Here is a 55,991-nt window from a genome sequence, read left to right as displayed (position 1 = left end):
TGTGGTGTATTTTGCTGCTGGCCGCAGGAGTACGCTTTTACGGTTTCACCGCCTCGGCGATCTGGTGCGACGAAGGCTCCAGCCTGATGCTGAGCGACTACCCGCTGTCGGGGATCTGGTTTCATGCTGCGCACGATGTTCACCCTCCGTTGTATTTCATGCTGTTGCACGGCTGGATAGCGCTGTTTGGTGACAGCCTGGTCTCGATTCGTTCCCTGAGTGTCCTGCCCGGCATTGCCACGGTATTTTTCGGTATCTGGCTGGTACGGCTGGTGGCCACCCCGCGGGCTGCATTGCTGGCGGGCCTGCTGCTGGCGTTATTGCCTACCGCCGTGCGCTACAGCCAGGAAGTGAGGATGTATTCACTGATGGGGTTGTGGCTGATAGCTGCCACAATCGCGCTGGTGTACTGGGTCAAGGCCCCGCATAAGTATCGCTACCCGGTGCTCTACACCGTGCTGATGGCGGCTGCTTTTTACACCCATTACTTCACTGCGTTTTGTGTAATGGCCCATTGGCTGTACCTGTTGCTAAGTGGCCGCAGCAGCGGCTGGCTGATCAGGCGCCCGGCCTGGTGGCTGGTTAACGTTGCCATTGTGCTGTTGTTCCTGCCCTGGCTGCCGGGGTTGGTGGATTTGCTGCAACATATGGATGAACTCAAGAGTGGCGGTGATGTGGGGTGGGAGCCTGCAGTCGATGCCCGCTCCTTGCCCGCCATGACGTGGCAGCTGTTGATACAGGATGAAGGCGACTACCTGCCCTGGCCGTTGTTCTGGCTGGCACCGCAGGCACTGCTTGGCGGCGTCGCAGGAATGGCTGTACGCGATTCAAGCCCGCATAAATTCATCACGTTGATCGTGATCTACACCCTGCTGCCGATCCTGGCCATTTACGGCGTATCCTTTATCTCGCCTCTGTTTATCGAACGCTATGTGATGTTTGCAGCGTTGGGTTTGCCGCTGCTTGTGGCGATTGCAGTCGATCAACTGTTCAAGCGCAAGCGGGCGCTGGCCATAGCGCTGCTGACACTGTTCATTGGCGCCGAAGTGACGGGCTTGCGCAGCAACTTCAGCAGCGATGCCGATCATTTTGATCGTCTGGTGGAGCACGTTAACCAGCAGTTCAAGCCCGGTGACCGGATCGTCGTCAGTGACCTGTTCTGGTACTTCAGCTTTGTCTATTACAACAAGACCGGATTTCAACCGATGCTCTATACGCCGCCCCTGGAAGATGGCACTTCAGGGCGCCCGAATGACTATGGCTTTGGCACGCTGGTAAATGGCCACGGCACAAGTATCTATGTCGATCGCCTGAGCGATATGCCCCCAGGCCCGGGTCGTATCTGGCTGATCAGCAGCAAACTGCAGCCCGACGACTTCAGTGCAATTCCCATGGATTGGCGCAAAGCACAGGACCTGGCCGTCGATGACACTCAGGCTCGTCTATATTTGACCTGCGTTGCCGCCAAATGCGGCTCTGAACCTGAATGGAGTCAACTCGATGCAAAAGCCAACCCATAGCCTGCCATCCTTGTTCAAGCAGCTGGGCCTGCCGTCCAGCCCGGAAGATATCGAAAAGTTTGTCACCACCCACTCGCCACTCAAGCCTGACCTCAAGCTTGAAGATGCTTTTTTCTGGACGCCCGCCCAAGCGGCTTTTTTGCGTGAGGAGCATCTTGAAGACGCTGACTGGGCTGAAGTTGTCGACCAATTGAATCTGATGCTGCGGCAAAAACCAGTCACGGGCCCTAAGAAATAAATAGCAACACTTGACTGTGCTCATCTGGCCGCGCAATATTAATAGTTAGCAAACTAACATTATGTGACGCCTCTTGCCTGACACTCTCGATCCACTGCAAATGAGCATCAGCACCGGCATGGTGGTTGCGACTCGCCATTGGCGTCGCGTCTGCCAGGCCACGCTGGTCAACTATGGTATTTCCGAAGCCTGCGCCATGCCGCTGCTGATCATCGGCCGCCTGGGTGAGGGTGTGCGGCAAGTCACCGTGGCCCACGCTGCCGGGATGGAAAGCCCGTCGCTGGTGCGCTTGCTCGATCAACTGTGCAAGGCTGGCTATGTGCGCCGCTGTGAAGATGCCAGCGACCGCCGCGCCAAAACCCTGAGCCTGACCGACACCGGGCGTGCTCTGGTGCAATCGATTGAAGCTCAGCTTGTACAACTGAGAAGGGCCGCTCTGGCCGATATTCCAGTGGCTGACCAGGAAGCTGCGTTGCGTGTGATCAAAGCCTTCGAAGCTGCCGGACAACTGCCTGACGGGGCTGCCTCTTGAACGGTTTTTTCAGCAGCATGCCGCCTGCCCGCGACTGGTTCTACGGGGTACGTACCTTCGCCGCGTCGATGATCGCGCTGTATATCGCCTTGCTGATGGAAATGCCTCGCCCTTACTGGGCCATGGCTACGGTCTATATCGTCTCCAGCCCCTTTGTCGGGCCCACCAGCTCCAAGGCCGTGTACCGAGCCCTGGGCACGCTGATAGGCGCTGCTGCAGCGGTATTTTTTGTGCCGCTGTTTGTCCAGACACCGTTCTTGCTGGTGCTGGTGATTGCCCTCTGGACGGGCATTTTGTTGTTCCTGTCGCTGCACCTGCGCACCGCCAACAGCTACGTGTTCATGCTCGCCGGCTACACCATGCCCATGATCGCCCTGCCGATTGTGGATAACCCGCTGAATGTGTTCGACATCGCCGTTTCGCGTACTGAAGAAATCATGCTCGGTATCGTCTGCGCGGCGGTCGTAGGCAGCATGTTCTGGCCTCGGCGCCTGACGCCGGTATTTATCGACGCGGCGGCCAAGTGGTTTGCCGATGCGAGCAATTACAGCAAGCACTTTCTGGCCCGCGATGTCGAACCCAGCAAAGCCAGTGGCCTGCGTTCATCAATGGTGGCGACGTTCAACAGCCTTGAAATGATGATTGGCCAGTTGCCCCATGAGGGCGCGCACCCGCAGACCGTGCGCAACACCAAAGAGCTGCGTGGACGCATGATCCACCTGCTGCCGGTGGTCGATGCCCTGGACGATGCACTCTATGCGCTGGAGCGTCGCGCTCCGGAGCTGCTCGACAAGGTCACGCCATTGCTCGACCACGCCCAGGCATGGCTTGAGCGCACCCGTGAGGGCGCCTCGATCCAGCAGTGGCAAGCATTGCGCCATGAACTTGAAGCGTTGCAGCCCAGCGCCGCCGCCCTGGATGATCGGCGCCAACTGGTGCTCTCCAACGTGCTGTACCGGCTGGGTGAGTGGATCGACCTGTGGCAAGACTGCCGCAGCCTGCAAGAGGCCATCTCGACCGGTAACCAGGATGTCTGGCGTGCGGTCTATCGGCATTGGCGCCTGGGTCGCCTGACGCCATTTCTGGATCGCGGGCTGATGCTTTATTCAGCGTTCTCTACCGTCACCGCGATTGTCGTCGCCTCGGTGTTGTGGATTCTGCTCGGCTGGACTGACGGCGCCAGTGCGGTGATTCTGGCCGCCGTGGCCTGCAGCTTTTTTGCCGCGATGGACGATCCGGCGCCACAGATCTACCGGTTCTTTTTCTGGACCTCGCTGTCGGTGCTGTTTGCCAGCCTCTACCTGTTTGTGATCCTGCCCAACCTGCATGACTTCCCGATGCTGGTGCTGGCGTTTGCCGTGCCGTTTATCTGCGTCGGCACCCTGACCGTGCAACCGCGCTTTTACCTGGGCACCTTGCTGACTATCGTCAACACCGCCTCGTTTATCAGTATCCAGGGCGCCTACGACGCGGACTTCATGGTGTTTATGAACGCCAACCTGGCCGGCCCCGTCGGCCTGCTGTTTGCCTTCGTCTGGACCCTGATCGCGCGCCCGTTCGGTGCCGAACTGGCGGCCAAACGCCTGACCCGCTTCAGCTGGCGTGACATTGTCAGCCTGACCCAGCCCGCCACCCTGGCCGAACACCGGCAAATGGGCGCGCAAATGCTCGACCGCCTGATGCAGCACTTGCCACGTCTGGCCCTGACCGGGCAGGACACCGGCAGCGCCTTGCGTGACCTGCGGGTGGCCCTCAACCTGCTCGATCTGCTGGCCTACGCACCCAGGGTTACGGGCGGGCCGCAACTGTTGCTGCGCCAGGTGGTCAGTGATGTGGGTGACTACTTTTGTGCCTGCCTCAAGGCGGGTGAGCGCCTGCCAATGCCAATGGGCCTGCAAATGACCATGGACCGCACGCGTCGCGCCCTCAACGCCAATGACCTGCAAGCCGAAGGCGAGGCACGAGTGCATCTGTTGCACGCCCTCAGCGGCCTGCGTCTGGCGCTGCTGCCCGGTGTCGAATTTATTGTCGACAACGACGACCGGCCACATCCCCAGGCCCACATTGAGGGAGCGCCGCTATGATCGGTGACGTAGATATCAGCGGGGTTTTCCTGCCCACGCTCCTGGTACTGATGGGCATCACCTACTTGTTGTTTCTGGTGGTTCACGGGTTACTCACCCGTGTGCACTTTTACCGCCTGGTCTGGCACCGGGCTTTGTTCAACGTCGGTCTCTACGCTCTGTTACTCGGCGTTGTGGATTCGTTCAGTCGATATCTGATGACATGAAAAAACCTTTACTGACCCTGGGCCGTGTCGTTCTCACCTTATTGGTGGTGACGTTTGCCTGCGTCGTGGTCTGGCGCATGACCATGTACTACATGTTTGCTCCCTGGACCCGTGACGCCCACATTCGCGCCGACATCGTGCAAATCGCCCCCGACGTGTCGGGCCTGATCAAGCAGGTGGATGTGCGTGACAACCAGCCCGTCAGCCGTGATCAGGTGTTGTTTGTCATCGACCAGGAGCGCTTCAAGCTGGCGCTGCGTCAGGCCGAAGCCACCGTGGCCGATCGCAAGGAGACCCTGGCCCAGGCCCAACGTGAGAGCCGCCGTAACAAAGGCCTGGGCAACCTGGTCGCCCGCGAACAGCTTGAAGAAAGCCAGTCCCGTGAAATGCGCGCCCAGGCCGCACTGATTGAGGCCCAAGTGGCCGTGGACAGCGCCCAGCTCAATCTGGATCGTACGGTGGTGCGCAGCCCCGTCGATGGTTACGTCAACGACCGGGCTCCACGGGTCAATGAGTTCGTCACGGCCGGTCGGGCAGTATTGTCGATCGTCGACAGCAGCTCGTTCCATATCGACGGCTATTTTGAAGAAACCAAACTCGATGGCATCCATGTCGGCCAAAGCGTCGATATCCGTGTCATTGGTGACAACGCACGTTTGCGCGGGCATGTTGAAAGCATTGTGGCGGGCATCGAAGACCGTGACCGCACCAGTGGCCAGAACCTGCTGCCCAACGTCAACCCTGCGTTCAGCTGGGTGCGATTGGCGCAACGGATTCCGGTGCGCATCGTGTTCGACGACGTGCCTGAAGACTTTCGCATGATCGCCGGCCGCACCGCGACCGTGTCCATCATCGAAGATTCGGCCAAAGCCCAGCCTGCCCCGGAGCGCGCGCAATGAAAGCCGTTCGCCTGGCAGCCGTAGGACTGGGGCTGCTGCTGTCCGGTTGCCAACTGCTTGGCCCTGATTACCAATTGCCCAAAGACGCGGCCATGCAGCGCCCGGACTTGCAGGGCCAACTGGCTGGCGAGGGCGCCAACGTGGTGTCCGCCCCGGTTCCAGTTGACTGGTGGAAGCTCTATGAGGACCCAAAGCTCAATGAACTGGTGCGCCAGGCGCTGGCCTCCAACACCGATCTGCGGGTCGCTGCGGCGAACCTGTCGCGGGCGCGGGCCCAGGTTGAGCAGGCACAGTCGGCCGGTGGCTGGAGTGGTTCTGTGAAAGCGGGCGCCCAGCGCCTGCAGGAGTCCGGTGAAGCGTTCCTGCTGGCGGACAAGGTGCCGGTAGCCAATGTCGGTGATCTGGGTATCAGCACTTCATACCAGTTCGACTTGTGGGGCACTTTGCAGCGCGGGATCGAAGCGGCACAGGCCAACGCCGACGCGACTCAGGCTGCCGCCGACACCGCGCGCATCACTCTGGTGGCGGATGTGGTGCGGGCGTACACCCAAGTGTGCGCAGCCAATGAGGAACACCACATCGCAGAAGAGTCCCTCAAGCTGCAAGCGCAAAGTACCAGCCTGACCCAGCGCCTGCGTGATGCGGGTCGCGGTGATGAAACCCAGGTCACCCGTTCTGAAACCCAGTTCAAATCGTTGCGCGCAGAATTGCCCCGTTACGAAGCATTGCGCCAGTCCGGCCTGTTCCGTTTGTCGATGTTGCTGGCCAGGCCGCTGGATCAACTGCCCGCCGGTGTGGCTACCTGCGCCGAGCTGCCGCATATCGCGCAATTGCTGCCCGTGGGGGACGGTGCAGCACTGCTTAAACGCCGCCCGGACGTGCGTCAGGCCGAACGCCATCTGGCCGCCGCCACCGCCGAAATCGGTGTGGCCACAGGTTCGCTGTACCCGGACATCAGCATCGGTGCCAGCATTGGCACAGTGGGGATTATCGACAACCTGGGCACGGCCCCTACTAACCGCTGGGGCTTCGGCCCGATGCTGAGCTGGACGATTCCGACCAATGGCTCGCGAGCCCGAATTCGTGAGGCCGAGGCGGTGACTCAAGGCGCTTTGGCCAAGTTTGACGGTGTGGTGCTCAATGCCATCCGTGAAACCCAGACCAGCCTGGTGCAATACACGGCGTTGCTGCAGCGCCGTGATGCCCTGGCAGAGGCCGAGTTGTCGGCCAAAACGGCGGCCGACCAGACCCATCAGTTCTTCCAGGCGGGGCGCGAGTCATTCCTGGCCGATCTGCAGGCAACCCGCACCTACACTGACATGCGCGCGCAATTGTCGGCGGCCAACACCCAGGTTGCCATGAGTCAGATCGATCTGTTCCTGGCCTTGGGTGGGGGCTGGGAAAGTGGACGAACGCAAGCGGCGACAAACGCCAAACCCTGACAGCGTTGCTATGCTCTGAATTATCGGTATCAGAACGATGGTTCAGGGCGTTTGCGGTCTGTAGCCCTCCTCATCGTGCAGACCATGCCTGATGGGGATACTAATAATGAAAAACCCTTATGCTCCCGGCTTCTGGTGTGCAGTGGCAGCCGTGGTGCTGCTTTCGGCGACCTACTTCTACGGCATCATGCTGGCGCACCAGATCGACAAGGCAATGATCTTTCTCGATAGCGCGAGTGCGTTGATTGCCGTTCTGGCCATAGTGGTGGTGGCCTGCGCCTCGGTGCAAACCCGGCAGATCAAAAAACGCCAGATCAACCAGGGCCAGACCCGCGTCCTGATCTGGGACACCAAGGTTGCCCTGCGGCGGGTAGAGACGGTATTTGACCGCTATTTCTGGGGCAGTTACTGGCAACCGGGCCGGACCTTCCAGGAGTTTATGGGCGAACTTACCGGCACCCCGCTGGAAAAAAGCCTCGAAGCCCTCAAGACCCAATGCCTGAAACTCGACAAGGCCCTGCCATCCGAAGAGCGCCAATGGCTCGACACTGCGCGTGAGCTCTCGAATGTCGCGGCAGCGATGGCGCGTGAGCGTTATCAGCTGGATTACTCGGACGTTTCTTTTAATTCTGTAGGAGAAACATGCATCGACCATGATCTGGAAGTGCTGGTGTACACCTGGAGTGCCAGTCTCAAGAGTTTCGACCACCAGCTCGACGAAATTGACCAGCGTTACGCCCAACCTGCATAAAGCCAGGTATCACGTTGGAGGAGCGTCTGCTCTGCTGCCAGTGTTAATCTGCTAGCACTTTTCGGCCCATGAAGGGCTTGGCAAAGACCGCTTTACTTTCAACATAACGGACATTGAACGGGTCAATTGATGAATAAACCATTAGGTGTGCTGGTAGGGATCGTTGTTGTCGCCGGGGCGCTGAATACCGCTGGCGCGTGGTATACCGGCAGCAAAATCGAGGGTGTGTTGCAGACCTCGATCGAGCAGACCAACCAGGAGCTGGCCAAGCAACTGCAAGGCACCACCACTCACGGCACTATTGAGCTGGTTTCCATTGAGCGCAACCTCTACAGCAGCACCGCGCACTATCGCCTGAAGATCCAGGACGACAAGGCGGGCCCGGATGCGAAGCCGGTGGAATTGCTGTTTGTCGATAATATCGAGCATGGTCCATTGCCGTGGTCGCGTATCAAGACGTTCAAGTGGATGCCAGTGATGGCGGTCAGCAATTACTCGCTGGAAAAAACCCCATTTACCGAAAAGTGGTTTGCCGCAACCAAGGATCAGGCTCCGCTCAAAGGTCAGGTCACCCTGGGTTACGACCGCTCGGTTGACGGTCATATGGAGCTGATGGCACTGGAGACCCAGCTGGACGAGCACTCCACGTTCAGCTTCTCGGGCATGACCATGCAAGCCCAGACCGATGCTGATGGCCAGAACCTCAAGGCCAAAGGCTATATGGACCACCTCAAGCTCAATGCGATCACGATTGAGAACCCGCCGGTAACGGTCGAGCTCAACGGCCTGACCCTGGCCAGTGACCTGAAGAAGACCGACTTTGGCTTCTATCTTGGGCAGAACGTGATGGCGCTGAGCGAAGGTCAGCTGACTTATGGCGTCAAGCAATCGGTGATCAAACTCAAGAACTTCGAGTACACGGATTCTGCTTCCGCCAATGGCAACCTGATGTCCGGGCGTCTGGCCTATAACGTCGGTGATATCACCCTGGATGGCAAGCCGGTGGGCAGTGCGCAAATGGTACTGACTGCCAGCAGCCTGGATATCCCGGCCATGCAGGCGCTGCTGCAGATTTATCAGAACAAGTTCCAGCCTCAGGCCGACGGTACCCTGCCGCAAACCCCGCTGACCCCGGCGGAGCAAGTGCAGATGCAGCTTCAGGTTGAAAAAATTCTGGCTGCCAAACCGCAACTGGCGTTGGAGAAATTCACGATCAAGACCGCCAATGGTGAAAGCCAGCTCAACGTTGTCATGGGGCTGGCCAAGCCGACCTCATTTGAGCAGCCGCCAGTTGACGTTACCAAGCAGATGCTGACCGCGCTGGATGCCAAGCTGTTGCTGTCCAAGCCGATGATTGCTGATTTGTCAGCGGTGCAGGCACAGTTGGTTGGCCAGACCGATCCGCAAGCCATTGCCAAGATGGCCAGCATGAACAGCGAGATGGCAGGCGTGATGGCGGTGCAAACCGGGCTGGCCAAAGTGGAGGGCAACAACATCCTGGCTTCGCTCAATTACGCTGATGGCCAGGTGGATCTCAATGGCCAGAAAATGAGCCTTGAAGACTTCATCACTGCGATGAGTACCCGCTTTGGTGGTGTGGCCAGCCAGTAAAGCCGCGACTTAAACTGTGGGAGCGAGCCTGCTCGCGAACGATCTTCGCGAGCAGGCTCGCTCCCACTGTCTTGCTCTGTTCAATAAGCCAATGACCAGGTCATGGTGTATGTGCGGCCACGGCCCTGATAGTCATACAGGTACTCCGGGCCGTAGGTCGGCGAGTAGAACAGCGCCGCACGCTGGCCCCAGACCGTGCTGTACTCCTTGTCCAGCAGGTTCTGGATGCCGGCGCTGAACGTGCCGAATTCAGTCTCCTAGCTGCCCATCAAGTCGAACGTGGTGTAACCGCTGATCTTGTGGTCGGAATCGTCTTTAAGCGTAAAGGCATGGTTACCCTGCAAGCGCACATTGCGCCCATCACCGTGCCAGCCAACAAACGCGGTGGATTTGGACAATGACGCATACCGGGCGTCACGCTTCATCCAGTCGCCTTGCGCGTCCTCTTCCTCTGAACGTACCAGATGCAAGGTGCCGCCTGCGTCCCAACCGTTATTGAAGTGACGGGTCAGCGCGCCTTCAAAGCCAAAATCACGGCTCTTCTTGTCGGTTACATCAATCGTCAGCGTGGCAGCGTCCGTGGTGATGACCTTGTCGGACCAGATGTAATAGATCGCCGCCTGCGCGTCCCAATCCACATCGGCAAAGCGCCAGCCGGTTTCGACCTGACGGCTCTTGATCCCGGCCAACGGGTTGTCTTTGACGCTCAGCCCCGCCTTGCCGTAGTACTTGGCCGGGTCCGGCAAATCAAAGCCTTCGCTGTAGTTGACCCAGGTTTGATGGCCATTCTTGAAGTCATAAATGGCGCCCAGGTTGAACAGGTTGACCGCGTAGTCGTTGCTGCCACCGGCAATGCCCTTGAACACACCGACATCGACGTCCATTTGCTGGCGCCGCGCGCCGCCAGACAGGGTCAGGGCATCGGTAAGTTTCCAGTCAAGCTGGGCGTAGGCCGAATGCCCATCAACCCGGTAACTTGGGTAGCGCGGGGACTTGCTTTGGGTGACCAGGTCCAGGCCGCCGCTTTCGGATGAAATGGCCGAATCGAACACGCTTTGTTCGGCATTGAAGCGCTCGCGGTCGAGGTCTACGCCATAGGTCAGCTTCAGGCTGTCCCATTGTTTGGCAAACAGCGCCTTGAGGCTGGTGACTTCGAAGTTCTGCTGCGAAGCGGCGAAGTACACGCCCTTGGAACCCTGCGGTTTACCGGCGTTGTAGTACGGGAACGGATAGAAATTGTTGTCTTCCTTGCGGTACGAGCCCTGCAAGTAGAAGTCCTGGCCCAGCAGGTCGGCGTGGTGATAGTTGGCGTTGAACAGCAGGCGCTTGGAACGCGGCTCCAGGTCGGTGTCGTAGCCGCTGCGGATTTCGGCGTCTTCGAGATTGGACGGTGCTTTGTCGTGCAGGTTGGGGAAGTAAATCCCGACGCTGCCGTTGTTCCCCGAATCATAGTACTGGGCCAGCAAGTCCAGGTCCTGTACGTCATCGAGCTTGATTGCCAGGCTGCCCATCAGGTCTAGGGTGCGGTTGTATTGCAGGTCGGTCTGGGTGTTGTCGATAAATACCTGATCGCCTTTACCATCGTAAAAGGCTTCGTTCTGTTCACCGGAAATCCCCAGGCGGCCATAGACCCGATCAGTGCCGCCGCTGACGGATTGTGAAATGCGGCTGGAGAGGTCGTCGCTGTTGTTGAAACCGCTGGTGGCGGACAGCTCTGTTTCGAATTGCGCGGGGCCGGGGGTGCCCTTTTTGGTCACGATATTGATGATCCCGCCTGTGGCGCCACCACCGTACAGCGCGCTGGCGCCGGACAGCACTTCGATCCGCTCTACGTTGAACGGCGAGATGCTGTCGAACTGGCGCGACAGCCCTCGCGAGCTGTTCTGGCTGACGCCGTCGATCATCACCAGCACGTTGCGCCCGCGCATGTTCTGGCCGTAGTTGCTGCGCCCTTCGGGCGCCAGGTCGAGCCCCGGCACCAGTTTGCCGATGGCTTCCTTGAGGGTGACACCAGTGTCCAGTTGCTCCTGCAACTGCACCTGGTCGACCACCCACACGGTGCCCGGGATTTCACTGATGGAGGTGCTGGTACGGGCGCCGACGCTGACTTCCAGGGCCTTGAGTTGCAGGCTCTGAGCGGGGGCTTGAGGTTTACCCAAGATGACGGTGCGGGCATCGCTGAATTGCCAGACCAGACCGCTGTCTTTGAGTAGCGATTGCAGGGCCTGTTCAACACTCATCTCCCCCCGCAGCGCCTGGCTGTGCAAGCCGGCGACTTCGGCTGAGGTAAACAGCAGGTGCAAATCGGCTTGATCGGCAAACTGGGTGAGCGCCTGATCGAGGTCCTGGGCCCTGACGTCCACGCTGACCTGGCGGGTGTGCTGGGACGTGCCGGGCGTGGCCGCAGTTGTGGTCTGGGCACTGGCTTGCAGCGGGCCTCCCAGGCTGGCCAGCAAGGCTGTGGCTACGAATACCTGGCGCAGTCGCTGTTCGTTTAGGTGTGCGCCACGCGGCTTCTTGACGTGCTCGACCATTGCGTTTTTGATCCTTGTTCGAGGTTTTTTATATCGCGAATGGGAACGGATTCGTTCCTGGTCTTACTACGACGATATGCCCGACAGGATCTTGCAGTGCCTGTGCGAAATTATTTTCAGTGCACCCACGCCACAAAGGGCAGGTAGGTGATGTTGAGGCCGTAACGCTGTTCCAGGGTATGCAGCAGGTTCTGTGGATCGTTGAGGTCGAACACGCCGCTGATCTGCATGGCGCCGAGTGTTGCATCGGGCAGCACGATACGGCCGTATTGATAGCGCTCCAGTTCGGCGAGTACGTCCTGCAAGGGTTTACGGTTGAAGATCAGCTTGCCGCGGTGCCAGGCGGTGAGGGCATTGGCATCAACCTGCTGGCGCTCGGCGACAGCCTGGCCTGGTTGATACAGTGCCTGCTGGTTGGGTTGCAGCTCCAGGGTTTGCGTCTGGTGCTGCACTTGCACCGCGCCCGAGGCGACCAGTACACGGGTCTGAACTGCATCGCGGCGCACGCTGAAGGCCCCGTTTTTAGCCGCCACCCGGTCTTGCCCGGCCTGGACGATAAAGGGGCGCGACGGGTCATCGGCCAACTCGAACAGGGCTTCGCCCTTGCGCAAGATGACGCTACGTTGATTGCCCGTGAAGTCGACCGACAACGCCGTGGCGCTGTTCAACGTGACACGCGTGCCATCGCTCAACAGCCATTGCTGGCGCTGACCGACCCCGGTGTGATGAGTGTCGGACCAGCTTGGTACATAGTCCGTAGCGCCATACCCGAGTACGGCCAGTAGCAACCCCGCCGCCAGCCCGTTGGCCCAGCGATAAGCCCGGCGGCGCGGTCTTGCGCGATGTTGCTCGGCGCTGGCGGTCAGACCGATATCCGCCCATAGCGCTTCGGCCTCTTGGGCCGCGGTTTTGTGCGCCGGGCTCAACTGTTGCCAGCGCTGATAGTCCAGGCGCTGGCGTGCGCTGGCTTCGCCCGAGTGCAGCAGGGTCTGCCAGTCGATGGCCTGATCGTCGAGATCGTCAGGGGAGGGCGTTGAAGGCATCACGGCACGCTCAGGCATGGTTGTCTTTTAGCCAGTCACGGCAGTGGCGCAAGGCCTGGCCAATGTATTTTGCCACCATACTTGGCGACACGCCCAGTTCGACGGCGATCTGGGCTTGGGTCATGCCGTCGATGCGACTCAGCAGTAACGCCTGGCGGGCATTGGGCGACAGTTGTTGCAGCGCCTCATCCAGAATGCCGATGCGCTCGGTGGCCAGCAGCAGACCTTCGGGCGGCAGCCCCGGATCAGCGATTTGCAGTGAAGGCGGTTCGCCGCTCAGGTTGCGTGTCTGGCGCTGATCCACGCGCAAGGCATCGATGGCCAGGTTGCCCGCCACCTTGAAAATAAAGTGCCGGTCATTAAGTACCGTGACCGCCTCGGGGTCGATTTTTGCCAGCTTGATCCAGGTTTCCTGCGCCACATCCGCTGCCCGATGCCGGTCACGCAGGCGCCGGGTCAGGAACGACAACAGATCGTCGTAGTGCTCCTGAAAACTGGCCAGCAGGCTGGAGGGTGAAGGCGAGGGCATGGAGCAGGGCTCAGGCGTTAATGAGAAGCCGTATCATTAACGATTGAACCCGATGGCGCAACGACTCTTGCTGGGATGAGCATTGAGTTATAGCGGTCGACAAGTCTTGTGGGAGTGTGGCTTGCCCGCGATGGCATCAATGCGGTCTGGCAGGACGACCGCGCCGCTTGAGTCGAGAGCAAGCCCGCTCCCACAGTTTTCTGCGGACGCGACAAAACCTTGCGCAGGTGCACATCGGGTTTGATTGGGTAGGGGGGAAAACGCGGTTCCCTTGAACAAGGGAACGCATTCAGGTGCCACAAATAATGGCGGAGAACGGGGGATTCGAACCCCCGACACCCTTTTGAGGTGTACTCCCTTAGCAGGGGAGCGCCTTCGGCCACTCGGCCAGCTCTCCGCGAAACGCCGCGTATAGTAACCAGCCTTTCGTCAGTTGCCCATAGAAAATTTAACCGGATCTGCGTTTTGCGCAGAAAAGCTCAAAAAACAGGCGTGCGATCGCTCACCGGGTTCTCGGTGGGAGGCAAAATGCTGTTGGTTACAGGGTTTTGACGCGATTCCCTTGAGCAAGGGAAAAAGAATGGTGCACCAGGCGGGATTCGAACCCACGACCCCTGCCTTCGGAGGGCAGTACTCTATCCAGCTGAGCTACTGGTGCGACGCGGCCGCCATCATACTCATCTGCGTGTCAGTCGTCCATGCCGCTGATTCGTGAGGTGTTTCCTTACGCGTTATGGGCTATTAATGGGGGCCGGGCGATAAAACGGTGAAGTCTGGCAGCTTGTTCTTTTTTTCGAACAGGCTATTGTCCTTTACCCCCTTTATCCCTAGGATTCGTTTGAGATTTCAAACGCTCTTGTCTGGGTGCTGAATCGCACGGCATGTTCTTTGTGCGTCATTTAGATACTTTGGCAGTGAATGACTTCCTGACGGCAGCCTTCCACGGCGCCTTTCTACTTTAATAATTCGCTCCGCGCCTGCGCGGTGCTGTTAAGGAAAGCCCACATGCAGCTCAAAGACGCACAGTTGTTCCGCCAGCAAGCCTATATCGATGGTGCCTGGGTTGATGCGGACGGTGGCCAGACCATCAAGGTCAACAACCCGGCTACCGGTGAAATCATCGGCACAGTGCCAAAGATGGGCGCGGTTGAAACCCGTCGTGCCATTGAAGCCGCAGACAAAGCGTTGCCAGCCTGGCGTGCCCTGACCGCCAAAGAGCGTGCAACCAAGCTGCGTCGCTGGTTTGAGCTGCTGATCGAAAACCAGGACGACCTCGGCCGCCTGATGACCCTGGAGCAGGGCAAGCCACTGGCCGAAGCCAAGGGCGAAATCGTTTACGCTGCTTCGTTTATCGAGTGGTTTGCTGAAGAAGCCAAGCGTATTTATGGCGACGTGATCCCGGGCCACCAGCCGGACAAACGTCTGATCGTGATCAAACAACCGATCGGCGTGACCGCTGCTATTACCCCGTGGAACTTCCCGGCAGCCATGATCACCCGTAAAGCCGGCCCGGCCCTGGCCGCCGGTTGCACCATGGTGATCAAGCCAGCTTCGCAAACCCCGTTCTCGGCCCTGGCCCTGGTTGAGCTGGCACACCGTGCCGGCATCCCTAAAGGCGTGTTGAGCGTTGTAACCGGCAGTGCCGGCGATATCGGTGGCGAGCTGACCAGCAACCCGATCGTGCGCAAGCTGTCCTTCACCGGCTCGACCGAAATCGGTCGCCAGTTGATGGCCGAATGCGCCAAGGACATCAAGAAAGTGTCGCTGGAGCTGGGCGGCAACGCACCTTTTATCGTGTTCGACGATGCGGACCTGGATAAAGCCGTAGAAGGCGCGATCATCTCCAAATACCGCAACAACGGTCAGACCTGCGTATGCGCCAACCGCCTGTACATTCAGGACTCGGTCTACGACGCATTCGCAGAAAAACTGAAAGTAGCGGTGGCCAAGCTCAAGATCGGCAATGGTCTGGACGAAGGCACCACCACAGGCCCCCTGATCGATGACAAGGCCGTGGCCAAGGTCAAGGAGCACATCGCTGACGCACTGAGCAAGGGCGCGACCCTGCTGACCGGCGGCAACAGCCTGGAAGGCAGCTTCTTCGAGCCGACCATTTTGGTGAACGTGCCGAAAAACGCCGCTGTGGCGAAGGAAGAAACCTTCGGCCCGCTGGCGCCGCTGTTCCGTTTCAAGGACGAAGCTGAAGTGATCGCGATGGCCAACGATACGGAGTTCGGCCTGGCGTCGTACTTCTATGCCCGCGACCTGAGCCGTGTATTCCGTGTGGCTGAAGCCCTGGAGTACGGCATGGTGGGCGTCAACACTGGCCTGATCTCCAACGAAGTCGCGCCGTTTGGCGGGATCAAGGCTTCTGGCCTGGGCCGTGAAGGCTCCAAGTACGGCATCGAAGACTACCTGGAAATCAAATATCTCTGCCTGGGCATCTAACCCGGCGGGTGGTTCAAGCAGAGGGGGCACGAGAGCGATGCTTCCCCTGCGTTTCAAACTGTTAATTTTTGTGGCCGGGAGCGCCATGCCAGTCGATCATCGCATGCTGGCATGGGTGTCTGCCTGGCGCGTCAGCCTTGAACCACGCTGCTTGATCAGCGGCGAATGAGGAACACCATGAGCAACAAGACCAACGCATCCCTGATGAAACGCCGTGAAGCCGCTGTTCCGCGCGGTGTTGGCCAGATCCACCCGATTTTCGCCGAATCGGCGATTAACGCCACCGTTACCGACGTTGAAGGCCGCGAGTTCATCGACTTCGCCGGCGGTATCGCGGTACTGAACACCGGTCACCTGCACCCGAAAATCATTGCCGCCGTGCAAGAACAACTGACCAAGCTGACCCACACCTGCTTCCAGGTACTGGCTTACGAGCCTTACGTCGAGCTGTGCGAAAAGATCAACGCCAAGGTCCCGGGCAATTTCGACAAGAAAACCCTGTTGGTCACCACCGGTTCCGAAGCCGTTGAAAACGCCGTGAAAATCGCCCGTGCCGCAACTGGCCGTGCCGGCGTGATCGCCTTCACTGGCGCATACCATGGCCGTACCATGATGACCCTGGGCCTGACCGGGAAAGTCGTACCGTACTCGGCAGGCATGGGTCTGATGCCAGGCGGTATCTTCCGCGCGCTGTACCCGTGCGAACTGCATGGCGTGAGCGTGGATGACTCCATCGCCAGCATCGAGCGCATTTTCAAGAACGACGCCGAGCCTAAAGACATCGCTGCCATCATCATCGAGCCGGTACAGGGCGAAGGTGGTTTCTATGTGGCGCCGAAAGCGTTCATGGCCCGTCTGCGCGAGCTGTGCGACAAGCACGGCATCCTGCTGATCGCGGATGAAGTGCAAACCGGCGCTGGCCGTACCGGCACGTTCTTCGCCATGGAACAGATGGGCGTCACTGCCGACCTGACCACCTTCGCCAAGTCCATCGCTGGCGGCTTCCCGCTGGCCGGTGTGTGCGGCAAGGCCGAGTACATGGACGCCATCGCTCCAGGCGGTCTGGGCGGCACCTATGCCGGTAGCCCGATTGCTTGCGCAGCAGCGCTGGCGGTACTGGATGTGTTTGAAGAAGAGCACCTGCTGGACCGTTGCAAGGAAGTCGGCGAGCGCCTGGTAACCGGCCTCAAGGCTATCCAGGCCAAGCACCCGGTGATCGGTGATGTGCGTGCGTTGGGCGCGATGATCGCGGTCGAGCTGTTCGAAGGCGGCGATTCGCACAAGCCAAATCCGACGGCAGTGGCACAAGTGGTTGCCAAGGCTCGCGACAAGGGTCTGATCCTGCTGTCGTGCGGCACTTACGGCAACGTCCTGCGTGTACTGGTACCGCTGACCTCGCCTAACGAGCAATTGGACAAAGGTCTGGCCATCATCGAGGAGTGCTTCGCTGAACTGGCGTGAGCTGCGCACCTGACGGTGTGACCTGATAGACAAAAAAACCGCTTCGGCGGTTTTTTTGCGTCTGAAGCGTCTATTTGGGTGTTTTGGCCTGTATCCGCGTGCGCCCTTTGACTAAGGTGCCTGTATCGCACGGGGAGCAAACTGGATGACGGTTGTAGATTTAATGGCAGCACCCACTGTATTGATTGCCGAGGCCGATCCCTGGACCCGGGATTTGCTCAAGCAAGTGGTGCTGACGGTACGTTGCGACGCTCAACTGGATGTCTGTGGCGACGGTCAGCAGGCGCTTGCGCAGTTGGGCAGGAAAACTTATGGCCTGGTGATTGCTGACCGTGAGCTGCCGGGTGTAGGTGGTCTGGATCTGTTGCGCACTGTGCGCCAACGCCGCGCGGTTGCAGCGCAGCCATTTATTTTGTTGAGTGCACGTAATGACAGCGCCAGTGTGCGCGAAGCCTTGCCGCTGGCGCCAACGGCTTATCTGACCACACCCTTGGATATTGCCGGCCTGACCAGGCGCCTCAAGAGCCTGCTGCTCTCGGCGGGGCAAGAGATTTCGTGTGACGTACCGGCACTGGCGCCAGGCATGACCCTCAAGCGTTTTCTGGAGCAGCGCCGCGCGTCTTCAGATGGCGCGCCGCTAAGAGTGGATGCGCAATCGGCGCTCAAGGGCAGCCTCACGCCTGAAGGGGTGGACCTGGCACGGCTTGAGCAGCAAGTACGCACCGATCCACAAATTACGGCGGTGCTGATTGCGGCCGCCAACAGTGCGGCGCAGCACCTTGTGAGCCCGGCCCAGACCCTTGCGCAAGCCATGCAGCGGCTGGGGCCTGCGCAAAGCGTGAACCTGGTCCAGGGGCTTACTCTCAAGTACAGCGCGCAGTTGAGCGATCCTTGCCTGGCGGACTACGCCGAGCGTTACTGGGCGTTGTCCCAGCGCGCGGCAGACTATGGCCGCACATTGGCAGGCATGTTGAATCTGGATCAGGAGCGTTGTTTCTGCGCCGGGTTGTTGCACTGCCTGGGTGATCTGGCCTTGGTGCGTTGCTTGCAGGAGTGGCGCCAGGCGGGTGGGGAGCTGGATACCCAGGCTATTGATGCCTCTCTGGCCGAGTTTGGCGCAGCCTATGGTTCAGCCTTGCGCACGCGCTGGCGATTGCCGCTGGAGCTGCGGGAGTTGATTGCGGCGATGTATCACCTGGGTGGCGGGGTGTACTCGCGAGAAGCGCTGGTGATGAACCTGGCGGCGCAAGTGGCCAATCTGGAGTCGGAAGAGGGGATTGCCGAGGTGGCCGGCGGGAAGACGGCGCGCTTGTTGCGGGTGGGTATGTCGCAGCTTTCGCAGTTGATCAAGAGCCCCTCACCCTCTCCCGGAGGGAGAGGGGACTAAAGGCAAAAGCGGATTTTCGTCACATTGAAGATCAGCCCCCTCTCCTTCCAGGAGAGGGTTGGGGTGAGGGTGCTTGCTCTTAAACCGCTGCAGGGCGCAGCGAGTAGGTCTTGAGCTGGTGGGCAAAGTCGCGCAGCGACTGGATCCCGCTGGCTTCTGCCTCGTGAACCCATTCCTTGATCGCCGCCAGCATGTCGTGACCGTTGGTGCTGGTTTTGACCCAGATCTGTTGCAGGGCCAGCCGCTTCTCGTAAATCACTTTCAGTGAGTGGCTATGCTCCAGCATCTTTTCAATACGCTGATGGTGGCGGTCTTCAAGCAGGCTGGTTTCGCGCGACAGCAGACGCTTGGCGCGGCGGAACTGATGACGCACCGAATGATCGACCTTGGCCAGCTCTTGTTGCACCAGCGGTGCAATCACCAGCTTGCGGTACTGCGCCATGATCTGGAAACGGTTGTTGAGGATCGCCATGGCGGTGTCCATATCCAGATTGCCCTTGCCTTCCACCCGGTGGGCGATAGGCGCAACACGCTGAACCTTGGCCAGGCGCAAAAAGCTGAAGACCTTGATCCAGGCCCAACCCAGGTCGAACTCCCACTTCTTGACCGACATCTTGGCCGAGTTGGGGTAGGTGTGGTGGTTGTTGTGCAGCTCTTCACCGCCAATGATGATGCCCCAAGGCACCAGATTGGTGGCTGCGTCGCGGCATTCGAAGTTGCGATAACCCACCGCGTGACCCAAACCGTTGACCACACCTGCCGCCCACACCGGGATCCACATCATCTGGATGGCCCAGATAGTCAGGCCGATAGCACCGAACAGCAACAGGTCGATGACCAGCATGAGCGCCACGCCGAGCATTTTGTAACGCGAATAAAGGTTTCGCTCAATCCAGTCTTCAGGGCAGTTTTTGCCATAAATACGCAATGTTTCAGGATTTTGCGCTTCTTCACGATACAGCTCTGCACCTTTTCGCAAAACGGTCGATAACCCTTTGATAACCGGGCTGTGCGGGTCATCGACGGTTTCGCATTTGGCGTGGTGCTTGCGGTGGATGGCTGTCCACTCACGGGTATTCTGCGCGGTGGTCAGCCACAGCCAGAAGCGGAAAAAGTGTTTCAGGCCACCATTGAGCTCAAGCGAGCGGTGGGCTGAGTAGCGGTGTAGATAAACCGTGACACCGATAATGGTCACGTGGGTCATCAACAGAGTGACTGCCACCAGTTGCCAGGCTGACAAGTCGAGAAAACCGTTGTACCACATAGGCTGTTTGGCCCTCGGGAAGATGAAAAAAACTGCAACACGCATTATCACCATGCAGCCAGATAAAACCAGTCGGCCTTTCAGATAAGAGTGCCCGGATGTTTCTTACACTATAATTCCCACTTTTTTGTAGGCGCATTAACTTTCTTATGTCTGTTTCTTCTCGCGATGCCTTGCGTACGGCCCTGTTATACGGGCTGCTAGCGGTTTTCTGGCTGCTGGTGACTGATCATTTATTGAACAGTTATTTCGATGGTTCAGCACAGTTGGTGCGGTGGCAGCAGGTAAATGGCTATGTTTTTGCCCTGTTCAGCGCCGTACTGATTTTTTTCGCCCGGGCCCGTTTGTTCGATTTTTTGGGGATGAACCCCGGTCTGAAGCGCCAGCTTCAGGATAGGGAGCGCTTGCGTCAGGCAGCGGTGGTGTTTGACTGCACCCGTGAAGGGGTGCTGGTCAGCGACAGCCGCGGGGTGATCGTTCACGTCAACCGTGCCTTGGTTGAAATAACCGGCTACCCGGCCGAAGAGGTGCTTGGCCGACGCCCGAACATGTTCAAGTCGGGTCGCCACGGCCCCGCGTTTTATCAGGCAATGTTCAAGACGATCGATGAGCGCGGCGAGTGGCACGGCGAAATCTGGAACCGGCGCAAAAGCGGCGAGGTCTACCCGCAGTGGCAGACCGTGCGCTCGATTACCGATGACAAGGGCCAGGTCAGTCACTATGTCGCGGTTTTTTCGGATATCTCCGCGATCAAGAACTCCCAGACCGAGCTCGCACGTCTGGTTCACCATGATCCCTTGACTGACCTGCCCAACCGTCTGCTGTTCACCGACCGCACCGAGCAGGCGCTGGCTTCTGCGCAACGCCACCAGACCGGCTGTGCTCTGCTGATGATCGACCTCGATCACTTCAAGATCATCAATGACAGCCTGGGCCACAACGTCGGTGACCTGCTGCTCAAGGCGGTGGCCGAGCGTTTGCTCAGGGTGTTCGGCAAAGGCTTTACCGTGGCCCGGCTGGGCGGTGATGAGTTCGCCGTGCTGGTCGACAGCTGTGAGCACGCGAGCCAGGCCGCCGGGCTTGCGCAGCAGGTGCTGGAGGTCATGAAAGGCCCGTTCGATGTCGACAGGCATCAACTGTTTATCAGCGCCAGCGTCGGCATCAGCGTGTTCCCCGGCGATGCTCTGAACGCCGAGCAATTGCTGCGCAATGCCGACTCGGCTTTGTTCAAGGCCAAAAGTTCGGGGCGCGAGGGTTATGCCTTGTACACCGAGGAGCTGACGGCCCATGCCCAATACCGGGTTGAGGTGGCCAGCGATCTGCGCCACGCCCTGGAGCAGCACGAGCTGCGCGTGTACTACCAGCCGGTGCACAACCTTAAAACCAGCCGCCTGATTGGCGTTGAAGCACTGGTGCGCTGGGAGCACCCGCTGCGGGGGCTGTTGTCACCGGGTGAGTTTATCCCGATCGCGGAACGTACCGGGTTGATCGCCGAGATTGACGCCTGGGTGCTGGAACAAGCCTGTTGGCAGATGGTTCAGTGGCAGGCTGCAGGTGTGGAACTGTCGTTTGTGGCGGTGAATATTTCCAGCCGACTGTTTGCCCGTCCCGAGCTGTTTTCGCTGGTTTCAACGGTACTGGCAGACACCGGGCTGGATCCGGCCTTGCTGGAGCTTGAAGTGACCGAAAGTGCGGTGATGGACAACTCGCAAGTGGCCCTGGAGCAGATGCATCGTCTGCGGGTGCTGGGTTTGCGCCTGGCCATCGATGATTTCGGCACCGGTTTTTCATCTTTGCTGCGACTCAAGCGCCTGCCTGTGCAGAAGCTGAAAATCGATCAGGGCTTTGTCGCCGGCTTGCCTGGGGACAATGATGATGTGGCGATCGTGCGAGCGGTTATCGCACTGGGTCAAAGCATGGGCCTGGAGGTGCATGCCGAAGGGATAGAGCAGGTTGAGCAGGCGCAGTTCCTGCTCGACCTTGACTGCAACCTGGGCCAGGGCTACTGGTTTGGGCGTCCGATGCCTGCCAAGGATCTGGACTGGCAGCGGGCGCCGGCAATTCGCCCCTGAACCGGGCTTAGTCCTTTTCTGGCGGCAGGGTCGGCAGCGCGCGCAGTGCGGCTTCGTACCACTCAGTGTTAAAGGCGCGATCTTCTTCGAGGATCGCGTCAATCTCCACGGCCAACACATGGGCCATCATCTGCAGAATATCGTCGCGCTCGTAGCCGACCAGGGTCAGTTTGTTGAACGTGGCTTTGGCAGCAGGCGGGTTGTCGCTTTCAATCTGGTTTTCAATCGCCTGAATCAGGGTGGATTCGGCGAACTCTTCTTCTTCGTTGTCGATATCGGTTGGCTCGCTCATGGGCAGGCTCCTTGGGTAAAGGTTGGCAGTCTAACGGTATTCAGGATGCTGATGCTGCTAGCCAGCCTGATGGCGAAGCTCTATAACAGCTGCTGCCAACCCCAACACGGCCTGGAGGCTTTGTAATGCTCAAGCTTTATGGATTCGCAGTCAGCAACTACTACAACATGGTCAAGCTGGCGCTGCTGGAAAAGGGCGTGCCCTTTGAAGAAGTGCCGTTTTTCGCGGGCAAGACCCCTGAGGCGCTGGCCATCAGCCCCCGCGGCAAAGTCCCGGCACTGGGCGTTGAACAAGGGTTTATCAACGAAACCAGCGTGATCCTGGAATATATCGAGCAAACCCAATCGGGCCTCAGGCTGCTACCAGTGGATCCGTTTGAGCGTGCGCAGGTGTTGGCACTGGCCAAGGAAATCGAGCTGTATATCGAGTTGCCTGCCCGCGCCTGTTACCCCGAGGCGTTTTTCGGCATGCAAGTGCCCGACGCGATCAAGGAAAAGGCCCGCACCGAGCTGCTCGACGGTATCGCCTCCCTGGGCCGTCACGGCAAGTTCGCGCCTTATGTCGCGGGCGAGACCCTGAGCGTGGTGGATATCTACTTCGCCTTCAGCGTTGATCTGGCCTGTGGCGTCGCACACAAGGTGTTTGGTCTCGACCTGCTGGCCGACATGCCGGGTGCCAAGGCATTGCTGGAGCGTCTGCAGCAAAACCCGCACGTGCAGAAAATCGCCGCGGACAAGGACGCCGCCATGCCGCAGTTTCTGGCGTGGATCAGCAGCAAGAAATAACCAGTACACAGGGTGTCGCCCCCTATTGTGGGAGCGAGCCTGCTCGCGAAGGTCTCAAGAACATCGCGTTTATCCAGCAAAACGCGTTATCCATAACACCTTTCGCCAGCAGGCTCGCTCCCACAGGGGCGCCGCTTTGAGGTTTAACGGCTGGCCAGCAGCGCCTTGCCGCGAACTACTGCCGCTTTCACCTGCGCCGGCGCAGTGCCGCCGATGTGATCACGGGCATTGACCGAACCTTCAAGGGTCAGTACGGCAAACACATCGTCTTCGATCTGATCGCTGAACTGACGCAGTTCTTCGAGGCTCATTTCCGCCAGGTCCTTGCCGGTTTCAACGCCGTACTTCACAGCGTGGCCGACGATTTCGTGGCAGTCACGGAACGGCAGGCCACGGCGCACCAGGTAGTCGGCCAGATCGGTCGCGGTGGAGAAACCACGCAGCGCCGCTTCACGCATGATCGCGTGCTTGGGCTTGATCGCCGGGATCATGTCGGCAAAGGCGCGCAGCGAGTCGCGCAAGGTGTCGGCGGCGTCGAACAGGGGTTCCTTGTCTTCCTGGTTATCCTTGTTGTAGGCCAATGGCTGGCCTTTCATCAGGGTCAGCAGGCCCATCAGCGCACCGAATACACGGCCGCTTTTGCCACGTACCAATTCCGGCACGTCGGGGTTTTTCTTTTGCGGCATGATCGAGCTGCCGGTGCAGAAGCGGTCTGGCAGGTCGATAAACTGGAATTGCGCGCTGGTCCATAGCACCAGCTCTTCGGAGAAGCGCGACAAGTGCATCATCGCGATGCTGGCGGCGGCGCAGAATTCGATGGCGAAATCGCGATCGGAGACGTTGTCCAGCGAGTTGCCGCCCACGGCGTCAAAGCCCAGCAGTTGTGCGGTGAATTCGCGGTCGATCGGGTAGGTGGTGCCCGCCAGTGCGGCGCTGCCCAGAGGCATGCGGTTGGTGCGCTTGCGGCAGTCGACCAGGCGCTCGTGATCGCGGCTGAGCATCTCGAACCAGGCCAGCATATGGTGACCAAATGTTACCGGCTGTGCGGTCTGCAGGTGGGTAAAGCCGGGCATGATGGTCTCGGCTTCACGCTCTGCCTGTTCCAGCAGGCCTTTTTGCAGGCGGGTGATCTCGGCCAGGATCAGATCGATTTCGTCACGTAGCCACAGGCGGATATCGGTCGCAACCTGGTCATTACGGCTACGGCCGGTGTGCAGTTTTTTGCCGGTCACGCCGATGCGGTCGGTCAGACGCGCCTCGATGTTCATGTGCACGTCTTCCAGGTCGATGCGCCAGTCAAACGTACCGGCTTCGATTTCGCTCTGGATGGTTTTGAGGCCGTCGATGATGCTGTCGCGTTCGGCATCGGTCAGCACGCCGACCTTGGCCAGCATCGTGGCGTGAGCCACGGAGCCCATGATGTCATGGCGATAAAGGCGCTGGTCGAAAGTGACGGAGGCGGTGAAACGCGCAACGAAGGCGTCGACGGGTTCACTGAAGCGGCCGCCCCAGGACTGATTGGTCTTGTCGGTGCTCATGGATTCGCTCGTAATCGGCTGAGGGGAGTTACACAAATAGTTACCGCGAATCATAACAGGGTTGCCATTCATGGCGTTGACGCAGCTCGGCAGGTTTTTGTGTGAAGTGCGGTATAAATAAATTTCCGAAAGGAAATGTATCGTTTGAATACTTTCGCCTTGGCAACCGTCTACAGTTGGTCGTATGGATCAGTCATAGCAGGTCTTTGTAGATTGCCAGACGTATCCGGTATTAAATCGAGCAATCGAGGCAGGTGAATATTGCTGTGAGGTTTGCGGCACTTTTTGGCCTTCGCGCTAGTCTTAGCGTGGATCGCCGTGACAGTCGTCACATCACCTGTCTACGCTATCCTTGTGCGAGACTCACGCAGGAATACAGCGCTATATGAATGTCCTGATCGTTGATGACGAAACCCTGGCCCGCGAGCATTTGAGCCATTTGCTCAGCACGCTCGGGGGCTATACGTTGCTGGAGCCTGGCGCCACTAATGGCGAAGAGGCACTTAACCTGATCGAAAGCCTGAAACCGGATGTCGTTTTGCTCGATATCCGCCTGCCAGGCCTCGACGGGTTGCAGGTTGCAGCCAAATTGTGCGAGCGCGAGCTACCGCCTTCGGTGGTGTTTTGCGTGGCGCCTGACGAGTTTTCCGTACAGGCCCTGCAAGAGAGCGGTGTCAGCTATGTGCTCAAGCCGGTCACCGCAGATGCCCTGCGTGCTGCCCTGAAAGAGGCGCACCGGCCCAACCGCATCCAGCTGGCTGCACTCACCCGGCCTGCCGCGCAAACCGGCAGTGGCCCACGCAGTCATATCAGTGCCAGAACCCGAAAAGGCATTGAGCTGATCCCTATCGACCAGGTGATCTACTTTATCGCTGACCATAAATACGTGACATTGCGTCACGCTGGCGGTGAAGTTCTGCTCGACGAGCCGCTCAAGGCACTCGAAGACGAGTTTGGTGAACGCTTTGTGCGTATTCACCGTAATGCACTGGTGGCCCGAGACCGCATCGAGCGCTTGCAACGCACGCCCCTTGGGCATTTCCAGCTGTTCCTGCGCGGCCTGAACGGGGATGCGCTGATTGTGAGCCGCAGGCATGTGGCGGGTGTTCGCAAGATGATGCAGCAACTGTAATTCGTGCTCAAAAGGCGTGGATACGCCGTTTTTGGGCCAGGGAGGCCGAGGACTTTCTGATACAAGTCAAAGCTGTTTTGGCTGAGCTGTTATTATCAGCCGTATCTTTTCAGTACGGATTGATCCATGTCCTCTCGCGAAATCCGCATCGCTACCCGTAAAAGCGCCCTGGCTCTTTGGCAGGCCGAATACGTTAAAGCCCGTTTAGAGCAGGCTCACCCCGGTATTTTGGTGACGCTGGTGCCCATGGTCAGCCGTGGTGACAAGCTGCTGGACTCGCCGCTGTCGAAAATTGGCGGCAAGGGGCTCTTCGTCAAGGAGCTGGAAACAGCCCTGCTCGAAAACGAAGCAGACATCGCCGTGCACTCCATGAAAGACGTACCGATGGACTTCCCTGAAGGCCTGGGTCTGTTTTGCATTTGCGAGCGCGAAGATCCGCGTGACGCCTTCGTTTCCAACACCTATGCCAGCCTCGACGATTTGCCTCAGGGCAGCATTGTCGGCACGTCGAGCCTGCGCCGTCAGGCCCAGTTGCTGACTCGCCGTCCGGACCTGCAAATCCGCTTTCTGCGTGGCAACGTCAATACCCGTCTGGCCAAGCTCGATGCAGGTGAATACGACGCCATTATCCTCGCGGCTGCCGGCCTGATTCGCCTCGGTTTTGAACAGCGCATCACATCACCCATCAGCATCGAAGACAGCTTGCCAGCCGGTGGCCAAGGCGCAGTGGGTATCGAATGCCGCAGCGCAGATCCCGAAATCCATGCCCTGCTGACGCCTTTGCATCACGCCGATACGGCCGTGCGCGTTACGGCCGAGCGTGCGCTGAACAAGCATCTCAACGGTGGCTGCCAAGTGCCGATTGCCTGTTATGCCGTGCTTGAAGGCGAGCAAATCTGGCTGCGCGGCCTGGTCGGCGAGCCGAGTGGCGGTGTGTTGCTCAGTGCCGACGCCCGTGCGCCGCGTGCACACGCCAGTGAGTTGGGTGTGCAAGTGGCTGAGGCTCTGCTGGCCCAAGGGGCTGGGGATATTCTCAAAGCCGTTTATGGTGAGGCAGGTCACGAGTGACAGGCTGGCGCTTGCTGCTGACCCGGCCAGCCGAGGAATCGGCCGCGCTGGCCGCTGAGCTGGCGGCTGCCGGGATATATAGCAGCAGCTTGCCACTGCTGGCGATCAGCCCGTTGACTATGACTGATGCTCAGCGTGCGCTGATTGCGGGTCTTGACCGGTATTGCGCAGTGATTGTGGTCAGCAAGCCTGCGGCGCGCCTGGGGCTTGAGCTGGTCAGCCAGTACTGGCCGCATGCGCCCCGGCAGAAGTGGTTTAGCGTTGGCGCCGCGACGGCGCAGATTCTCGCCGATTACGGCCTCGATGTTAGCTACCCTCAACGGGGTGATGACAGCGAGGCGCTGCTGGCGATGCCCGAGTTCAAGTCTGCAGTGGGGGGGGATCAGCCCAGCGTGTTGATCCTGCGTGGGGAGGGTGGTCGCGAGTTGCTCGCGGATCGTCTGCGCAGCATTGGCGCGCAGGTCGACTACCTTGAAGTCTACCGCCGCGTACTGCCGTCATACCCGCCTGCAACCCTGTCCCGGCGGGTTGAAGTGGAACGCCTGAACGCGCTGGTGGTCAGCAGTGGGCAGGGTTTTGAACATTTACGGCAGATGGCAGGCGATTCCTGGCCCATGCTTGGGTGCCTGCCGTTGTTTGTTCCAAGCCCGCGGGTTGCTGAGCTGGCTCGCAGCGCCGGGGCGCAACATGTTGTGGATTGTCGTGGTGCAAGCGCCACGGCTTTGCTGGCGGCGCTGCGGGAGCATCCCGCACCTGCTTTCTAATGCAAAGGATGGATTCGTGAGCGAAACAGTCTTGTCCAAAGAACACGTGCAGTCCGCGCCAGAAGCGCCGGCTAAAAAAACCGAACCTGCACCACAGGGTCGAGGCAATGGCCTGGCGGTTTTCGCCCTGTTGCTCGGCGCCGCCGGTGTTGCTGTCGGCGGCTGGGGGGTATGGCAGGTGCGTCAACTGCAAGCTGCCACCGCAGAGCAGCTGAGCGACGTACCGGCCCTGGCCGCGCAAACGCTTTCGATCAAGCAGGGCGAGCAGAAGCTGCTGGCGCGGCTCAACCAACTGCCTTCGGCCAGTGAACTGGATAATCAGCGCCAATTGGTCGTGCAGCTGCAAGGCGATCAGCAGCGCCTGAACCAGCGCCTGGAAACCGTGCTGGGCGAAAGCCGCAAAGACTGGCGCCTGGCCGAGGCCGAGCACTTGTTGCGTCTTGCCACCTTGTGCTTGTCGGCCCTGCAAGACGTCACCAGCGCCCAGGCACTGGTACAGGGCGCGGACGCGATTTTGCGTGAGCAGAACGATCCGGGTTCATTCGCCGCTCGTGAGCAACTGGCCAAAAGCCTGACTGCATTGCGCAGTGTTGAGCAGCCGGACCGCACCGGACTGTTTTTGCAGTTGGCGGCCTTGCGTGATCAAGTGGCGCAACTCAGTGCGCTGGCCCCGGCCTATCAGAACCAGGGTGACTCGCTGGCCAGCCTCACCGCTGATGGCGATGGCGCGAGCCGTTGGTCCCGGTGGTGGGAGGAGATCTCGCACTACATCCGCATCGACTTCAATGCCGACAAAAATGTGCGCCCCCTGTTGGCTGGCCAAAGCCTGACCCAGGTTCGCCTGGCCTTGAGCCTGGCGCTGGAGCAAGCCCAGTGGGCGGCGCTCAATGGCCAGGAGTCGGTTTACACCCAGGCCCTGGCGCAGGCGCAAGATGTGCTCAAGGGCAACTTCAATGCGGATAACCCGCAGAGCAAAAAAATCCTCGAGCAAGTGATTGAACTCGGCAAGCAGCCGGTTACGGTAAAAACCCCGGACCTTGCGGCTGCCTTGAGCGCAGTACAGGCCTACCTTGAGCGTCGGCATGTGCGTGCGCAAGAGCCGGTCAAAGCGGCTGCCAGCCCGGCGCAGGAGGCACTTCCATGAAGCGCTTCTACGTGATTGTGTTCTTGTTGATTGCAGCTGCGGCCTGCATCGGCCTGGCAATTGCTGAAGATGCGGGCTATGTGCTGATCGCCTATAAAAATTTCCGTTACGAATCCAGTGTCTGGGCAACGCTCGCGCTGCTGGCCGTCCTGTGGCTGCTGGTGTGGGGAGTCAAGCTGCTGGTGGAGCTGGTGACGGCTTCTACAGGGCTGGTCAACCCGTGGTCGCGGCGCAACCGCAGCCGTCGAGTGCAGATCGCCATCGAGCAAGGCCAGATGGACCTTGCCGAGGGCCGCTGGGCCAGCGCACAGAAGCATCTGGCCCGTGCCGCCGAAGCCGAGCCGCAGCCATTGCTCTACTACCTGGGGGCTGCACGAGCGGCCAACGAGCAGGGGCACTACGAAGAAAGCGACAACCTGCTGGAGCGAGCGCTGGAACGCCAGCCTCAGGCCGAACTGGCCATTGCCCTGAGCCATGCCCAGTTGCAGGTGGACCGTGCTGACACCGAGGGCGCGCTGGTGACCTTGCAGGCCATGCACGAGCGCCATCCACACAATGTTCAGGTGTTGCGCCAGCTGCAGCGTCTGCACCAGCAGCGTGGCGACTGGACGGCGTTGATCCGCCTGTTGCCAGAGCTGCGCAAGGACAAGGTATTGCCGCCCAAGGAGCTGGCCGAGCTGGAGCGACGGGCCTGGGGGCAGAATCTGAGCCTGGCGGCCCAGCGTGAAAGCGAAGGCGAGGCGGGGTTGCAGTCACTTCAACGCGCCTGGCAACAGCTTACCTCGGCCCAGCGCCAGGAGCCCGCGCTCGTGCTGGCCTATGCCGAGCAATTGCGCCAGCTGGGCGCGCAAACTGAAGCCGAAGAAGTCTTGCGCGGGGCGCTCAAGCGCAGTTATGACAGCCATCTTGTGCGCCTCTATGGCCTGCTGCGTGGCAGTGACCCGGTGAAGCAGTTGCAGGCCGCCGAAGGCTGGCTCAAGAGCCATCCCGGCGATGCCAGCCTGCTGTTGACCCTGGGTCGCCTGTGCCTGCAAAACAGCTTGTGGGGCAAAGCGCGGGATTACCTTGAAAGCAGCCTCAAGGTGGAGCGCAACCCCGAAACCTGTGCCGAGCTGGCACGACTGCTGGCCCAGTTGGGAGATACGGGGCGCAGTAATCAGCTTTTTCAGGAAGGGCTGAATTTGCTGGATGAGCGTTTGCTCGCATCCCCCTTGCCAGTCACTGCCACGACCCTGTGAAGAGGCCAGCCTGGCGTGTGTTTCGGCACACGTGGGGCTGCCTGCAGTATTGAGCGAGCGAGGGGCAATCTGCCTTTTCCTACATGATTTGTTCTAAAGGCTTAGTGTTTCTGTTGGGGTTTCCTTGGTTTCTTCGAGAACTATCCGCTTAGGGTCACCTTGAAAGGGCTAATGGCTTTCATCTACCGTAACCAACTGTCTCTTTTGTCATGGAAAAGCCATGTTCTTGGCAGCTTCACGTTTTATTTTCTTTTTAGCCTTTGTAGTAGGCGCCTTGGTAATGGGCGGCACTTTTTATCTCGAGTACGGGCCCGGGCTCAAGCCTTGTTCGCTATGTCAGGTTCAGCGTTTTTTCTTGCTGGATTTCTGCCTCGTCAACCTGGTGGCTTTTGCCCATGGCCCCAAAGGTTTTGGCATGTTGTGTTACTCCCTTGCCTCCATGTTGTTCGCGCTGGGTGGCGCGGCGAGTGCCTTGAGGCAGGTATGGCTGCAAGAGCTGGCGCCAGATCAACTGATGCTCTGTCAGCCAGAGCTGGCGTGCATCTGGCGCGACATGTCGCCGAGTGAAATCATTTCGATGATTTATCGTGGCAGTGAGGACTGCACACATATTCACTGGACCATCTTTGACTTGAGCATTCCCGAGTTGAGCTTGCTGGCCTTTATCGGGCTGCTTGTTCTTGCCATCTTTCAGATCAGTCGCTCGATTGCCAGGGACAAATTACCCCGTGACTGCGACGTGAAGTAGCACTTGGGATTAAACACTTGTATGAATTTTCTCTCGTGGGTACCTTGAAGCAGTTGGCAAGCGGGCATAATCTGGCCCGCACGTATCACGGAGTTATGCCGCCCAATGCCCGTGCAATCGTGCAGGTTTTGGTTCACACAGGCCTGGCTGATGTCGGGTGGCATGGGCCCACAAGGGAAGAGAGATCATCATGCTCGAAAGATGCGAGAGTGCTCAGGAACGATTCAACGGCGTCCACCAACTGGTAGACCGCTGGTTGCTTGAGCGCCGTAAACTTGTGAAGGCTTATGCGGTTCTGCTGGAGCAGCAAAACAATCCCAAACGCGGGCCTCAAAAAGAGTTTTGCCAGCTGCTGGTCGACTATGTGTCCGCAGGCCATTTCGAGATTTACGAGCAGCTCAATCAGGAGGCCAAGGCCTTCAATGACGAGCGCGGGCTTGCCCTGGCAGAGACCATCTATCCGCGTATCAACGTGATTACGGAGGCCGCCCTGGCTTTCAACGATCATTGTGATGGTAAGGCCCATCGCCCTGACTGTGACAAGCTGGCAGAAGAGATCAAGGTTTTGGGCGCTCTGCTTGATGAGCGTTTTGAGCTTGAAGACTGCTTGATCGAAGTGCTGCACAGCGCGCACAAGCAGAAAGAAGCCGCTCAGGCTTAAGCAACAATCCATTTAAAAAACGGTGCGCAATGGCGCGCCGTTTTTTATTTTCGGGACGGTTACTTTCGGGTAGCGAACAGTTCGATTTCAAACACCAGTGGTGTATTGGGGGCAATCAGATCCCCGGCCCCCTGGGTGCCGTAAGCTTGGCTTGAAGGTATCGCCAGCCGCCATTTCGCACCCACCGGCATCTGTACCAATGCACTGCGCCAGCCGGCGATTACGCTGCCCAGGCGAAACCATTGTGGTTGGGTGCTGTGGTCGAACACGGTGCCATCGGGCAGTAGGCCCACATAGCTCACATACACCGAATCCTGTGGGCCGGGCTTGGCGCCTTTGCCGGGTTTTAGTTCGGTCAGGATGATGCCGTCGGCCAGCTCGCGAGCCTGGGGTTGCTGTTTTTCGACCAGCAAAAAAACTTCTTCAGCGCTCAGGGCGGCGTTGATGCCTGACGAGGCCTGCCCGGGATCTGTTTGAGCCTGATGCTGCGCCAGAATCTGGCCGATGCGCTCATCCGTCAGGGCCAGCGGTTTGCCTTGGTAGGCGGTGTGCAGGCCCTCGATCAGTGCCTGGATTTGAAGCTCGGGGACTTCCTGGCGCAAGCGTTCGCCCAGGCTGGCGCCCATGCTGTAGGCCAGATCGCGGGCGTCGTCGGGGGAGGGAGAGGGGGCTGCGTCAGCCACAGGCGCAAGGCACAACAACATCCAAAACATGTAACGCGGCATGGGGGTTCTCCGGCGTGATGTGCGAGCGATTATGCCAGCGCCCGAGCGGCGCCGATGTTTTAATTCGAAGGGGCTAAAAGACGTTTGGGCACTCTTTGAATTTAGCTGGCTTGGCCGTTAAAGATTGATCCAGCACAAGTTTTTCGACGTCATGCAACGTGCAGCTATCCTTAGTGTCAACATGCCCTAGCGGCGGTAGTTGCAGAGGTCTAGTATGAGCCGCACTCACTTCAGCCAGGAGGTAAACCATGTCGGCCAATAAGAAGCCCGTAAATACGCCGTTGCACTTGCTCCAACAGCTCTCAGGCAGTCTGCTTGAGCATTTGGAAAACGCTTGCTCCCAAGCGTTGGCTGATGCTGAGAAACTGCTCGCCAAGCTTGAAAAGCAGCGCGGTAAAGCGCAGGAAAAACTGCACAAGTCACGTGCAAAACTGCAAGACGCCGCCAACGCCGGAAAATCCAAGGCTCAGGCCAAGGCCAAGTCTGGGGTCAAAGAGCTCGAGCAACTGCTCGACTCACTCAAAGACCGTCAAAGCGAAACGCGCACTTATATTCTGCAACTCAAACGTGATGCTCAAGAAAGCCTGAAGTTGGCCCAAGGTATCGGTCGAGTCAAAGAGGCTGTTGGCAAGGCTTTGTCGAGTCGCGATGCCAAGCCTGCAGCGGCAGCGAAAAAACCGGCTGCCAAAGGGGTTGCCAAGGCTCCGGCCAAAGCACCGGCCAAAGCAGCTGCCAAGCCTGCCGGCAAAGTAGCGGCGGCTAAGCCTGCGACCAAGCCAGTTGCTGCAAAAACCGTAGCGGCCAAGCCGGCAGTGTCCAAAACGGCTGCGGCAAAACCGACCGCCAAACCCGCAGCGGCCAAACCAGTACCAGCAAAAGCCCCGGTAAAAGCGGCGGCCAAACCTGCAGCTAAACCTGCAGCGGCCAAACCTGCCGCTAAAACCGCAGCGGCCAAGCCCGCAACGGCCAAGCCTGCGGCAAAACCCGCAACGGCCAAATCTGCAGCGGCCAAGCCTGCGGCAAAACCCGCAGCGGCTAAACCTGCAGCAGCCAAGCCTGCCGCAAGAAGGCCAGCAGCTGCCAAACCGGCCGCGGCTCCGGCCAAGCCCGCCGTGACGTCCGCCGCCGCGGCACCCGCTACAACCCCGGCGTCAACTCCGGTAACCGCTACAAACTCGGCTACGACCCCAGCCAGCGCTTCTTAAGCGCGATTGATTGCGACGCGCAGCGTATGCAGCGCGTCGCAATCAGGGTGATCGGCATCGACCGTCATCTTCTGCAGCCAGGCGCAGGTATCCTGCGATGGCGTTTCCGACCAGCCCTGAGTCACGGATTCCAGGCGCCGCAACAACATCCGTTCGGCCTCCAGCTCCAATGCCTTGACCTGCACGCGCAGCGTCGCCAGTGCATCGTCGTGCGCGGCTGCTTCGCGCCAGCGTGTTCGCAGTTGTCGCAACGGCTGAACCACTTCGTGCTGCCAGGGTCCGGCACAGGCATTCAGTTGCCCAAGGCGCGCCTTGTCGAAGGCCACGCCGCGCTCCTCAAGCCAAGCTGCACACAGCAGCACACACACATCCACACCCTGGTCCTGCAATTGCAGGCAGGCCTGCTCCACCCCAGGTCGGGCATAGAGGTTCAAACAGTAATTCCACAGGTCAGTCTGCATAGTGCAATTCGCGCCAGTTGAGAGGGAAGCTGGTAGACTCCGCCGCCATTATGATCCGACTTCAGAACCTGACTTTACAGCGTGGCCCGCAACGTCTGCTAGAAGACGCCGAGCTGACCCTGCACGCCGGCCACAAAGCCGGTCTGGTCGGCGCCAATGGCGCCGGTAAATCCACTTTGTTCGCCTTGCTGCTGGGTGAGTTGACGCCTGATTCCGGGGATTGTCTGCTCCCGGCCGACTGGCGGATCGCCCATATGCGCCAGGAAATCGACACCCTCGACCGCATTGCGATCGACTATGTGCTCGATGGCGACCAGCGATTGCGCCAGGTGCAGGCCGATCTGGCCAGGGCCGAAGCTGACGAGGACGGTGCTGCGCAAGCGCGCCTGCACTCCGAGCTGGACAGCGCCGACGGCTACACCGCCGATGCACGGGCGCGCAAAATGCTCGCCGGACTGGGCTTTACCAACGAACAGATGGATCGCCCGGTTGCCGATTTTTCCGGTGGCTGGCGGATGCGCCTGAACCTGGCTCAGGCCCTGATGTGCCCGTCGGATCTTTTGTTGCTCGATGAACCGACCAACCACCTGGATCTCGACGCCATTCTCTGGCTTGAAGACTTCCTCAAGAATTACCCTGGCACCTTGCTGCTGATCTCTCACGATCGGGACTTCCTGGATGCCGTGGTCGACAACATTGCCCACGTCGATCAGCGCAAAATCACCCTGTATCGCGGTGGTTACAGCGCATTTGAGCGTGCCCGTGCCGAACGTCTGGCCCAGCAGCAACAGGCCTACGAAAAGCAACAGGCGCAACGTGCGCACATGGAAAGCTATATCGCCCGCTTCAAGGCCCAGGCCACCAAGGCCCGTCAGGCGCAGAGCCGGATCAAGGCCCTTGAGCGTATGGAAGAGCTGAGCGCGGCCCATGTGGATTCGCCGTTCGACTTCGTGTTCCGCGAAGCGGTCAAGCTCTCCAGCCCGTTGCTCGACTTGTCCGATGCGCGCCTGGGTTATGGCGACAAAACCATCCTCGAGAAGGTCAAGCTGCAACTGGTTCCGGGCGCCCGTATTGGCTTGCTCGGGCCAAACGGCGCGGGTAAGTCGACCCTGATCAAAAACCTCGCAGGCGAGCTGGAACCACTGTCGGGTCGGTTGGCCCGTGGCGAGAATCTGGTGGTTGGCTATTTTGCCCAACATCAGCTCGACTCACTGGATTCCAAGGCCAGCCCGTTGCTGCATATGCAGCGTCTGGCGCCGACCGAGCGCGAACAGACCCTGCGCGACTTCCTCGGTGGTTTCGACTTCCGGGGTGCGCGGATCGACGAGCCGGTACTGAACTTCTCCGGTGGCGAAAAAGCCCGCCTGGCGCTGGCATTGATAGCCTGGGGCCGCCCGAATCTGTTGTTGCTCGACGAACCGACCAACCACCTCGATCTGGAAATGCGTCTGGCGCTGACCATGGCTCTGCAAGAGTTCAGCGGCGCGGTGCTGGTGGTGTCCCACGATCGCCATCTGCTCAAGAGCACTACGGATGAGTTCCTGCTGGTTGCCGATGGCAAGGTTCAGGAGTTTGACGGCGACCTCGAAGACTACGCGCGCTGGCTGGCCGACTACCGTTTGCGCAATGCGCCGGTCAGCACCACGCTGGTCAACCCTGACAAGACCGATAAAAAGGCTCAACGTCAGGCCGCTGCAGCGTTGCGTCAGCAGCTGGCACCGCATAAACGCGAAGCTGACAAGCTTGAGAGCGAGCTGGGCAAGGTCAACGAAAAGCTGGCGAAAATCGAAACCAGCCTGGGCGACAGTGCCGTTTACGAAGCTGCGCGCAAAGATGAATTGCGTGATCTGCTGGCGGAACAGGCCAAGCTCAAAGTGCTCGAAAGCCAGCTGGAAGAGCGGTGGATGGAAGCGCTGGAATTGCTTGAGTCCATGCAAGCAGAACTGGAAGCCCTGTCCTGATGGAAGCCCTGCACTTGCCAGTGCCCGCCGAACTGATCGCACCGCTGTGGATCGGTGTGCAGATTTTGCTGATTCTGTTGGCGGGTTACTTCTCCCAACGTGTCGTGGCGCGCTTCCTGACGCGGCTGGGCGAGCGTTATCCGTTCCCGCCACAGCTGATGATGCCGCTGCGCGGCGGCTTGCGCTGGTTCATCATGGGCAGCGCAGTGATCGTCGTGCTGGAGCGTCTGGGGGTTTCGGCCACCGTGTTGTGGACGGCGCTGTCGGGCTTTGTGGCGGTGGCGGCGATTGCCTTCTTCGCCATGTGGAGCGTGCTTTCCAATCTGCTGTGTGCAGTGTTGATCTTTACTGTGGGGCCGTTTCGCATTGGCGACGTGGTGGAGTTGCTCGACACGCTGGACAAGCCCGGCGTCAAAGGTCGTGTGGTGGCCATCAATCTGCTTTACACCACGCTGATCGAGCCCGCTGAATCGGGCAGTGGTAGCAGCATGGTGCAAGTCCCCAACAGTCTGTTCTTCCAGCGCTCGGTACGCCGCTGGCGAGAAAGCGACCTGTAACGCTCCCGCAGAGTCAAAACTACCCTCAGAAATTTGTGGTCAATTTTCAACCAACGCATTAGCTTAAGGGACTTGTTACAGATCTTGTCCGAGGTGTGCGATGTCGTTGGAAACGTGGTTGGCCTTTTTTGCTGCCTGTTGGGTGATCAGCCTGTCCCCCGGCGCTGGCGCGATTGCTTCGATGTCGTGCGGTCTGCAGTATGGTTTCTGGCGCGGTTACTGGAATGCCCTGGGCCTGCAACTGGGCCTGGCGTTGCAAATCGCCATTGTCGCAGCCGGTGTCGGCGCCATCCTTGCAGCCTCGTCTACCGCTTTCTATGCCATCAAATGGTTCGGCGTGGCTTACCTTGTTTACCTCGCCGTCAAACAGTGGCGTGCCCTGCCGGCTGATCTGAGCGATGACGCCGCCGTGCGTCCCATCGGCAAGCCGCTGGCTCTCGTATTTCGCGGCTTTCTGGTCAACGTCAGCAACCCCAAGGCGCTGGTGTTCATGCTCGCGGTGCTGCCGCAGTTCGTAAACCCGGCAGCGCCGCTGGTGTCCCAATACCTGACGTTGGGCGTGACCATGATCTGCGTCGATCTGATCGTCATGGCCGGTTACACAGGGTTGGCGTCCAAGGTCCTGCGTCTGCTGCGTACGCCGCAACAACAGCGCCGGATGAACCGCACCTTTGCCGGTCTGTTTGTTGGCGCGGCGGGTTTTCTGGCGACGTTGCATCGCGCTACAAACTGAAATCTGTGCAAAAAGCGCATAAGTCATATGCGCGCCCTGGCGTTGTTGCGAGGTATCGGTCTTTTTAGACTTTTACCCTCCGTTGCATCATTCCAAACCAGAGGTTCATATGACTTTTACAATGCCCAAACTACTGTCCTCATTGCTCGCCTGTCTGAGTCTGGCGGCAACTTCAGCCATCGCGGCTGAGCCTGCCGTCAATCCCAACCCCACTATCCGTGCCATGTCTGGCGCTGTTCCGATTGATCGTCTTGACCCGGCCTCTACGGCTTTACTGGTGATTGATTTTCAGCAGGAGTACTTCACCGGCCGGTTGCCGATCCCGGACGGCCAGAAGGCACTCAACAAGGCTCGCGAGCTTATTGCATTCGCGGACAAGGCCAGGATTCCGGTTTATCAGATTCAGCATATCGCCCCGGCGGGCTCAGCGGTTTTTGCGCTGGACGGCGAAGGTGTGAAATTCCACCCGCAGATGCTGCCTCGCGCGGGTGATACGGTGTTGCAAAAAACCACCGTGAGCGTTTTTGGCAGCACTGAACTGGACCGCCTGCTGAAGGAAAAAGGCATCAAGACGGTAATTATTGCCGGCCTTATGACCCATGCCTGCGTGGCCGGCGGCGCTCGGGACGCTGCGCCGCTGGGGTACCAGGTCGTGGTAGCATCTGATGCTTCCGCTACCCGCAGTATTACCCGGGCAGACGGCTCGAGCATTGATGCAAATAGCCTGCACCGCGCAGCCCTGGCTTCAGTCGAAGACACCTTTGGCGACGTCATGACTACGGCGCAGATCGTTAAATTGCCTCTAAAGTGAAGCTCAATCGATGAATCAGTTGCTGGCCATGCGGGCGTTTTGCTGCATCGTCGAGAATCGTGGATTTTCGGCAGCAGCCGAGCAATGGGAAACCACGTCTTCGACATTGTCCCGGCATTTACAGCATCTGGAGGCACAACTCGGTGTGCGGTTGATCAACCGCACAACCCGGCACTTGAGCCTGACTGAGGCAGGGGAGCGCTATCACGCGGCCTGCCTCGACATTTTGCAGCGGCTCGACCAAGCGGCGTTGGCTGTTGCCGACGATGGCAGCGAACCGTCAGGGACTCTGCGTATCAGCGTGCCTTTGGTGATCGGGACGCTGGAGTTGGGCAATTGGTTGCCCGGGTTCCAGCAACGCTACCCCAAGATCCGGGTAGACCTGTCCTGCGAGGACCGTTTTGTTGATCTGGTGGCTGAGCGCTTCGACCTTGCACTGCGCATCAGCGGCCCCCTGGAAGACTCCTCGCTGGTGGCCAAGAAACTGACCGTATCCGATCTGATTCTGGTGGCTGCACCCGGTTATGTCAGTCGCCAAGGCTTGCCACGCCAGGTCGACGAGCTGGCTACCCATCAGTTACTCGGTTTTACGGGGAGCAATGAGTGGCGGTTGAATTCGGCGCGGGCTGATACCGTGGTGGTGGCGCTCAACGGACGTTTCAAAACCGACACCATTACCTCCCTCCACAGCGCCGCGTTGGCCGGTCTGGGCATTGCCGCGTTCACACGGGCGACGGTGCAACAGAACTTGCAAAGCGGCCAGTTGGTACAGATTCTTCCCGACTACAACGCAGGCCAGCGTCATTACTTTGCCCTCTATCCGCACGCCCGCCTTCTGGCCCCCAAAGTGCGTGTTTTTGTCGAGTTCATGGCTCAGCATTACACGTCGGTCTGATCTCAGCTGTTGAGCGACAACTGGCTTGTGCTCAGGGCTCAGCGCAGAATCACCGCAGCTTCATCCTCGGGTAGTCTGTTGAGTGGTGCTGGCGCGCTCTTTGGCGGCTGAGGTGCAATGCCTGTCAGTTGCTCTTGTAGTTGCCGTACCACGTCCTCGCCAAGGGTTGCGGCTACGTCGCGTATAACCTGGGGCCGGTTAAGGGACACTCTGAGATCGTGGCGGTTTGTCAGTTTGATGTCCTCCCCTTTACCCATGGCAGTGAATGCTGAGGTGACCTCAAGGGTACGGGTGTTGATCAGGCTGAAGTCAGCAACCAGCGTCAACCCCAGTATCGCCGAATAACTCCTGGTATTGGCCAGTGCGTTGAGGTCCCGGGTGAAATCAATGTCAGACACCGTGCCAAACAGAACGTAGTCGGCGCCTTTGAAATGACCGGCCTTTATGCGCTTGATGACGTCATAAACATCCGTTTTGTCGCTGGCTTTGTAAGGCGTGGCCTGCACCAGTCGGAACAACCCGGATTTGAGAATCTTTCCTTTGATATCGCCACTGAAATTGCGCAACTCGTTTTGCTGGATGTAGCTGTTGCGGTTCTCGTACGTTTGGTAGCTCGCCGAGCCATTGGCGTTGTACGGGCCGGACTGAAAACGGTTACGTGCAGTGGTTGACTGGACGTATTGCTGTACGCGGGTCTCATAAGCCAGGTCGGTCACGGCTATTTTGGGGGCAGCTTGAACTTCCCAGATACAGAGCAGGCTGATAACGCATATCCAGATACGCATCGCTTAGCGCTCCGTTGTTTTGCGGATTTCTTTGTCGTCCATCCATTCCGCCAGGCCGCTTTCGAGATCGACCAGTTGCAGGTTGAATGTGTAGAAAACATCTTTGAAGTCCTTGCTGCGCTTCACAATCGAGGTAATGGAGCCTTCGAGGCGGTATTTGGCTGCGATCATGTTACCGGTCTTGCTGATCGTCGTTTTTTTGTACAGGCCGCTTTGGTTTTGCAACTGAAGTTGGTCGACCTGGCTTTGCATGTCGGTGTTGTCGCTCGCAAAACGAACGGTGCCGGTTTTCATCAGTTGGGTTTTTATCGACGTGGTTATCTGGCGGGTATCGATGTACTCGCTGGTTTTGTTTTTCACATCGTAGACCTGTACCACCGGCCTTCCCTGAAGAATGCCGGACTGAGCAAGGGAACGTGTCATGCTTTCGGCGATCATCTGCAGGTCAGTCGAGCCAAACTCATTGGTGATCAGTTCCACAGCCTTGGTGTCGCCATAAGTTATGTTTTTGCCGCCGATGACTGGCGAAGTGTTGGAACACCCGCTGATCAGAATCAGCATAAGGGCGAGTAATGAAGTGAGTGCAAGCATGGAATAGCTCTCCAGGTGTGACAAAGGCTACAGGCTCAGGGGGTTTTCACTTCCAGGCGGAAATCCCTGGCTTGAGGCACTGGTGCAATAGCAGGAATAAAAGTGTTTTGTTTGGCGTACAGGGTGATGGTTTTCCAGCCTTCTTCATTGGCAACGGGAAAACCGTCCTTGCCCAGCCAGGTAAATCGGTAATAAACCATTCGGTTGTGGCGGCTGGTGTTGGTCATCTGGGCGTTTACGGTCATGAAGCCATTTACACGCGCTACGCGGATCGCTCCGGCAGAGATATGTTTGAACTTGCCCATGACCGTAATCTTGCTTGCTGCACTGTTGGGTTGTGGAGGTGACGGTGTGGCGCAGCCGATCAGTAAAAACAGCGCCAGAGCGCCCGAGAGCAAATATCGCATCGTGGGTTCCTCAGGGTTTTTGTCGGCTTATGAAAGCCAGCGGGGGGGTGACGGGTGTAGTACTGCCAGCGGCGGCATGGTGGAAAACGCGATTACCGATCGTGCGTATCGTGATGACCTGATAGCCGCGTTCGGCCCTTATGCGTATCGGCGTACTGCCCGGGATGTCGGGCAGACTAATTTGATGCTCACCACGGTTGAGGCGTAAACGCACCACATATGTGTTGTCTGCCAGGGTGCGCCAGGTGCGCGTATCCGCGTCTTCCAGAACAGTCGAAGCAACTCCCAGAAGCAGGCCGGCCAGCGGGTTGTCGTCATTGAGTTGTTTTTGTGCGACGCCTCGAGTGACAGCCCGCGCGCTGCTACGCAGGAGGATCCACGGCAGTTCATCGCGCAGGGCGCGACGCGACATGGTCGTGGTGGTGTTAAGCAAGGTGAGGGGATGAAGCTGGCCGTTGACGACGACATGGGTGAGGGGCGTATTGGGGGTGTAAGGCCTGATCACCGGAAATGACAGCGGCGTAATGACGAGGTTGTTGCTGATGGTTAATGGCAGTGGGAGACGTATTGAGTCTCGCGCCGGTGCAAAGCCATTTTGCAGCACTATCAGAACTTCGCTTTCATCGCTGCTGGTCTCTGGTTTGTCCAGGTTCAGCAGGTTTTGCTCGATCAGAGGTGTGTTGGGTCGCAGTTCTGCGGCCTTTCGATAGCCTGGTGCGGCAAGGCTTCGTTCTCCCAAAGCCTCGTAAACAAAGCCCGCCAAATAATGACTAAAGGCGCTCTGATAACTATTTTTCAGCTCCAGTACGTCGGGTGCATCAAGACTTTCCAGCGGGTAGCCACGCAGATCCTTGAGCCGGGCCCGTACTCCCCTGCGTTCTGCTTCCTGCTCACGTTTCAAGTATTCCTTGTCCCGAAGTTCAGTGATCAGGGCTTCGCGTTCATGGGTTTTTTTGATTTCCGTGCGGGCACCTTCGAAATCGTTAAGGTTCAACAGATTCAGAGCCATTTGCGTACTCAACCAGACTTTCTCGTAGTCATGGCCTTCATAGCGGCGGACTTTGTCGTTGACCAGAAAACTGGAGAACTGTGCGAGGTACCTGGCGGTATCGAGCCTGACCGACTCCTCCCAGGCATATATCAATTTGTCAGCGTTGCGCCATGCCTTCTGGCTTGCAGCAAGGTCGCCCTTTGCGCGCAATAACTCGCCTTTTTCCAGGTAGTAGAGAAGGTCTTTGTTCTGGCTGCTGTTGTTTTGTTCGAGCAGGACCAGTGCGCCATCGACATTGCCAGCCGACAACTGCTGGTTGGTGGCTTGCAGTTCGCTGTCATAACTACGAAATACCGAGCATCCAGTCAGTAAGGTGAGCACGCTCAAAATGAGAGCGTTAAGGGCGCGAGCGGTCATGGGTATGAGTGTCCCCGGGCGTGTAAACCATAAATACTTGTCGATACCGCAGAGACCGGGCCCGAGTACGGGTGATCAGTTGTGGTGAAGGATCGGTATTTTTAGCAGCGTCGGCGGAGGGGAAGTAGCCTTAATCAGGGCGTGATGGCTGTGTTTAATCACTTTGGGAAATTGCCTACATTTGTGGCGATAGTTAACCCACAAGCACTTGCAATAAAGGGGCTATCAATCTGCAAGGCTCGCTATGTTTAGCCAGTTCAATCGCAGAATTGCAATTCGCTGATTTACGGCGCGATCGCATACGAGGGCCTTGAGTCGGCGGCCAGTAACGGTAAACAATATGTTACTTCTCATTTCCATCCGGATTGATCGATGACCTCCCGCTCGCGTTTTTTGGCATGGCTATTGTTGCCCGTGCTCGCGTTGTGCAGCCTTGTTGCCTCTGCCAACACCCCGGAAGGCGCCTCACAAGCGCTGCACCTGATTGACTACATTGGTGCTGACTATCCGCCTACAGTTGAAAACGGCAAGGTTATTGATGAGACCGAATACCGCGAGCAACTCGAGTTTCTGGCCGTGCTCAAAGGCCTGCTCGCGGACTTGCCGCAACGCCCTGAGCGTGAGGAGCTGCTGCAAGGCGTGAACGCCCTGCAAAGCGCCATCGAACAGCGTGTAGACGGCACCGCCGTTGCGCATGAAGCACGTCAGTTGGGTGCCAAACTGGCGGTGGCCTACGAGGTCAGCCAGGCCCCCGCCATTACCCCTGACCCTACCCGTGGCGCACCCTTGTATGCCCAGCATTGCTCGGTGTGCCACGGTGAAACCGGCGCCGGTGACGGCCCTGCCAGTGTCGGTATGACGCCGCCGCCTGCGAACCTGCGTGACGCGCAGCGCCTGGACCGGCTGAGCCTCTACGCGATCTACAACACCCTTGGCCTGGGGGTTGAAGGCACCGATATGCCTTCGTTTGCTGATCAGCTGGACGAGCGTCAGCGCTGGGACCTGGCCACCTACATCGCCGGGCTGAGTGCCGACCCGAGTGCCAGCAAGGCAGACAAAACCTACAACCTGGCGGACCTTGCCCGTCAAACCCCGAATGAAGTGCTGGCGGCTGAAGGCCCCGAGGCGACCGCAACGTTCCGTGCCCAGCGGGCGCAGCCGCCGCAAGTCAAACGCGGCCCGGCGCAGCTGCTCGACTACACCAGCGCCACCCTGGATAAAAGCCTTGCGGCTTACCGCGCCGGTGACCGTGAGCAAGCCTACGACCTGTCGGTGGCGGCTTATCTGGAAGGTTTTGAACTCGTTGAAAGCTCGCTGGATAACGTTGACGCCAATGTGCGCAAAAACACTGAAAAAGCCCTGATGGCCTATCGGCAATCGCTGCAGGACGGCTTGCCGATCGAGCAGGTCGAGCAGCGACTGGAAGCGGCCAAAGTCTTGCTCAAGGAATCTGCCGGGCTGCTGGGCAGCGATGGCCTGAGCTGGACTTTGAGCTATATCTCCGGCCTGCTGATTTTGCTGCGTGAAGGCCTGGAAGCAATTCTGGTGCTGGCCGCGATCCTGGCTTTCCTGCGCAATACCGGCCAGCAATCGGCGGTGCGCAGTGTCAACGTCGGCTGGGGTCTGGCCCTGGTGGCCGGGCTGGCGACCTGGGCGCTGGCGGCCTATGTGATTGACGTCAGCGGTGCCCAGCGTGAACTGCTGGAAGGTTGTACTGCGTTGTTCGCCAGCGTCATGGTGCTGTGGCTGGGGGTATGGATGCACGACCGTCGTCACGCCGCCGCGTGGCAGGATTACATCAAAAGCAGCCTGGTCAGCGGTGGCGGTCGTTTTGGCTTCGCGATACTGGCGTTCTTTTCGGTGTACCGCGAACTGTTCGAAGTGATCCTGTTCTACGAAACCCTGTGGCTGCAAGCCGGCCCGGCGGGCCACAACGCGGTACTGGCGGGCGGCGCCACGGCACTGGTCTTGCTGATGGGCCTGGCGTGGATCATCCTGCGTGGCTCGGCCAAATTGCCATTGGCGCTGTTTTTCAGCATCAACGCGGCTTTGCTCTGCGCCCTGTCGGTGGTATTCGCCGGGCATGGCGTGAAAGCGCTGCAAGAGGCGGGCATCTTTGGCACGCGGCCTGTCGCGTTCTTCGACTTCGACTGGCTGGGTATTCATGCAGATGCGTACTCGCTGAGTGCGCAGGCCGTAGCCATTTTGGCAATTATCGTGTTGTACGGCCGTAGCAAACTGGCGGAAAAGCGTCGGGTGCAGGCTTCTTAAATCCTTATACACCTCCCCTCAGTGGGAGCGGCAACACTCAGGAGCAATTCTCTATGCGTGTCTGGATCGACGCAGACGCCTGCCCCAAGGCGGCAAAGGATCAGGTCATCAAGTTCGCTCTCAAGCGTCAGTTTGAGGTGGTGCTGGTGGCAGGGCAGAGCCAGATCAAACCGACCTACGCCCTGGTCAAACTGATTGTGGTGCCCAGCGGCCCGGATGCGGCGGATGATTATCTGGTGGAGCACGCCGTGCCCGGCGAACTGGTGATTTGCAGCGATGTGCCGTTGGCCGACCGGCTGGTCAAAAAGGGCGTTGCCGCGCTGGACCCGCGCGGCAAGGAGTTTGACCCGCAAAACATGGGCGAGCGCCTGGCGGTGCGTAATCTGTTTACCGATCTGCGCGAGCAAGGCCAGGTCAGCGGCGGGCAGGGTGCCTATGGCGAACGCGACAAGCAGGCGTTCGCCAATGCCCTGGACCGTATCCTGACCCGGCTGGCACGGGGTTGATCAGTTTTTTTGCGTCAGCTCAAGCACGCGGTCAACCATCTTGTTGATCCCTGACGCTGCTTCGCTGATGGATTTGGCGAGCATATAGGCCGGGGTGCTGACCAGCTTGCGGGCCTTGTCCTCGACAATTTCCGACACTTCACACTCTTGGTGGGTGCCACCCATTTTGGTGACGGCTGCAGCGGTATCTGCGTCGGTGCCGATGGTGCAGATCACGCCTGGGCCATAAATCTTGGCGGCAATGGCAGGTGAGATGCACATCAGGCCAATCGGTTTGCCAGCTTCGGCAAAGGCTTCGGCCAGGCTCAGCACATCAGCCTGAACCGAGCACGCAGCACCATCGGTGGCAAAGCTGGAGAGGTTTTTGGCGGCACCAAACCCGCCCGGTATGATCAGGGCGTCAAAATCCTCGACCTTGGCCTCACGAACATCCTTGATCTCGCCCCGGGCAATCCGCGCTGACTCCACCAGTACGTTGCGTGACTCGGGCATTGGCTCGCCGGTCAGGTGGTTGATGACATGCAGTTGTGCAATGTCGGGGGCAAAGCACTGTACTTTGGCGCCGCGCTGGTCCAGGCGTAGCAGGGTGATCACGCTTTCGTGGATCTCGGCGCCGTCATAGACGCCGCAGCCGGAAAGAATCACGGCAACTTTTTTAGTGGTCATGTCGATCTCCTTGTTCATGGCATTAATGTCGCCTGATTTGGCGCTTGATGCCATAGGGTTTCGCAGCAAGTGCGCCTACGCTTGATGGAATACCGCTCGGGGTGTGCCATGAAGCTGATTCTGTATTCCGTACCGTTTTTCTTTGTGCTGATTGCTGTCGAGCTGCTGGCCGACCGCTGGCGCGCAATGCACACCTATCGCCTGGCTGACACTATCAGCAGCCTGAGCGCCGGTGTGCTGTCGACCACCACCGGTTTGCTGACCAAAGGCGTGGGGCTGATCACCTACGCGCTGGCATTGAAATATCTGGCGCTGCTGCAATTGCCCGAAGACAGCCTGTGGGTGTGGCTGTTTGCGTTTGTCTTGTACGATTTTTGCTACTACTGGCACCACCGCCTGGGGCATGAGCGCAACGTGCTCTGGGCCGCGCATTCGGTGCATCATCAGAGCGAAGACTACAACCTGTCCACCGCCCTGCGCCAAACCAGCACCGGGTTTGTGCTTGGTTGGGTCTTTTACCTGCCAATGGCGGTGCTGGGTGTGCCGCTGCCGGTATTTGTCACCGTGGCCACCGTCAACCTGCTCTATCAGTTCTGGGTCCATACCCGCCATGTGCCCAAGCTGGGCTGGTTCGAGTGGTTGTTTGTGACACCTTCCAATCATCGGGCTCACCATGCGCAGAATGCTCTGTATATGGATCGCAATTACGGTGGAGTGTTCATTGTCTGGGACCGTTTGTTCGGCACTTTTCAGGAAGAAGACGACGCCGAGCCGGTGATTTTCGGCGTGACCACGCCGCTGCAAAGCTGGAATCCGCTGTGGGCCAACTGGCAGTTCTATGGCCAGTTGCTGGCTGATGCGCAGCGCACCGAGCGCTGGCGGGACAAGCTGAGGATCTGGTTTATGCCCACGGGCTGGCGTCCGGCGGATGTAGCGGCGAAGTACCCGATAAACAAGCCGGACCTGAGCCGGTTTGTAAAATTCGAGGTGCCACTGGCACGGCGCCAACAGGTGTATATCGCGGCGCAATTTGCAGTTTATCTGGCGCTGGGCAGTTATTTGCTGAATCTGGGCGAGACGTTGTCGCCCCAGGCGCTGATGCTGGGCTGGGGGTATATGGCGTTGGGGCTGTTTGTGCTGGGGGCAGGTCTGGAGAACCGGCCCTGGGCGCTGAAACTTGAGTGGCTGCGCCTGGCGCTCAACCTGCCACTGGTCTGGCTGGCCCCTGTGGCCGGTCTGTGGCCGGCCAGCGCATTGGGCTGGGTCGGCCTGTCCAGTTACACCCTGTTGAGCGTGATGGGGCTCTACGTGTGCAGAAACCGTATCACTCGGCTGGCGGGTTGCTGACTTCGGCGTTGCTCTTGTTTTTCTCTTCAAGAGCGGTCTGTCTGGCCAGGCGTGCATTCTTGAAGCGGCGGCGGGCCCACAGGCACAGGCCGATCAGGAGCAGGGCACCGAGCACCCACAGCTCATATTTCTTGACGTTGCCCAGCAAGCCTTCGAGCACGGCGCCAAAGTGATAGGCGGCGGTAGCCAGGGCAATGGCCCAGATGGCCGCACCAATGCCGTTGAGCAGCAAATAGCGGCCCGGAGGGTAGCCTGACAGGCCGATTGCCACGGGCATGACGGTACGCAGGCCGTAGACGAAGCGGAAACTCAGGACCCAGATATCCGGGTGCCTGCGAATGTGCTCCAGCGCCTTGTCGCCCATAAGTTGCCAGCGCGGTTTGCGCGCCAACAGTTTGCGGCCGTGCTTGCGCCCCAGGAAGTACCACAGCTGATCTCCGGCATAACTGCCGAGGAATGCCACGATCATGACCAGTTTGAGGTCCATGTATCCGCGGAACGCCAAGAAGCCTGCGAGAACCAGAATGGTCTCACCTTCAAAGAACGTCCCTAGAAACAGGGCGAAGTAGCCGAATTCTTGAAGAAATTGTTGGAGCATTGTCTGGATGCTGGCGAAATGAACGCGCAGCCTACGCCTTAAGGGACGTTCGGGAAAGTATCGAAATGTGACTTTGCGTTAACAAGTCCTACAAATCATGTGTATTTGACCTACATCATTAGCGTTGTCATCTAGTGTTCATGGCGAAGCGTTATAACCATGCGCGCAGGTGATTATTGCTTCGAACCTGTGGGAGCTGGCTTGACTGCGATGGGGTTGACTCAGTCAATCTGAAACTCTGCGGTGTTTGAATCGCGAGCAAGTCCGCTCCCGCAGTGTCTGCGTCGGTTGATCAGGAAACAATTTCGACAAATCGGCCTCTAACCAGTCTCTGGCCCGCATAAAGCGCCCGGGAGCGGTTTAAACCCACAGGCGTTGATGGCATTCTGACAACTTGACTGCTGGTGTCGCTTAACTGTTACGAGAGTCAAACCCGCTCTTACAGGAACATTCAATGAATACCGAAGGACTTGCTGAAATCGTTGCCACTGAAGCTCAGCCGATTGTTGAGCCAGTCCCTGAAACCCCGCCTGAACAGCAAGCCCATGCGCCTGCTGCGGCCGAGTCGCACGCGGCGGTGCATCCGGCGATTGCCGTTCCTGGCCTTGATGACAGCAGCCTGTACATCCATCGTGAGTTGTCGCAATTACAGTTCAACATTCGCGTATTGGAACAAGCGCTGGATGAGTCCTATCCGCTGCTTGAACGCTTGAAGTTTCTGCTGATTTTCTCCAGCAACCTGGATGAGTTTTTCGAAATTCGTGTCGCAGGCCTGAAAAAACAAATCACCTTCGCCCGTGAGCAGGCCGGTGCCGATGGCTTGCAGCCGCATCAGGCGCTGGCCCGCATCAGCGAACTGGTCCACGGCCATGTGGATCGCCAGTACGCGATCCTCAACGACATTCTGTTGCCCGAGCTTGAAAAGCATCAGGTGCGCTTTATCCGTCGCCGGCACTGGAACACCAAGATCAAGGCGTGGGTACGCAAGTTCTTCCGCGACGAAATCGCGCCGATCATCACGCCGATTGGCCTGGACCCGACGCACCCGTTCCCGTTGCTGGTGAACAAGAGCCTGAACTTTATCGTCGAGCTGGAAGGCATCGATGCCTTTGGTCGTGATTCAGGCCTGGCGATCATCCCGGCACCGCGTCTGTTGCCACGCGTGATCAAACTGCCTGAAGACGTGGGTGGGGCAGGCGACAACTATGTGTTCCTGTCGTCGATGATTCACGCCCACGCCGATGACCTGTTTCAAGGCATGAAGGTGAAAGGTTGCTACCAGTTCCGCCTGACCCGTAACGCCGATCTGGCGGTTGATACCGAAGATGTTGAAGACCTGGCCCGTGCGCTGCGTGGCGAGTTGTTCTCGCGTCGATACGGCGATGCCGTACGCCTGGAAGTGGCCGACACATGCCCCAAGCATCTGTCCGACTACCTGCTCAAGCAGTTCAGCCTGCATGAGACCGAGTTGTATCAGGTCAATGGTCCGGTCAACCTGACACGCCTTTTCAGCATCACCAGCCTCGACAGCCACCCTGAGCTGCAATACACGCCGTTTACCCCGGCGATTCCCAAGCTGTTGCAGAACAGCGAGAACATTTTTAGCGTGGTCAGCAAACAGGACATCTTGCTGCTGCACCCGTTTGAGTCGTTTACTCCGGTCGTCGACTTGCTTCGCCAGGCTGCCAAGGATCCGCATGTGCTGGCCGTACGCCAGACCCTGTACCGCAGCGGCGCCAACTCGGAAATCGTTGATGCGCTGGTTGATGCGGCGCGTAACGGTAAAGAAGTGACCGCGGTGATCGAGTTGCGTGCGCGCTTTGACGAAGAGTCCAACCTGCAACTGGCCAGTCGCCTGCAAGCTGCCGGTGCGGTGGTGATCTATGGCGTAGTCGGTTTCAAGACCCACGCCAAGATGATGCTGATTCTGCGCCGTGAGGCGGGGGAGATCGTGCGTTACGCGCATCTGGGTACCGGCAACTACCACGCCGGCAACGCCAAGCTTTACACCGACTACAGCTTGCTGACCTCCGACGACGCGCTGTGTGAAGACGTCGGCAAGTTGTTCAGCCAGTTGATCGGCATGGGCAAGACGCTGCGCATGAAAAAACTGCTGCATGCGCCTTTCACTTTGAAAAAGGGCATGCTGGACATGATTGCCCGCGAGACCCAGTTCGCTGTTGAAGGCAAACCGGCGCATATCATCGCCAAGTTCAACTCGCTGACCGATCCGAAAATCATCCGTGCGCTGTACAAGGCCAGTCAGTCCGGCGTGCGTATTGATCTGGTGGTACGCGGGATGTGCTGCCTGCGTCCCGGGATTGCCGGCGTTTCGCACAATATTCATGTGCGTTCGATCATCGGTCGCTTCCTGGAGCACACACGGGTGTTCTACTTCCTCAATGGCGGCGAGGAGCAGATGTTCCTGTCGAGTGCCGACTGGATGGAGCGCAATCTCGATAAGCGTGTTGAGACGTGCTTCCCGGTCGAGGGTAAAAAGCTGATTCTGCGGGTCAAGAAGGAGCTTGAGTGCTATCTGACGGACAACACCCACAGCTGGAGCCTTCAGTCGGACGGGCGGTATATCCGCAATACGCCAACGGGCAACCAGAACTCGCGCAGTGCGCAAGCCACGCTGCTTGAGCGTCTGAGCCTGCCGGTACTGGCCGTGAGTACCGGGCCATCGGTATAACGCTGTAACGACTGTGGGAGCGAGCCTGCTCGCTCCCACAGTTGGTTTGAGTTGTGCCCGGTCAGGAAACCGTCAGCACAATTCCGACCCGGGTCAGCCATTGCGCTTCTTGTTCGAAGTCAGCCTGGGTCAGCGGGTTCTGTTCCAGCCAGCCGTCGGGGAAGATTACGTCCAGGTGATCGCCCTCGGCGCGCAGCTTCACCTGCGAGGCTTCCTGGTTGCCACGGATGTGGTAGAACAGGATCGCAAAGCGCAACAGCACGCACAGGCGAATCAGCTTGATGCCGTCTTCGCCAAATTCGGCGAACTTGTCTTTAGGAATGTTGCGACGATGGCCGCGCACCAGCAGCGCGAGCATTTGCTGGTCTTCGCGTGAGAAACCAGCCAGGTCGGAGTGCTCTATCAAGTAGGCGCCGTGCTTGTGGTAATGATAGTGGGCAATGTCCAGCCCGACTTCATGCACCTTGGCCGCCCAGCTCAGCAGTTCACGCCATACACCGTCCTTGAGGCCCCACGACTTGGCCACTTGATCGAAGGCGCGCAGCGCCTTGCGTTCAACCCGTGCCGCTTGCTCGCGATCGACATGGTAACGGTCCATCAGCGAGCTGAGGGTGCGCTCACGCACGTCTTCGTGGTGATGGCGGCCCAGAAGGTCGTACAGCACGCCTTCGCGCAGGGCGCCGTCACAGTGATCCATACGTTGCAGTTCAAGGGCGTCGAAGATTGCTTCAAGAATCGCCAGCCCGGCCGGGAAGATGGCGCGACGGTCGGGCTTGATGCCTTCGAAGTCGATCTTGTCCGCGTCGCCCAGCTTGAACAGCTTGCGCTTGAGCCAGGACAGGCCTTCGGCGTTTACTTCGCCGTTACCATGACCGCCCGCCTTGAGCGCCAGGCCAATGGCCCGAATGGTACCCGAAGAGCCGATGGCCTCATCCCAGGTCAGGCGGTGCAGGGCGTGCTCGATGCTCATGATTTCCAGGCGCGCAGCCGTGTAGGCCTGGGCGTAGCGTGCCGGGGTGATCTTGCCGTCGCGGAAATAGCGCTGGGTAAAGCTGACGCAGCCCATTTGCAGGCTTTCGCGTAGCAGGGGCTCAAAACGCTGGCCAATGATGAACTCGGTACTGCCGCCGCCGATGTCGGCCACCAGGCGTTTGCCCGGCGTGTCGGCGAGGGTGTGGGACACACCCAGGTAGATCAGGCGCGCTTCTTCACGACCGGAAATCACTTCAACGGTGTGACCCAGGATCTCTTCGGCACGCACGATAAACTCGTTGCGGTTGCGCGCCTCGCGCAATGCGTTGGTTCCCACAATACGCACGGCACCCAACGGCATACCGTTGATCAGTTGGGCGAAACGCTTGAGGCAATCGAGCCCGCGCTGCATGGATTCTTCGCTGAGCTTGCGTTCTTCGTCGATGCCGGCAGCTAACTGCACCTTGTCACCAAGACGCTCAAGTATGCGGATTTCGCCGTTCTGGGCCTTGGCCACCACCATGTGAAAGCTGTTAGAACCCAGATCAATGGCGGCGATCAGGGACGGATTCCTTGCTTGGGATTGGGGCATGGTTGAGGGGTCTCGGTCGATAACCCGGCCATCGTGCCACGATCAAAGGCTCGCGCCAACGCGTGATATCACCTGCCTTGATGTGGAGCACGAAAGCAATGAGGTTAGCTGTTATCCGAGGCCTCGTGTTTTCAGGCTCTACGATTCCCGTAGCCTCGTACCTCGTCAGTGACTACAACGTTCCGATGAAATTCGCCAGTTCCGGGGTTTGCGGGTTGGCGAACAGCACTTTGGGGTCACCCACTTCATGCACCTTGCCCTGGTGCATAAACACCAGTTTGTCGCCAACTTCACGGGCAAAACGCATCTCGTGGGTGACCATGATCAGCGTCATGCCTTCACGGGCCAATTGGCGCACCACGCTGAGCACTTCATTGACCAGCTCCGGGTCGAGGGCCGAAGTGATCTCATCACACAACAGCACCTTGGGTGACATGGCCAAAGCCCGGGCAATCGCCACCCGCTGCTGTTGACCGCCCGACAGGCGCTCCGGGAAGGCGTCGAACTTGTCGCCCAGCCCCACCCGTTCCAGCATCTGGCGCGCCAGTTCGGCGGCCTTGGCTTTGGGCACCTTTTGCACCACTTGCGGGGCCAGCATGACGTTTTCGCCCACGCTCAGGTGCGGGAACAGATTGAACTGCTGAAACACCATGCCGACCTTCTGGCGCAGGCTTCGCAAGTCTGCGCGGGCGGCATCCAGGTATTCGTCATCGACCTCAATCACCCCGTCGTTAATGGACTCCAGCCCGTTCAGGGTTCTGAGCAAGGTACTCTTGCCCGAGCCGCTGCGGCCAATGATAGCGACCACCTGGCCCTGTTCGACCGTCAGGTCGATGCCTTTGAGCACGTGGTGGTCGCCGTAGTATTTATGCAGGGCGGTAACTCTAAGCAGAGGCATGCAGTCTCCTTTCCAGATAGCGCGCACTGAGCGACAGGGGGTAGCACAAGAGGAAGTAACCCAGAGCCACCAGGCCATAGACCATGAAAGGCTCGAAGGTGGCATTGGCCAGCATGCTGCCGGTCTTGGTCAATTCGGTGAATCCAATAATCGAGGTCACGGCAGTGCCTTTGATGACCTGCACCGAAAAGCCGACGGTCGGCGCGATGGCGACCCGCAAGGCTTGCGGCAGGATCACGTAGCGCAATTGCTCCAGCGGGCTGAGTGCCAGGCTGGCCGAGGCCTCCCACTGGCCGTGGGCAATCGACTCGACGCAGCCGCGCCAGATCTCGGCCAGGTAGGCACTGGTGAACAATGTCAGCGCCAGGGCCGCGGCCATCCACGGCGAAATATCGATGCCCAGCAGGGCAATGCCAAAGAAGATCAAAAACAGCTGCATCAGCAGGGGCGTACCCTGGAACAGCTCTATATAACCGCGCGCCAGAGTGCGGGCGAAGCGGCTTTTGGAAATGCGCATCAGCAACACCAGCAAGCCGATAAAGCCGCCGCCGATAAACGCAACAAGAGACAGGGCGACTGTCCACTGCAAACCCGTCAGCAAGTTACGCACGATGTCCCAGAACGTGAAATCCATCAGCGACTCCTGCTCAGGTAGCGGCGGCCGAACCAGTTCAGTAACTGGCGGATCAACAAGGCCATGCACAGGTAAATCAGGGTGGTCAGGACGTAGGTTTCGAAGCTGCGAAAATTGCGTGACTGAATGAAATTGGCAAAAAAGCTCAGCTCTTCAGTGGCAATTTGCGAGCAGACCGCCGAGCCGAGCATCACGATGATGATCTGGCTGCTCAGAGCTGGCCAAACCTTGGCCAGCGCCGGTTGCAGGACCACATGGCGGAACGCCTCGAATCGGCTCATGGCCAGTGCCGATGCTGCTTCCAGCTGACCTTTGGGGATCGCCTGAATACCTGCGCGGATAATTTCCGTGGAATAGGCACCCAGGTTGATCACCATCGCCAGCACCGCGGCCTGCCACTCGCTGATATGCACACCCAGGCCCGGCAAGCCGAAAAAGATAAAAAATAGCTGCACCAGAAACGGCGTGTTGCGGATCAACTCGACATACAACCCGAACAACGCAGCGAAAGGTCGAATATTCCACGCCCGGACCACGGCGCCGACAATCCCCAGGCTGACGCCGAATACTGTGCCGATCGCTGTCAGTTCAAGGGTATACAGGGCGCCGCGTAATAACAGGTCGCTGTTTTGCAGCACCGGTAAAAAGTCGAACTGATAAGCCATGATTGACCCCGTCGCAAAGTGTCAGAGGTCAGCTGGCAGCGGCTCTTTAAGCCATTGCAGCGCGTTTTTTTCCAGGCTGCCGTCAGCCTTGGCCGTGGCCAGAATCTGGTTCACCTTGTCCAGCAACTCGGGCTGACCCTTGTTCACGCCGACGTAGACCGGTGAATCCTTGAGCTTGAGTTTCATGGCCGGGATGCGCTTGGGGTTGCGTTCGCTGATGGCGACCATCACCACGTTGCCGCTGGCGATCAGGTCCACCTGGCCTGCCAGATACGCGGCGATGGTCGAGTTGTTGTCTTCGAAGCGTTTGATGGTCACGCCGGCTGCCGCCACGTTGGTCAGTTCGATGTCTTCGATGGCGCCACGGGTCACGCTGATGGTTTTACCCTTGAGGTCATCCAGGGTCTTGATCTGCGCGTCTGGCGGGCCAAATACGCCAAGGTAGAACGGCGCATAAGCGTGGGAAAAATCGATGACTTTTTCACGATCCGGGTTTTTGCCCAAGCTGGAAATCACTACATCGACTTTGCCGGTGGTCAGATAGGGCACACGGTTGGTGCTGTTTACGGGCGTCAGTTCAAGTTTGACCTTGAGCTGATCGGCCAGCAATTTGGCGGTGTCGATATCCAGCCCGCGAGGCTGCATGTCCGGGCCGACCGAGCCGAAGGGCGGAAAATCCTGGGGGACTGCGACCTTGAGGGTGCCGCGTGCCATCACCTCATCGAGGTCACTGGCGTGGGCCGGGGCCTGGCTCAGCATCAGGCTGGCGAACAAGGCGCAAATCAAGGCGCTGTAACGCTGGGTCATGGCAATTCTCCGGAAAGGGCGCGCGGTGGTGTGCGCCGTTGAGCCAGAGCACAGGCCATGCCAACAGGGCTTTTATGACCGCCAGGGCTGATTTCAGAAGGCATGCGGCGGTCTGACTGGTCTGAACAGTGATGACGTTTTTTGCACCTCTATCGGGCGTTTCTCACAGGGCTTGAACCGGCTTGGGGCGTGACTTGCCGAGCGTTGGCAATAGCTTTACAACTACGCCTTTCCTGAGCCGATCAAGCCGATTTGTGATGAATTCAAGCGCACGGGCCGTACCCGAAGTGGCATTGCTGGCCATTCGTAAATTGATCGCCGAAAACGCTTTTGCGCCGGGAGATGCCTTGCCGTCGCAGCGCGAGCTGGCGGTGCAGTTGGGGGTCAGCCGGGCATCGCTGCGCGAGGCGTTATCTTCGCTCAGTGCCCTGGGCGTGATCAGTGTGCAGCCGGGTAAAGGCGTGTATGTGCAGGCCGCGCAAGCAGATGACCCGGTTGTTCCGGTTACGGACTGGCCCTATGCAGCCCAGGCCTGCCCGCAGGATATTTTCCAGCTGCGATACGCACTGGAAGGTTTCGCTGCGGGGCTGGCGGCGGTGCGCTTGACCCGCGACCAACTGGATGTGTTGCAGGACAATGTCGAGGCAATGCGCCATGAGTTACGCGCCGGGGATTTTGAGCGTGCCGCGCAGCTGGACTTCGAGTTCCATCAACTGATCCTGCGTGCCAGTGGCAATCAGGCAATGGCCACTATGCTGATCACCCGTGGCGATATTTTTCTGGAAAGCCAGAAGCTGCCGTTTATCCGCCCGGAGCGGGCCATGGAAACCTGGCAGGAGCACCGCAAAATCCTCCGGGCCCTGGCCCGTCATGCCAGCGGCCCTGCACAAAAGGCCATGAGCGAGCACATTCGCCAGGCTGCCTCGCGAACCGGGATTGCCTTCGTCACCCCCGACGGCTCCTGAAACGGGCGATATCTGCACTCATGCACCACTATAGTGAGAGTCAATCGTCCCTCACCTTCCTGAACGCGGTGATGACAGCTATGATGTGCTACGTTTTTGCTTACAACCACGGAGACTTCCATGAGCAGCGATCTTATTAAACACGTCACCGACGCTAGCTTTGAGGCCGATGTTCTCAAGGCTGAAGGCGCTGTACTGGTCGACTACTGGGCTGAATGGTGTGGCCCTTGCAAAATGATCGCGCCGGTTCTGGACGAGATCGCAGAGACTTACAAAGGCAAGCTGACTGTTGCCAAGCTGAACATTGATGAAAACCAGGAAACCCCGGCCAAGCACGGCGTACGCGGTATTCCTACGCTGATGCTGTTCAAGAACGGCAACGTTGAAGCCACCAAGGTCGGTGCGCTGTCGAAGTCGCAGTTGGCTGCATTCCTCGACGCCAATATCT

At 58.9% G+C, this 55,991-nt stretch carries 51 protein-coding genes, 2 tRNA genes and 2 pseudogenes (2 of these 55 only partly in view); 34 read left to right on the top strand and 21 right to left on the bottom strand.

From position 1 onward, the window contains the following. The 9 genes from HBN79_RS02510 to HBN79_RS02470 all read left to right on the top strand — a co-directional run. Positions 1-1,520, top strand: the 3' portion of a protein-coding gene (locus HBN79_RS02510; RefSeq protein WP_169916193.1) for a glycosyltransferase family 39 protein. It extends 97 nt beyond the left edge of the window; the window shows 1,520 of its 1,617 coding nt (coding positions 98-1,617); its start codon lies beyond the left edge, outside the window; the stop codon is at positions 1,518-1,520. Beyond that, positions 1,501-1,758: a DUF2789 domain-containing protein gene (locus tag HBN79_RS02505; RefSeq protein WP_095000657.1), complete on the top strand. Its 258-nt coding sequence runs from the start codon at positions 1,501-1,503 to the stop codon at positions 1,756-1,758. The genes HBN79_RS02510 and HBN79_RS02505 overlap by 20 nt, the downstream gene beginning before the upstream one ends. 100 nt (positions 1,759-1,858) lie before the next feature. After that, the gene (locus HBN79_RS02500; RefSeq protein ID WP_016782970.1) at positions 1,859-2,290 is read left to right on the top strand and encodes a MarR family transcriptional regulator; all 432 of its coding nucleotides are present in this window, start codon (positions 1,859-1,861) and stop codon (positions 2,288-2,290) included. Continuing rightward, positions 2,287-4,374, top strand: a complete 2,088-nt coding sequence (locus tag HBN79_RS02495; RefSeq protein WP_095000658.1) for an FUSC family protein — start codon at positions 2,287-2,289, stop codon at positions 4,372-4,374. The genes HBN79_RS02500 and HBN79_RS02495 overlap by 4 nt, the downstream gene beginning before the upstream one ends. Continuing rightward, positions 4,371-4,580 carry a DUF1656 domain-containing protein gene (locus tag HBN79_RS02490; RefSeq protein ID WP_016782973.1) on the top strand — a complete coding sequence of 70 codons (210 nt, stop codon included), beginning with the start codon at positions 4,371-4,373 and terminating at the stop codon, positions 4,578-4,580. The genes HBN79_RS02495 and HBN79_RS02490 overlap by 4 nt, the downstream gene beginning before the upstream one ends. Then, positions 4,577-5,479 carry an efflux RND transporter periplasmic adaptor subunit gene (locus HBN79_RS02485; RefSeq protein WP_169916192.1) on the top strand — a complete coding sequence of 301 codons (903 nt, stop codon included), beginning with the start codon at positions 4,577-4,579 and terminating at the stop codon, positions 5,477-5,479. Before HBN79_RS02490 ends, HBN79_RS02485 begins: the two co-directional genes overlap by 4 nt. Then, positions 5,476-6,921: an efflux transporter outer membrane subunit gene (locus tag HBN79_RS02480; protein WP_138738753.1), complete on the top strand. Its 1,446-nt coding sequence runs from the start codon at positions 5,476-5,478 to the stop codon at positions 6,919-6,921. The genes HBN79_RS02485 and HBN79_RS02480 overlap by 4 nt, the downstream gene beginning before the upstream one ends. Before the next feature lie 106 nt (positions 6,922-7,027). Continuing rightward, complete coding sequence (locus HBN79_RS02475) at positions 7,028-7,672, top strand: NADH:ubiquinone oxidoreductase subunit N (protein WP_095000661.1); 645 nt, start codon at positions 7,028-7,030, stop codon at positions 7,670-7,672. Positions 7,673-7,801: 129 nt separating this feature from the next. Beyond that, the gene (locus HBN79_RS02470; protein WP_095000662.1) at positions 7,802-9,283 is read left to right on the top strand and encodes a YdgA family protein; all 1,482 of its coding nucleotides are present in this window, start codon (positions 7,802-7,804) and stop codon (positions 9,281-9,283) included. Positions 9,284-9,363: 80 nt separating this feature from the next. On the opposite strand, the pseudogene HBN79_RS02465 reads toward HBN79_RS02470, so the two are convergent. The 5 genes and pseudogenes from HBN79_RS02465 to HBN79_RS02445 form a co-directional block, all read right to left on the bottom strand. Further along, positions 9,364-11,817: pseudogene (locus tag HBN79_RS02465) on the bottom strand (TonB-dependent receptor). A gap of 116 nt (positions 11,818-11,933) precedes the next feature. Beyond that, a complete protein-coding gene (locus tag HBN79_RS02460) occupies positions 11,934-12,878 on the bottom strand; it encodes a FecR domain-containing protein (protein WP_232527665.1) in 945 nt (314 codons plus the stop codon). Next, positions 12,871-13,389 carry an RNA polymerase sigma factor gene (locus tag HBN79_RS02455; protein ID WP_095017812.1) on the bottom strand — a complete coding sequence of 173 codons (519 nt, stop codon included), beginning with the start codon at positions 13,387-13,389 and terminating at the stop codon, positions 12,871-12,873. Before HBN79_RS02455 ends, HBN79_RS02460 begins: the two co-directional genes overlap by 8 nt. Positions 13,390-13,695: 306 nt before the next feature. Beyond that, positions 13,696-13,786, bottom strand: a tRNA-Ser gene (locus HBN79_RS02450). 184 nt (positions 13,787-13,970) lie between these two features. Next, positions 13,971-14,047, bottom strand: a tRNA-Arg gene (locus HBN79_RS02445). A gap of 347 nt (positions 14,048-14,394) precedes the next feature. Here HBN79_RS02445 and gabD point away from each other — a divergent pair. From gabD to HBN79_RS02430, 3 genes are all read left to right on the top strand, one after another. Beyond that, on the top strand, positions 14,395-15,837 hold the full coding sequence (gabD, locus tag HBN79_RS02440) for an NADP-dependent succinate-semialdehyde dehydrogenase (protein WP_095000664.1): 1,443 nt from the start codon (positions 14,395-14,397) through the stop codon (positions 15,835-15,837). 177 nt (positions 15,838-16,014) lie between these two features. After that, positions 16,015-17,298: a 4-aminobutyrate--2-oxoglutarate transaminase gene (gene gabT / locus HBN79_RS02435; protein WP_095000665.1), complete on the top strand. Its 1,284-nt coding sequence runs from the start codon at positions 16,015-16,017 to the stop codon at positions 17,296-17,298. A 145-nt stretch (positions 17,299-17,443) separates the two neighbouring features. Continuing rightward, the gene (locus HBN79_RS02430) at positions 17,444-18,685 is read left to right on the top strand and encodes an HDOD domain-containing protein (RefSeq protein ID WP_095031433.1); all 1,242 of its coding nucleotides are present in this window, start codon (positions 17,444-17,446) and stop codon (positions 18,683-18,685) included. A 79-nt stretch (positions 18,686-18,764) separates the two neighbouring features. Here the strand turns inward: HBN79_RS02430 and desA are convergent, their stop codons facing one another. Beyond that, positions 18,765-19,949, bottom strand: coding sequence for a delta-9 fatty acid desaturase DesA (desA, locus tag HBN79_RS02425; RefSeq protein WP_165446538.1), 1,185 nt, complete (start codon positions 19,947-19,949; stop codon positions 18,765-18,767). Between the two features lie 149 nt (positions 19,950-20,098). On the opposite strand from desA, the gene dibA reads away from it, so the two are divergent. Further along, positions 20,099-22,021: a phosphodiesterase DibA gene (gene dibA / locus HBN79_RS02420; RefSeq protein ID WP_169916191.1), complete on the top strand. Its 1,923-nt coding sequence runs from the start codon at positions 20,099-20,101 to the stop codon at positions 22,019-22,021. Between the two features lie 7 nt (positions 22,022-22,028). On the opposite strand, the gene HBN79_RS02415 is transcribed toward dibA, so the two are convergent. Next, a complete protein-coding gene (locus HBN79_RS02415; RefSeq protein WP_016782995.1) occupies positions 22,029-22,313 on the bottom strand; it encodes a hypothetical protein in 285 nt (94 codons plus the stop codon). A 125-nt stretch (positions 22,314-22,438) separates the two neighbouring features. On the opposite strand from HBN79_RS02415, the gene HBN79_RS02410 reads away from it, so the two are divergent. Next, the gene (locus tag HBN79_RS02410) at positions 22,439-23,098 is read left to right on the top strand and encodes a glutathione S-transferase (protein WP_169916190.1); all 660 of its coding nucleotides are present in this window, start codon (positions 22,439-22,441) and stop codon (positions 23,096-23,098) included. Between the two features lie 143 nt (positions 23,099-23,241). On the opposite strand, the gene argH is transcribed toward HBN79_RS02410, so the two are convergent. Continuing rightward, positions 23,242-24,636: an argininosuccinate lyase gene (gene argH, locus HBN79_RS02405; RefSeq protein WP_169916189.1), complete on the bottom strand. Its 1,395-nt coding sequence runs from the start codon at positions 24,634-24,636 to the stop codon at positions 23,242-23,244. Between the two features lie 257 nt (positions 24,637-24,893). On the opposite strand from argH, the pseudogene HBN79_RS02400 reads away from it, so the two are divergent. From HBN79_RS02400 to rsd, 8 genes and pseudogenes are all read left to right on the top strand, one after another. Next, positions 24,894-25,025 (top strand): annotated as a pseudogene (locus HBN79_RS02400) (sensor histidine kinase); the annotation flags it as partial. Next, a complete protein-coding gene (locus tag HBN79_RS02395) occupies positions 25,022-25,768 on the top strand; it encodes a LytTR family DNA-binding domain-containing protein (RefSeq protein ID WP_095000671.1) in 747 nt (248 codons plus the stop codon). The pseudogene HBN79_RS02400 and the gene HBN79_RS02395, both read left to right, overlap by 4 nt. Before the next feature lie 126 nt (positions 25,769-25,894). Further along, the gene (gene hemC, locus HBN79_RS02390; protein ID WP_095000672.1) at positions 25,895-26,836 is read left to right on the top strand and encodes a hydroxymethylbilane synthase; all 942 of its coding nucleotides are present in this window, start codon (positions 25,895-25,897) and stop codon (positions 26,834-26,836) included. Beyond that, positions 26,833-27,600, top strand: a complete 768-nt coding sequence (locus tag HBN79_RS02385) for a uroporphyrinogen-III synthase (RefSeq protein WP_095000673.1) — start codon at positions 26,833-26,835, stop codon at positions 27,598-27,600. Before hemC ends, HBN79_RS02385 begins: the two co-directional genes overlap by 4 nt. Positions 27,601-27,616: 16 nt before the next feature. Continuing rightward, on the top strand, positions 27,617-28,744 hold the full coding sequence (locus HBN79_RS02380) for a uroporphyrinogen-III C-methyltransferase (RefSeq protein ID WP_169916188.1): 1,128 nt from the start codon (positions 27,617-27,619) through the stop codon (positions 28,742-28,744). After that, positions 28,741-29,982: a heme biosynthesis protein HemY gene (locus HBN79_RS02375; RefSeq protein ID WP_095000675.1), complete on the top strand. Its 1,242-nt coding sequence runs from the start codon at positions 28,741-28,743 to the stop codon at positions 29,980-29,982. The genes HBN79_RS02380 and HBN79_RS02375 overlap by 4 nt, the downstream gene beginning before the upstream one ends. 220 nt (positions 29,983-30,202) lie before the next feature. Then, a complete protein-coding gene (locus HBN79_RS02370) occupies positions 30,203-30,730 on the top strand; it encodes a disulfide bond formation protein B (protein ID WP_095017808.1) in 528 nt (175 codons plus the stop codon). 190 nt (positions 30,731-30,920) lie between these two features. Beyond that, positions 30,921-31,391, top strand: a complete 471-nt coding sequence (rsd, locus tag HBN79_RS02365) for a sigma D regulator (RefSeq protein WP_095000677.1) — start codon at positions 30,921-30,923, stop codon at positions 31,389-31,391. 59 nt (positions 31,392-31,450) lie between these two features. Here the strand turns inward: rsd and HBN79_RS02360 are convergent, their stop codons facing one another. Continuing rightward, on the bottom strand, positions 31,451-32,116 hold the full coding sequence (locus HBN79_RS02360; RefSeq protein ID WP_095000678.1) for an FKBP-type peptidyl-prolyl cis-trans isomerase: 666 nt from the start codon (positions 32,114-32,116) through the stop codon (positions 31,451-31,453). A gap of 248 nt (positions 32,117-32,364) precedes the next feature. On the opposite strand from HBN79_RS02360, the gene HBN79_RS02355 reads away from it, so the two are divergent. Then, positions 32,365-33,321 carry an AlgP family protein gene (locus HBN79_RS02355; protein ID WP_095025170.1) on the top strand — a complete coding sequence of 319 codons (957 nt, stop codon included), beginning with the start codon at positions 32,365-32,367 and terminating at the stop codon, positions 33,319-33,321. Here HBN79_RS02355 and HBN79_RS02350 read toward each other — a convergent pair. Then, a complete protein-coding gene (locus HBN79_RS02350; RefSeq protein WP_169916187.1) occupies positions 33,318-33,782 on the bottom strand; it encodes a TIGR02444 family protein in 465 nt (154 codons plus the stop codon). The two genes, HBN79_RS02355 and HBN79_RS02350, sit on opposite strands and share 4 nt — an antisense overlap. Positions 33,783-33,832: 50 nt before the next feature. On the opposite strand from HBN79_RS02350, the gene HBN79_RS02345 reads away from it, so the two are divergent. The 5 genes from HBN79_RS02345 (at position 33,833) to HBN79_RS02325 (ending at position 38,739) form a co-directional block, all read left to right on the top strand. Then, positions 33,833-35,743: an ATP-binding cassette domain-containing protein gene (locus HBN79_RS02345; RefSeq protein ID WP_095000682.1), complete on the top strand. Its 1,911-nt coding sequence runs from the start codon at positions 33,833-33,835 to the stop codon at positions 35,741-35,743. Further along, positions 35,743-36,300: a mechanosensitive ion channel family protein gene (locus HBN79_RS02340; protein WP_095000683.1), complete on the top strand. Its 558-nt coding sequence runs from the start codon at positions 35,743-35,745 to the stop codon at positions 36,298-36,300. Before HBN79_RS02345 ends, HBN79_RS02340 begins: the two co-directional genes overlap by 1 nt. A gap of 100 nt (positions 36,301-36,400) precedes the next feature. Continuing rightward, on the top strand, positions 36,401-37,033 hold the full coding sequence (locus HBN79_RS02335) for a LysE family transporter (RefSeq protein ID WP_095000684.1): 633 nt from the start codon (positions 36,401-36,403) through the stop codon (positions 37,031-37,033). A gap of 121 nt (positions 37,034-37,154) precedes the next feature. Beyond that, positions 37,155-37,844, top strand: a complete 690-nt coding sequence (locus tag HBN79_RS02330; RefSeq protein ID WP_232527664.1) for a cysteine hydrolase family protein — start codon at positions 37,155-37,157, stop codon at positions 37,842-37,844. A 10-nt stretch (positions 37,845-37,854) separates the two neighbouring features. Then, a complete protein-coding gene (locus HBN79_RS02325; protein WP_095000685.1) occupies positions 37,855-38,739 on the top strand; it encodes a LysR family transcriptional regulator in 885 nt (294 codons plus the stop codon). A 38-nt stretch (positions 38,740-38,777) separates the two neighbouring features. On the opposite strand, the gene HBN79_RS02320 is transcribed toward HBN79_RS02325, so the two are convergent. The 4 genes from HBN79_RS02320 to HBN79_RS02305 are packed head-to-tail and all read right to left on the bottom strand — an operon-like array spanning position 38,778 to position 41,930. Continuing rightward, the gene (locus HBN79_RS02320) at positions 38,778-39,524 is read right to left on the bottom strand and encodes a penicillin-binding protein activator LpoB (RefSeq protein ID WP_095024230.1); all 747 of its coding nucleotides are present in this window, start codon (positions 39,522-39,524) and stop codon (positions 38,778-38,780) included. 3 nt (positions 39,525-39,527) lie between these two features. Continuing rightward, complete coding sequence (gene lpoB / locus HBN79_RS02315; RefSeq protein ID WP_169916186.1) at positions 39,528-40,115, bottom strand: penicillin-binding protein activator LpoB; 588 nt, start codon at positions 40,113-40,115, stop codon at positions 39,528-39,530. Between the two features lie 35 nt (positions 40,116-40,150). Further along, a complete protein-coding gene (locus tag HBN79_RS02310; RefSeq protein WP_095000688.1) occupies positions 40,151-40,522 on the bottom strand; it encodes a YcfL family protein in 372 nt (123 codons plus the stop codon). Positions 40,523-40,532: 10 nt separating this feature from the next. Next, positions 40,533-41,930 (bottom strand): hypothetical protein, encoded by a 1,398-nt coding sequence (locus HBN79_RS02305; RefSeq protein WP_095024229.1) that lies wholly within the window; start codon positions 41,928-41,930, stop codon positions 40,533-40,535. Positions 41,931-42,302: 372 nt separating this feature from the next. Here HBN79_RS02305 and HBN79_RS02300 point away from each other — a divergent pair, with 372 nt between their 5' ends. Both HBN79_RS02300 and HBN79_RS02295 read left to right on the top strand, forming a co-directional pair. Continuing rightward, positions 42,303-44,201, top strand: a complete 1,899-nt coding sequence (locus HBN79_RS02300) for a cytochrome c/FTR1 family iron permease (RefSeq protein WP_095000690.1) — start codon at positions 42,303-42,305, stop codon at positions 44,199-44,201. Positions 44,202-44,254: 53 nt separating this feature from the next. Continuing rightward, complete coding sequence (locus HBN79_RS02295) at positions 44,255-44,707, top strand: YaiI/YqxD family protein (RefSeq protein ID WP_016783011.1); 453 nt, start codon at positions 44,255-44,257, stop codon at positions 44,705-44,707. Here HBN79_RS02295 and elbB read toward each other — a convergent pair whose 3' ends face one another. Continuing rightward, positions 44,708-45,373 (bottom strand): isoprenoid biosynthesis glyoxalase ElbB, encoded by a 666-nt coding sequence (elbB, locus tag HBN79_RS02290; protein ID WP_095017800.1) that lies wholly within the window; start codon positions 45,371-45,373, stop codon positions 44,708-44,710. A 108-nt stretch (positions 45,374-45,481) separates the two neighbouring features. On the opposite strand from elbB, the gene HBN79_RS02285 reads away from it, so the two are divergent. Next, entirely contained in the window at positions 45,482-46,720 is a 1,239-nt protein-coding gene (locus HBN79_RS02285; protein ID WP_169916185.1) for a sterol desaturase family protein, read from the top strand. On the opposite strand, the gene HBN79_RS02280 is transcribed toward HBN79_RS02285, so the two are convergent. Further along, on the bottom strand, positions 46,698-47,318 hold the full coding sequence (locus HBN79_RS02280) for a DedA family protein (protein WP_086799407.1): 621 nt from the start codon (positions 47,316-47,318) through the stop codon (positions 46,698-46,700). The genes HBN79_RS02285 and HBN79_RS02280 overlap by 23 nt on opposite strands. 454 nt (positions 47,319-47,772) lie before the next feature. On the opposite strand from HBN79_RS02280, the gene ppk1 reads away from it, so the two are divergent. Beyond that, on the top strand, positions 47,773-50,010 hold the full coding sequence (ppk1, locus tag HBN79_RS02275) for a polyphosphate kinase 1 (protein ID WP_169916184.1): 2,238 nt from the start codon (positions 47,773-47,775) through the stop codon (positions 50,008-50,010). Positions 50,011-50,071: 61 nt separating this feature from the next. Here ppk1 and ppx read toward each other — a convergent pair whose 3' ends face one another. From ppx to HBN79_RS02250, 5 genes are all read right to left on the bottom strand, one after another. After that, positions 50,072-51,574 (bottom strand): exopolyphosphatase, encoded by a 1,503-nt coding sequence (gene ppx, locus HBN79_RS02270; protein WP_095000694.1) that lies wholly within the window; start codon positions 51,572-51,574, stop codon positions 50,072-50,074. A gap of 172 nt (positions 51,575-51,746) precedes the next feature. Next, positions 51,747-52,472 carry an amino acid ABC transporter ATP-binding protein gene (locus tag HBN79_RS02265; RefSeq protein WP_095000695.1) on the bottom strand — a complete coding sequence of 242 codons (726 nt, stop codon included), beginning with the start codon at positions 52,470-52,472 and terminating at the stop codon, positions 51,747-51,749. Continuing rightward, positions 52,459-53,109 carry an amino acid ABC transporter permease gene (locus tag HBN79_RS02260; RefSeq protein ID WP_169916205.1) on the bottom strand — a complete coding sequence of 217 codons (651 nt, stop codon included), beginning with the start codon at positions 53,107-53,109 and terminating at the stop codon, positions 52,459-52,461. Before HBN79_RS02260 ends, HBN79_RS02265 begins: the two co-directional genes overlap by 14 nt. Then, the gene (locus HBN79_RS02255) at positions 53,106-53,771 is read right to left on the bottom strand and encodes an amino acid ABC transporter permease (RefSeq protein ID WP_169916183.1); all 666 of its coding nucleotides are present in this window, start codon (positions 53,769-53,771) and stop codon (positions 53,106-53,108) included. Before HBN79_RS02255 ends, HBN79_RS02260 begins: the two co-directional genes overlap by 4 nt. A 21-nt stretch (positions 53,772-53,792) precedes the next feature. Further along, positions 53,793-54,578, bottom strand: coding sequence for a transporter substrate-binding domain-containing protein (locus tag HBN79_RS02250; RefSeq protein WP_169916182.1), 786 nt, complete (start codon positions 54,576-54,578; stop codon positions 53,793-53,795). A gap of 257 nt (positions 54,579-54,835) precedes the next feature. Between HBN79_RS02250 and HBN79_RS02245 the strand changes: the two genes are divergently transcribed. After that, complete coding sequence (locus HBN79_RS02245) at positions 54,836-55,543, top strand: FadR/GntR family transcriptional regulator (protein WP_169916181.1); 708 nt, start codon at positions 54,836-54,838, stop codon at positions 55,541-55,543. A 120-nt stretch (positions 55,544-55,663) separates the two neighbouring features. After that, positions 55,664-55,991 carry the 5' portion of a thioredoxin TrxA gene (gene trxA / locus HBN79_RS02240; RefSeq protein WP_016783018.1) on the top strand. The gene runs 2 nt beyond the window's last position, so only the first 328 of its 330 coding nucleotides appear in the window; it begins with the start codon at positions 55,664-55,666; only part of the stop codon is in view: it crosses the right edge, with 1 base visible at position 55,991.

It is taken from the genome of Pseudomonas sp. WS 5051 (assembly GCF_012985715.1).
Taxonomy (GTDB): domain Bacteria; phylum Pseudomonadota; class Gammaproteobacteria; order Pseudomonadales; family Pseudomonadaceae; genus Aquipseudomonas; species Aquipseudomonas bubulae.
Note: the sequence above shows the minus strand (reverse complement) of the source record. Positions and strands in the feature narration are given on the sequence as shown.

Excerpts from the sequence above, each read along its gene's own strand:
- HBN79_RS02415 (WP_016782995.1), bottom strand. The coding sequence starts at position 22,313 with ATGAGCGAGCCAACCGATATCGACAACGAAGAAGAAGAGTTCGCCGAA.
- HBN79_RS02480 (WP_138738753.1), top strand. The coding sequence starts at position 5,476 with ATGAAAGCCGTTCGCCTGGCAGCCGTAGGACTGGGGCTGCTGCTGTCC.
- HBN79_RS02325 (WP_095000685.1), top strand. The coding sequence starts at position 37,855 with ATGAATCAGTTGCTGGCCATGCGGGCGTTTTGCTGCATCGTCGAGAAT.
- HBN79_RS02250 (WP_169916182.1), bottom strand. The coding sequence starts at position 54,578 with ATGACCCAGCGTTACAGCGCCTTGATTTGCGCCTTGTTCGCCAGCCTG.
- lpoB (WP_169916186.1), bottom strand. The coding sequence starts at position 40,115 with ATGCTTGCACTCACTTCATTACTCGCCCTTATGCTGATTCTGATCAGC.
- gabD (WP_095000664.1), top strand. The coding sequence starts at position 14,395 with ATGCAGCTCAAAGACGCACAGTTGTTCCGCCAGCAAGCCTATATCGAT.
- HBN79_RS02310 (WP_095000688.1), bottom strand. The coding sequence starts at position 40,522 with ATGCGATATTTGCTCTCGGGCGCTCTGGCGCTGTTTTTACTGATCGGC.
- HBN79_RS02490 (WP_016782973.1), top strand. The coding sequence starts at position 4,371 with ATGATCGGTGACGTAGATATCAGCGGGGTTTTCCTGCCCACGCTCCTG.
- HBN79_RS02375 (WP_095000675.1), top strand. The coding sequence starts at position 28,741 with ATGAAGCGCTTCTACGTGATTGTGTTCTTGTTGATTGCAGCTGCGGCC.
- HBN79_RS02410 (WP_169916190.1), top strand. The coding sequence starts at position 22,439 with ATGCTCAAGCTTTATGGATTCGCAGTCAGCAACTACTACAACATGGTC.
- HBN79_RS02350 (WP_169916187.1), bottom strand. The coding sequence starts at position 33,782 with ATGCAGACTGACCTGTGGAATTACTGTTTGAACCTCTATGCCCGACCT.
- HBN79_RS02285 (WP_169916185.1), top strand. The coding sequence starts at position 45,482 with ATGAAGCTGATTCTGTATTCCGTACCGTTTTTCTTTGTGCTGATTGCT.
- HBN79_RS02255 (WP_169916183.1), bottom strand. The coding sequence starts at position 53,771 with ATGGCTTATCAGTTCGACTTTTTACCGGTGCTGCAAAACAGCGACCTG.
- HBN79_RS02370 (WP_095017808.1), top strand. The coding sequence starts at position 30,203 with ATGTTCTTGGCAGCTTCACGTTTTATTTTCTTTTTAGCCTTTGTAGTA.
- HBN79_RS02245 (WP_169916181.1), top strand. The coding sequence starts at position 54,836 with ATGAATTCAAGCGCACGGGCCGTACCCGAAGTGGCATTGCTGGCCATT.
- HBN79_RS02500 (WP_016782970.1), top strand. The coding sequence starts at position 1,859 with ATGAGCATCAGCACCGGCATGGTGGTTGCGACTCGCCATTGGCGTCGC.
- HBN79_RS02395 (WP_095000671.1), top strand. The coding sequence starts at position 25,022 with ATGAATGTCCTGATCGTTGATGACGAAACCCTGGCCCGCGAGCATTTG.
- rsd (WP_095000677.1), top strand. The coding sequence starts at position 30,921 with ATGCTCGAAAGATGCGAGAGTGCTCAGGAACGATTCAACGGCGTCCAC.
- HBN79_RS02265 (WP_095000695.1), bottom strand. The coding sequence starts at position 52,472 with ATGCCTCTGCTTAGAGTTACCGCCCTGCATAAATACTACGGCGACCAC.
- gabT (WP_095000665.1), top strand. The coding sequence starts at position 16,015 with ATGAGCAACAAGACCAACGCATCCCTGATGAAACGCCGTGAAGCCGCT.
- HBN79_RS02430 (WP_095031433.1), top strand. The coding sequence starts at position 17,444 with ATGACGGTTGTAGATTTAATGGCAGCACCCACTGTATTGATTGCCGAG.
- HBN79_RS02475 (WP_095000661.1), top strand. The coding sequence starts at position 7,028 with ATGAAAAACCCTTATGCTCCCGGCTTCTGGTGTGCAGTGGCAGCCGTG.
- HBN79_RS02340 (WP_095000683.1), top strand. The coding sequence starts at position 35,743 with ATGGAAGCCCTGCACTTGCCAGTGCCCGCCGAACTGATCGCACCGCTG.
- dibA (WP_169916191.1), top strand. The coding sequence starts at position 20,099 with ATGTCTGTTTCTTCTCGCGATGCCTTGCGTACGGCCCTGTTATACGGG.
- HBN79_RS02295 (WP_016783011.1), top strand. The coding sequence starts at position 44,255 with ATGCGTGTCTGGATCGACGCAGACGCCTGCCCCAAGGCGGCAAAGGAT.
- HBN79_RS02300 (WP_095000690.1), top strand. The coding sequence starts at position 42,303 with ATGACCTCCCGCTCGCGTTTTTTGGCATGGCTATTGTTGCCCGTGCTC.
- ppx (WP_095000694.1), bottom strand. The coding sequence starts at position 51,574 with ATGCCCCAATCCCAAGCAAGGAATCCGTCCCTGATCGCCGCCATTGAT.
- HBN79_RS02320 (WP_095024230.1), bottom strand. The coding sequence starts at position 39,524 with ATGCGTATCTGGATATGCGTTATCAGCCTGCTCTGTATCTGGGAAGTT.
- HBN79_RS02485 (WP_169916192.1), top strand. The coding sequence starts at position 4,577 with ATGAAAAAACCTTTACTGACCCTGGGCCGTGTCGTTCTCACCTTATTG.
- HBN79_RS02460 (WP_232527665.1), bottom strand. The coding sequence starts at position 12,878 with ATGCCTGAGCGTGCCGTGATGCCTTCAACGCCCTCCCCTGACGATCTC.
- desA (WP_165446538.1), bottom strand. The coding sequence starts at position 19,949 with ATGTGGTACAACGGTTTTCTCGACTTGTCAGCCTGGCAACTGGTGGCA.
- HBN79_RS02455 (WP_095017812.1), bottom strand. The coding sequence starts at position 13,389 with ATGCCCTCGCCTTCACCCTCCAGCCTGCTGGCCAGTTTTCAGGAGCAC.
- HBN79_RS02345 (WP_095000682.1), top strand. The coding sequence starts at position 33,833 with ATGATCCGACTTCAGAACCTGACTTTACAGCGTGGCCCGCAACGTCTG.
- HBN79_RS02360 (WP_095000678.1), bottom strand. The coding sequence starts at position 32,116 with ATGCCGCGTTACATGTTTTGGATGTTGTTGTGCCTTGCGCCTGTGGCT.
- hemC (WP_095000672.1), top strand. The coding sequence starts at position 25,895 with ATGTCCTCTCGCGAAATCCGCATCGCTACCCGTAAAAGCGCCCTGGCT.
- HBN79_RS02305 (WP_095024229.1), bottom strand. The coding sequence starts at position 41,930 with ATGACCGCTCGCGCCCTTAACGCTCTCATTTTGAGCGTGCTCACCTTA.
- elbB (WP_095017800.1), bottom strand. The coding sequence starts at position 45,373 with ATGACCACTAAAAAAGTTGCCGTGATTCTTTCCGGCTGCGGCGTCTAT.
- HBN79_RS02330 (WP_232527664.1), top strand. The coding sequence starts at position 37,155 with ATGCCCAAACTACTGTCCTCATTGCTCGCCTGTCTGAGTCTGGCGGCA.
- HBN79_RS02470 (WP_095000662.1), top strand. The coding sequence starts at position 7,802 with ATGAATAAACCATTAGGTGTGCTGGTAGGGATCGTTGTTGTCGCCGGG.
- HBN79_RS02280 (WP_086799407.1), bottom strand. The coding sequence starts at position 47,318 with ATGCTCCAACAATTTCTTCAAGAATTCGGCTACTTCGCCCTGTTTCTA.
- ppk1 (WP_169916184.1), top strand. The coding sequence starts at position 47,773 with ATGAATACCGAAGGACTTGCTGAAATCGTTGCCACTGAAGCTCAGCCG.
- HBN79_RS02335 (WP_095000684.1), top strand. The coding sequence starts at position 36,401 with ATGTCGTTGGAAACGTGGTTGGCCTTTTTTGCTGCCTGTTGGGTGATC.
- HBN79_RS02505 (WP_095000657.1), top strand. The coding sequence starts at position 1,501 with ATGCAAAAGCCAACCCATAGCCTGCCATCCTTGTTCAAGCAGCTGGGC.
- HBN79_RS02355 (WP_095025170.1), top strand. The coding sequence starts at position 32,365 with ATGTCGGCCAATAAGAAGCCCGTAAATACGCCGTTGCACTTGCTCCAA.
- argH (WP_169916189.1), bottom strand. The coding sequence starts at position 24,636 with ATGAGCACCGACAAGACCAATCAGTCCTGGGGCGGCCGCTTCAGTGAA.